Source organism: Streptomyces sp. NPDC045955, assembly GCF_056430805.1.
The window spans coordinates 228785-286081 of record NZ_JBWKKY010000010.1; the positions used below are offsets into that span (position 1 = coordinate 228785).

Sequence of the window (57297 nt, forward strand, 5' to 3'; positions counted from 1 at the left end):
TCATCTTCCCGGCCATGGCGAAGGTACGGCGGACGGTCTCGCCCGCACGCCCCATGCCCTGAGCGTCCGACGAGGTGATGCCGATCGCGCCCAGGTCGTGCAGGACGTCCTCGGCGCCCATGGTTCCGGCGCGGATGCGGTCGCGGGCCATGGCGGCGTCGCCGGGCAGGCCGGGCTTGAGGTCGTGGACGGAGACGATCATGCCGTAGTGCTCGGCGACGGCGTCCCGGCCGAAGGGCAGGGTCGGGTTGGTGGAGGAGCCGATGACGTTCGGGACGCCCGCCATCTTCAGCACGTTGGGGACGTGCCCGCCGCCGCAGCCCTCGATGTGGAAGGCGTGGATGGTCCGGCCTTCCAGTACCCGCAGGGTGTCCTCCACGGACAGGCACTCGTTCAACCCGTCGCTGTGCAGGGCCACTTGGACGTCGTGCTCCTCGGCGACGCGCAGCGCGGTGTCCAGCGCACGCGTGTGGGCGCCCATGTCCTCGTGCACCTTGAAGCCGCAGGCGCCGCCCTCGGCGAGGGCCTCGACCAGCGGCGCCGGACGGGAGGAGGAACCCCGCCCCAGGAAGCCGATGTTGACGGGCCAGGCGTCGAAGGCGTTGAACGCGTGCCGCAGTGCCCAGGGCGAGTTGACACCGACGCCCCACACGGGCCCGAACTCCTGGCCGATGACCGTGGTCACGCCGGAGGCGAGCGAGGCCTCCATGACGCGCGGCGACAGCAGGTGGACGTGCGTGTCGACGGCTCCGGCGGTGGCGACGAGGCCTTCACCGGACACGATCGAGGTCCCGGTGCCCACGACGACGTCGACCCCGTCGAGGGTGTCGGGGTTCCCGGCCCGCCCGATCGAGCAGATCCGTCCCTCCCGGATGCCGATCGACACCTTCCGGACGCCCTGCACGGCGTCGATCACCACGACGTTGCTGATGACGACGTCACAGGTCTCCCGGACGGCGGCGGCCTTGAGGTGCAGCCCGTCGCGGGCGGTCTTGCCGAACCCGGCGAGGAACTCGTCGCCGTACCGCTGGGCGTCGGACTCGACACGGACGACCAGGCCGGAGTCGCCGAGGCGGATGCGGTCACCGGCGCGGGGGCCGTGGGTGGCGGCGTACTCGTACGGGGTGAGGCGGCGGGCCTCGGCGGGGTGGCCTCCTGGGCGGCTCATCGCTCGGCCTCCTGATCAGGAGTTTCCGCTACACCGAGGTATCCGCAGGCGGCGGCCCGCCGCAGGGCCTCCTCCTTCGCGCCCGGCGCGTCCAGCGGCCCGTCGACGAGCCCGGCGAACCCGATCGCGATCCGCTCGCCCCCGATCGGCACCAGCCCCACCTCGACGCTCTCCCCCGGCCCGAACCGCACGGAGGACCCGGCGGGCACGGCCAGGCGCATGCCGTAGGCCCGCTCGCGGGCGAAGTCGAGCCGCGGGTTGGCCTCGAAGAAGTGGAAGTGGGAGGTGACGGAGACGGGCACGGTGGCGGTGTTGGAGACCGTCAGCCGTACGACGGCCTCGGGCTCGGCGTGCCCGGGCCCGGGGAGCAGCGCGCCCGGGGCCCGGTCGCCGAGGCCGGCGCCGATCGGATCGCTGACGACGGCGAGCCGCGAGCCGTCGTCGAAGACCGCCTCGACATGCACCTCGGTGACGACGTCGGCGACTCCGGGCAGCACGTCGTCCGGCCCGAGGACGGCCCGGGCGGCCTCGACGGCCTCCGCGAGCCGCTTGCCGTCCCGGGCGGCCTCGCACACCGTGTCGGCGATGAGGGCGGTCGCCTCGGGGACGTTGAGCCGCAGCCCTCTGGCCCTGCGGGCGCGGGCGAGCTCGGCGGCGCCGAAGAGCAGCAGCCGGTCGCGTTCGGTCGGGGTCAGCCGCATGTCACTCCCTCGATTTAGAGCAGCACTCTAAACACGAAACCCCTTTCACGGAAGGTTAACTGCGAGCAGTTACGCCCATCACATCGAACGTCGCTCAAACCGAGGGAGACAAGTATGCCCGCAGGGCGGGGCGTCGTACGGGATCGTCTACGGGCTGGCCGGGGCTGATGCTGGCCTGCTGGTGCCGCACTCTTCGGCACCTTCACGGCGTACGCGGCCCGGGCCGCCTCGACCACGCGGGCCCGCTGGTCGGCGCGGCCCCCACCTGCGGCCACGGCCTGCGTCTCGCGGACGCCCTCCAGGTGTTCGACCGCCGTGCGCGGGGCGGCGTCTACTGGTACCGCGTCGGCCCCGGGTTCCATGCGGATGGAGTCCGGGGCCGAGGTGGCAGGCGCTGTTTCCCGCCCGACCGATCAGGGCTCGGCTTCTTGGCCGACCGATTCGGGCGGTGAGTGGGCATAGGCCAGGGCCCGGGGGCTGGGGCGGAGCCCCCGGTGGGCGCGGGCACTCAGCCCAGCTGATGCATCCAGCCGTGCTTGTCCTCCGCCGTACCGCGCTGGATGTCGAGCAGGGCCTGGCGGAGCCGGAGCGTGACCTCGCCCGGCTCGCCCCCGCTCTGCCGCCACTCGGCCCCGGCCCGCTTCACCGTCCCGACCGGCGTGATCACCGCGGCCGTACCGCAGGCGAACACCTCCGTGAGCGACCCGTTCTCCGAGTCCCGCTGCCACTGGTCGGCCGAGACCCGGCCCTCCTCGGCCTCGTACCCGAGGTCACGGGCGACGGCGAGCAGGGAGTCCCGCGTGACGCCCTCCAGGATGGAGCCCGTGAGGGACGGCGTGACGATCTTGTTGCCGTACACGAAGTACAGGTTCATGCCGCCGAGCTCCTCGACCCACTTGTGCTCGACCGCGTCGAGGTAGCAGACCTGGTCACAGCCCTTGGCCGCGGCCTCGGCCTGCGCGAGCAGGGACGCCGCGTAGTTGCCGCCGGTCTTGGCGTCGCCCATGCCGCCGGGGACGGCACGGACGCGGTCCTCGGAGACCCAGATCGAGACCGGCTTGACGCCGCCCGGGAAGTACGCGCCGGCCGGGGAGGCGATGACCAGGAACAGGTACTCGTTGGCCGGCTTCACACCCAGCCCGACCTCGGTCGCGATCATGAACGGGCGCAGGTAGAGGGACTCCTCCCCGCCGTGCGCCGGCACCCACGCCTTGTCCTGCTTCACCAGCGCGTCGCACGCCTCGATGAACGTCTCGACCGGCAGCTCGGGCATCGCCAGCCGGCGCGCGGAGCTCTGGAAGCGCTCGGCGTTCTTCTCCGGCCGGAACGTGGCGACCGAGCCGTCGGGGCGGCGGTAGGCCTTCAGCCCCTCGAAGATCTCCTGCGCGTAGTGCAGGACCGTGGTGGCGGGGTCGAGGGAGATCGGCGCGTACGGCACGAGCTGGCCGTCGTGCCAGCCGCGGCCCTCCGTCCACTTGATCGTCACCATGTGGTCGGTGAAGTGGCGGCCGAACCCGGGGTTGGCCAGGATCGCCTCCCGTTCTGCGGCGGAGAGCGGGTTGGCGGAGGGCTTGAGCTCGATCGTGGGCGTCGTCATGGGTTGAAGTCCTTCACCGGTTGTAGTGACGGGCCGCGCTCGGTACAGCTCTGATGGTGACCAGTGCTAGGACGTCCGAGCATTCCCTCGTTCCGCGGCCTCGCGTTCGATTATCGCCCGGGGGCGACGGAGGACGGAACGGGGTGAATGCGGCCCGGTGATCGATGGTGACACCCGGCGGGAACATGCGAAAGCCGCCGGGTGCGGATGCGACCCGGCGGCTTGGTTCAAGCAGCGGCGGGTCAGCCGGCTACTCGTACGGCGAGCGCGTCGCCGATCTCCGAGGTGGAGCGGGCGGGCTTGCCGGTGCGCTCCGACAGGTCGGCGGAGACCGCCTCGTCGATCCGGGCGGCCTCGGCCTCGTAGCCGAGGTGGCGCAGGAGCAGGGCGACGGACAGCACCGTGGCGGTCGGGTCGGCCTTGCCCTGGCCGGCGATGTCCGGGGCCGAGCCGTGCACGGGCTCGAACATCGAGGGGAACTCTCCGGACGGGTTGATGTTGCCGGAGGCCGCCACGCCGATGCCGCCGGAGACGGCCGCGGCGAGGTCGGTGATGATGTCGCCGAAGAGGTTGTCGGTGACGATCACGTCGAAGCGCTCGGGCTGGGTGACCAGGTAGATGGTCGCCGCGTCGACGTGCATGTACTCGGTGGTGACCTCGGGGAACTCCTCGGCCACCTTGTTGAAGATGTTGGTCCACAGGTGACCCGCGAAGGTCAGCACGTTGTTCTTGTGGATCAGCGCCAGCTTCTTGCGCGGGCGGGCCTGGGCACGCGCGAAGGCGTCGCGGACCACGCGCTCGACACCGAAGGCCGTGTTCACGGACACCTCGGTGGCGACCTCGTGCTCGGTGCCCTTGCGGATCGTGCCGCCGTTGCCCGTGTACGGGCCCTCGGTGCCCTCGCGGACCACGACGAAGTCGATCTGCGGCTCACCGGCCAGCGGGGTGGCGACACCCGGCAGCAGCTTCGAGGGACGCAGGTTGACGTGGTGGTCGAAGGCGAAGCGGAGCTTCAGCAGGAAGCCGCGCTCCAGGACGCCGGACGGCACGCTCGGGTCGCCGATCGCGCCGAGCAGGATGGCGTCGTGCTTCTTCAGGGCGTCGAGGTCGGCGTCGGTGAGGGTCTCACCGGTGGCGTGATAGCGCTTGGCGCCGAAGTCGTACTCCTTGGTCTCCAGCTTCACATCCTGCGGAAGGACGGCGGAGAGGACCTTCAGGCCTTCGGCCACGACTTCCTGGCCGATGCCGTCACCGGGAATCACTGCGAGATTGATGCTGCGAGACATGCGGGCACCCTACTCCTCGTCCCATGGAATGACACAGGGTGTCCGTGATGCGGACAGGTGATACGGTCACCCGCCCGGGGGGCCGCACTCGGCCGACGGTTTCCGTTCACCCGTATGTGGGGCGGACGTTGGCCTTCGCTGGGAAGTTGACCCGACATGGAGATCCCCCACTTCGGCATCCCGCCCGAACTCGCCCGCCGGATGAGCATGGCGGAACAGCACGAGTACCTGCGCACGCGGCTGTCGCGGCGCCGCACGCTGGTGACGGCGGGCGCGGTCGCGGGCGGTCTGCTGACCGGCTGCTCCGGCTCCGGACCGGCGGGCGGTACGGCGACCAGGAGCCCGTCGCCGAGCGCCTCGCAGGCGCCCGGCTCCCACATCACTCCCTTCGGCCGCCACCTCGCCTTCGGCGCCGACCCGAAGACGCAGATGCGGATCTCCTGGCAGGTGCCGCTGGCGGTGCGCAAGCCGTACGTCCGGGTGGGCCTGCGCCCCGACGACCTCGGCCGCAAGATCGAGGCGGAGCTGCGCGACCTGCACACCCCGGAGCTGAAGGGCGTACGGGCCGCCGTCGAGCAGTACTACCTGCACGCGGCGCTGGACGGCCTGCGCCCGGACACGACCTACTACTACGGCGTCGGCCACGAGGGCTTCGACCCGGCGTCCCCGCGGCACCGGTCGACCGTCACGTCCTTCCGTACGGCCCCCGCGAGCCCGCCCGAGCGGTTCGTGTTCACCGCGTTCGGCGACCAGGGCGTCGGCGAGGAGGCAGCCCTCAACGACCGTCTGCTGCTGCGCCGCAGCCCGGCGTTCCATCTCCACGCCGGCGACATCTGCTACGCCGACCCGACCGGCAAGGGCAGGGAGTCGGACGTCTTCGACGCCGGGCAGTGGGACCGGTTCCTGAAGCAGACCGAGCCGGTGGCCAGGTCGGTGCCGTGGATGGTGACGACCGGCAACCACGACATGGAGGCCTGGTACTCGCCGGACGGCTACGGCGGCCAACTCGCCCGTTTCTCCCTGCCGGACAGCGGCTTCGACGCGCGCACGGCGCCGGGGGTGTACGCCTTCACGTACGGCAACGTCGGCGTGGTCGCGCTGGACGCGAACGACGTGTCCTACGAGATCCCGGCCAACTTCGGCTACACGGAAGGCAGGCAGACCAAGTGGCTGGACCGGAAGCTCGGCGAGCTGAGGTCCTCGAAGGACGTCGACTTCATCGTCGTCTTCTTCCACCACTGCGCGTACTCGACGTCGACGCACGCCTCCGACGGCGGGGTGCGCGCCGAGTGGCTGCCGCTGTTCGCCGAGCACGAGGTGGACTTGGTGATCAACGGGCACAACCATGTGTACGAGCGGACCGACGCCGTCAAGAACGGCGAGGTGGGCAGGCCTGTTCCGGTCGGCGGGACGACGGACCCCAGGCGGGACGGGATCGTGTACGTCACCGCGGGCGGCGGCGGCAAAGAGCTGTACGGCTTCCCGGACGGCGTGAAGGAGAGCTACGAGGGGAACACCGCCGACCGCGAGTCGGTCGCCACGTTCCGGTGGAGCAAATCCCAGGACACGAAGGCGGAGTCGGTGCAGTGGTCGCGCGTGCGCTACCGCGGGTTCTCGTTCCTCTCGGTGGAGGCGGTCAGCGGCGCCGCGCCGAGGCTGAAGGTGTCGGCGCTGGCGTCGAGCGGGGAGCGGATCGACCATTTCGAGGTGCGGCGCGGGGCGTGAGGCCCGGCGCCGCACCTCGTCGGGCGGCTCCCGGTCCTGTGCGGCTCAGTGGCCGGTGGATCCGCCGTTGTCCCTGCGGTCGAGGGCGCGCTGGAGCGCTGCGGCGGCGTTCTTGCGGTCGGACTCGCTCGTACGGGAAACGTGACGGACTCGGCGGCGGACGGTCGTCTCGGCCATGGGAAATCGACTCCTTCGACAGCACGGAGTGCACAAGGGGGTTACGAGACGCCGGATGGGGCGGGGAGCGGTGCCACAGGGGTTGCCTGCACGGGGCCCGGCTCACGACCGCCATTCGCTTGGTCGAGCGAGACGTTCGGCTCCTACAAAACTAAGGGAGTCCGGAGCGTCTGTCTCCACAATTACTCGGACTTCCTACTATCTGAGACAGTGGACCCGGTCACACCGCGCTGACGTGCGGTGATTCCTAGAGCACATCTCCGTCGCGCCAGTCGAAGAGCAGTTCGTGCGCGGGGTCGAGCGGGCCGGCGAGGGCGGGCCGGACGTAGGTGCTGTCCTCTTCCTCCGGTAGGCGGACGACGCCGCGCTGCGGGCTGAGGGCGTGCACCTGGCCGCGCCACAGCCGCCAGCCGCGCGAGGTGTAGAGCCGGGCGCCGTCGTCACTGGCGGAGAGGGCGCCCAGGTCGTACGCGCGGTCGACGATGCGTTCCAGCTCCGCCATGACCTGCCCACCGAGGCCGGAGCGGCGGGCGTCGGCGCGTACGGCGACGTTCTCGACGTACCCGGCGCGCAGCCACCGGCCGCGGTGGCGCACCCGGCGCATCACGACCGCCCCGTGCGCGGCGAGCCCGGAGCCGTCGTGCACGAGGACGTGCATGCCGCCGAGGCCGTGGTCCCAGTCCTCGTCGCCGAAGTCGCCGTCGAAGGCGGCGTCCAGCAGGGCCCGTACGGCGCCGAGTTCGGCGGGGGTGAGGTCGGCGGTGTGGGCGGTGCGCGCGCGGGTGGTCATCGGCCCAGTCTCCCCGGCGGACATGCCGACGGGCCAGGTCATTTCGTGACCCGGCCCGTCGGTGCCGCGGGGCTCAGCCCATGTGCGGGTAGGTGTAGTCGGTCGGCGGGACCAGCGTCTCCTTGATGGCGCGGGTCAGGGTCCAGCGCATCAGGTTCTGCGGGGCGCCGGCCTTGTCGTTGGTGCCGGAGGCACGGCCGCCGCCGAAGGGCTGCTGGCCGACGACGGCGCCGGTCGACTTGTCGTTGATGTAGAAGTTGCCGGCCGCGTAACGGAGCTTGTCCGCCGTGTAGGCCGCCGCCGCACGGTCGTTGGCGATGACCGAGCCGGTCAGGGCGTAGTCGGAGACGGACTCCATCTGCGTCAGCATCTCGTCGTACTTGTCGTCCTCGTAGACGTGGACGGCGATGACCGGGCCGAAGTACTCGGTGCGGAAGACCTCGTTCTCCGGGTCGCTGCACTCGATGACCGTCGGGCGGACGAACCAGCCCTCGGAGTCGTCGTAGGTGCCGCCCGCGACGATCGTGCAGGAGGGGTCCTCCTGGGCACGGTCGATGGCGGCCTTGTTCTTGGCGAAGGCACGCTCGTCGATGACGGCGCCGATGAAGTTCGACAGGTCGGTGACGTCGCCCATCTTGATGCCGTCGACCTCGGCGGCCCACTCCTCCTTGAAACCGGAGTTCCAGATCGAGGCGGGGATGTACGCCCGGGAGGTGGCGCTGCACTTCTGGCCCTGGTACTCGAAGGCACCGCGGGTGAGCGCCGTCTTCAGGATGGCCGGGTCGGCGGACGGGTGGGCGACGAGGAAGTCCTTGCCGCCGGTCTCGCCGACCAGGCGCGGGTAGGTGCGGTACTTCTCGATGTTGTTGCCGACCGTCTTCCACAGGTACTGGAAGGTCTTGGTCGAGCCGGTGAAGTGGATGCCGGCGAGGTCGCGGTGCTCCAGGGCGACCTTGGAGACCTCGATGCCGTCACCGGTGACGAGGTTGATGACGCCCTTGGGCAGGCCGGCCTCCTCCAGGAGCTGCATGAGCAGCACCGCGGCGTGGGTCTGCGTCGGGGACGGCTTCCAGACGACGACATTGCCCATCAGGGCCGGGGCCGTCGGCAGGTTGCCCGCGATCGCCGTGAAGTTGAAGGGCGTGATCGCGTAGACGAAGCCCTCCAGCGGGCGGTGGTCCAGACGGTTCCACACGCCCGGGGAGTTGGCCGGGGGCTGCTCGGCCAGGAGCTTGCGGGCGTAGGAGACGTTGAACCGCCAGAAGTCGATCAGCTCGCAGGGCGTGTCGATCTCGGCCTGCTGGGCGGTCTTGGACTGGCCGAGCATGGTGGAGGCGGCGAGCGTCTCGCGCCAGGGGCCGGAGAGCAGCTCGGCGGCGCGCAGGATGATCGCCGCGCGGTCGTCGAAGGACATCGCACGCCAGGCGGGAGCGGCGGCCAGGGCCGCGTCGATGGCGTCCTGGGCGTCCGCCTGCGTGGCGTTGCGGTACGTGCCGAGCACGGCCTGGTGGTTGTGCGGCTGGACGACCTTGAAGGCCTCGCCGCCGCCCATCCGCTTCTCGCCGCCGATGGTGCAGGGCAGGTCGACGGGGTTGTCGGCCAGCTCCTTCAGCCTGGCCTCCAGCCGGGCACGCTCGGGCGAGCCGGGGGCATAGCCGTGCACCGGCTCGTTGACGGGGGTGGGGACCTGGGTCACAGCGTCCATGTTTTCCGTAACTCCTTACTGAGCGGTGATGCGGTCTCAGCCCTTGACGAGCCTCAGTCCTTGGTGGGCCTCAGCCCTTGTCGGGCTCTCAGCCCTTCGTCAGCATCGAGCGGGCGAAGAAGCGCAGGTTGGCCGGCTTCTCCGCGAGTCGGCGCATGAAGTAGCCGTACCAGTCGGTGCCGTACGCGGTGTACACGCGCATCCGGTGGCCCTCGGCGGCCAGCCGCAGGTGCTCCTCGGTGCGGATGCCGTAGAGCATCTGGAACTCGTACTCGTCGAGCTTTCGCCCGGCGCGGTGGGCGAGCTCCTGGCCGATGGCGATCAGGCGCGGGTCGTGGGACCCGATCATCGGGTACCCCTCCCCTTGCATCAACGTCCCGAGGATCCGAACGTATGCCCGATCGATCTCGTGTTTGCCCAGATACGCGACCGAGCCCGGCTCCTTGTACGCGCCCTTGACCAGGCGCACCCGGCTGCCGTTCGCGGCGAGGCGGCGGGCGTCTGCCTCGGTGCGGAAGAGGTACGCCTGGATGACGCAGCCGGTCTGCGGGAAGTCCTTCCGCAGCTCCTCGTGGATGGCGAACATCGAGTCGAGGGTGGTGTGGTCCTCGGCGTCCAGGGTGACCGTGGTGCCGATCTCGGCGGCGGCCTCGACGACCGGGCGGACGTTGGCGAGGGCCAGTTCGTGGCCGCCGTCCAGGGCCTGCCCGAACATCGACAGCTTCACGGACATCTCGGCGCGGGTGCCGAGCTCCAGCGGCTTCAGGCGGTCGATCAGCTCCAGGTAGGCGTCCCGCGCGGCGGCGGCCTGGGTGGGGTTGGTGATGTCCTCGCCGACGACGTCCATCGTCAGCTCCAGACCCTGCCCGGTGAGCTCCCGGATGACCGGCACGACGTCGTCGACGCCCTCGCCCGCGATGAAGCGGTCGACGACCTGCTTGGTCACCGGGGCCGCCGAAACCAGGCGTCGCATCCGGTCGCTGCGCGACGCGGCGAGAATCACGGGACCCAGCACGGGGCACCTCCAGAGCACAACCAACGGAAGGCCGGACCCCGGGCGGATGACGCTTCGGGTACGGCACGGAGAACCACCGTGAAACCTAAGGATCCCTCCGATCGTCGGCCATCGACAGCTGTCACGCATCCGTGCCACAGATCTCAGACAGATGTATGAAGGGTGCCTCGGAGTGCGGGACAATGCGGGGATGACGTCGGAACACAGGGGTGACTACGAGGAACTGGTCGACGAGATCTCGGAGCTGCTCGGGGCGCCCGCGACGCTGGAGAACCGGGACTTCGAGCTGATCGCCTTCGGCGCGTACGACAGTGAGGGCGACCTCGATCCGTCGGCCCTGGACCCGGTGCGCACCCGCTCGATCCTCACCCGCCGCTCGACGGCGGCCGTCCGGGCGTGGTTCGAGGGCTTCGGCATCACGCGTGCGACCGGCCCGGTCCGCATCCCGCCGACGCCGGAGGCCGGGGTGTACCGGGGCCGGATCTGCCTGCCCGTCCGGCACCGGGGCGTGGTCCACGGCTACGTCTGGCTGCTGGACGACGATCCCGGCCCGAGCGAACGCCAGCTGTCCGCCGCCATGCAGGTCACGACCCGGATCGGGGCGCTGCTCGCGGACGAGGCCCAACACGGTGCCGACCTCAGCCGCGAGCTGCGGGCCGTCCTCACCGCCGACCGCGACTGGCAACGCGACATGGCCATCGCGGAACTCCGCACCGCCCTCGGCCCGCGCGCCGACGGTCTCCACACAGTGCTCTGCGTCGCCCCCTGGCCCACGGCCGACCCCGACGACGCGCCGTCGGTCCGCACGATGCCGGGCGCGACAGCCCTGTGCACCCTGCCGTGGGGGGCGTCGTCCCAGTGCGTGGCCGCCCTGATCCGCCTCCGCTCGCCGGATGTGCTGACCCCGGCGACGACAGCGGCGACCCGCCTGCTGGAGCGGGCGGGCGGGGGAACCGGTCCGGCCGGTGGCGCCTCGCGCGGGGCGGGTGCCGGGGCCGGATCCGTCGCCGCGGGGCTCGCAACTCCCCGCTCCGGTCTCGCCGAGCTGGGAAGCGCCTGGTGGGAGGCCTCGGCGGCGGCGCGGGCCACGTTGGCCGAACCCCGGCTGGGACCCGTCGCCGAGTGGGCGTCCATCGGGCCGTTCCGGCTGCTCACCGCGCTGCCGCCGGAGGTGGCCCGCGACCCAGCGGTGCACGCCCTGCTCTTCCCCGTCCACCGGGAGCTGGCCCGTACCGCCGAGGTCTACCTCGACTGCGCGGGCCAGGCCGCCCGGGCCGCCGCCGAGCTCGGCATCCACCGCCAGACCCTGTACTACCGCCTGTCCCGGATCGAGAAGCTCGCCGACCTGGACCTGGACGACGGCGAGGACCGCCTGCTCCTGCACATGGCGTTGAAGGGCGCCAGGCTCGCACAGGGTCACGGCATCGGGCCGTCCGGGTGAGTCCGTCGCCCGAACGGAAGGTTTGAAGGCGGACCCGGGCCGTCGCAGGGCGAACGGGACGCGTCGGCCCTGACCGAGTGGATGCGCATGGCGGGTGCCACCCCCAAGGCCGGGACCCACGCATCCCCGCCCGAGAGCACTTCCGCCCCGTCCCCTGACGGCCGGGCAGTCCGGACCGCTTCTGAAAATGATTGTCATCATGCTACGGTCATGGCACGCCCGTCCTTTACCAGGCCTTGACCGAGGTGTCCCGTGCGCGTCCCCGCCCGTCTTGTCCCCCTCGCTGCCCTCAGCGCGGCTTCCGCCCTGCTCACCGGCTGCTTCTCCGGTGGGCAGTCGGCCACCGACGACTCCGGGGCAGGGGGCAAGCGCATACGCGTCGCGATGATGCTGCCCCCGCGCTCGGCGCTGTCCACACTGTCGGACGACGCCTTCAAGCTGTCGCGCTGGTCCACGGCGGAGACCCTGGTGAAACTGGACGCGGACGGTGACGCCGAACCGGCACTGGCCACCGAGTGGACCCAGTCCGGCCGGACGTGGACCTTCACCCTGCGCGACGGCGTCACCTTCCACGACGGGACGAAGCTCACCGCCGAGACCGTCGTCAACTCCCTCACCAAGGCCGCCGCCGCCTCCCCCAAGCCCCGCATCCTCGACGGCGTGGACCTGACCGCGAAGGCCGACGGCGACAAGGTCACCGTCACCACCGCCACCGAGGACCCCCTGGTCCCGCAGCGGCTCAGCTCCCCGCAGCTGTCGATCCTGGCGGCCAAGGCCTACCGGGGGAAGACCGTCAGCCCCGTCGGCGCGGGCACCGGCCCCTTCGAACTGACGAAGGTCAACGGCACCTCCTCCGCCGCCCTCGACCGCTACGACGGCTACTGGGGAAAGAAGGCCAAGGCCCCCGGCATCGATGTCCGGTTCGTGCCCGACGGCACCGCCCGGGCCGCCGCCCTGCGCACCGGCGAGGCCGACATCGTCGAGGCGGTGCCGGTGTCGCAGGCGGCGGTGCTGGACCAGGACCTGATCACCGAGGTGCCCATGCCGCGCACCAACACCCTGTACCTCAACACCGAGAAGGGCGTCTTCAAGGACGCCGCGCTGCGGGCGGCGGCCCGTGAGGCGATCGACGCCGAGTCGATCGTGAAGGGCGTGTACGAGGGGCGCGCCGATGTCGCGGCGGGGCTGCTCGGCCCCGCCCTGCCGTGGGCGGCCGAGCTGCGCAAGCCGGTGCAGCGGGCCGAGGCCGGCGACCCGGCCGGCAAGACGATCACCATCGGCACCTTCACCGACCGCGCCGAGCTGCCCGAGGTCGCCGCCGCGCTGCAACAGCAGCTTCAGAAGGCCGGCTTCAAGGTGAAGCTCGACGTCCGCGAGTACGCCAACATCGAGTCCGACGCGCTGGCGGGCCGCTTCGACGCGTTCATCCTCTCCCGCGCCACCGTCCTGGACTCCGGCGACCCGGCCGCCTACCTCTACAGCGACTTCGCCTCCGACGGCTCCTTCAACATCCCCCAGCTCGCGGACCCGGTCGTGGACAAGGCCCTGAAGAAGGCCGGCGAGACGGCGGCCGGCGACGCCCGGCGCAAGGCGGTCATCGCCGCCGAGGCCGCCGTACTCGGCACGGACGCGGCCGTGCCCATGCTGCACGAGCGCGTGATCCAGGGCGACGCCGCCGGCGTGACCGGCGTCGCCCACGACCCGCGCGAGCGGGAACTGGTCACGGCGGACACCTACGTCAAGTGAGAGCCCGGATACGGCGGTTGGCGGACGCCGCCACCCTGACCCGCCTGCTCTGCCTGATCGCCGTCCTGGCCGCCGTCGGCCTACTGCCCTGGCTCTCCGGGCGGGACCCGGCGCTGGCCGTGCTGCGGGCCCGCTCCGCCGAGCAGGACCCGACGAAGGAGGCCCTGGACTCCGTACGCCGGGACCTCGGTCTGGACGCCGGGCCCCTGTCCCTGCTCGCCCACTGGGCCTCGGACCTGCTGCACGGCGACCTCGGCACCTCCTGGGTGTCGGGCACCGAGGTCCTGCCCTCGGTGGTCTCCGGACTCCAGGTGTCACTGGCGCTGATGGGCGCCTCGCTCGGCCTGGCCCTGCTGCTCGCGTGCACCCTCGTCGCGCCGGTGCTGGTGCGGGGCCGGTCCTCGGCCGGGGCGTGGGCCGCGATGCTGGTCGCCATACCCGAGTTCCTGCTGGCCACGGTCGTGCTGCTGGTGTTCGGGGTGTGGCTGGGATGGCTGCCGACGTCGGGCTGGGCGGGGCCGCAGAACATGGTCCTGCCCGCCGTGGCCCTCGGCGTACCCGGCGGCGGGCTGCTCGGCCGTCTGGTCGCGGACGCGCTGCCCGCCGTGCTCGACGAGCGGTGGGTGGAGCTGTGGCGGGCCGCCGGGGTGAGCCGGGCGCGGATCGCGGGGGCGGCGCTGCGGCGCGTCCTGCCGCCGCTGGTCCCGCAGTTCGGAATGGTCGCCGTGGGGCTCACCGGGGGCGCGGTCGCCGTGGAGACGGTCTTCGCGGTGCCGGGCATCGGCCGTACCGCGCTCGGCGCGGCCAAGTCACAGGACCTGCCGCTGCTCCAGGGCGCGGTGCTCGCGCTGCTCGCGCTCGGGCTGGTCACGGGCGCACTCGCGGCGCTCGCCCGGCGGCGGCTGCTGGGCCCGGCCCTGCGGGACGCCTCGCTGGCGCTGCCCCCGGCACGGCCGGTGCGCGCGCACCCCGCGATCCCGTCGTCGCTGTTCACCGTCCTCGCCGTGACCATCGGCTGGGGCCTGCTGCGCGATCCGTACGCCGTCAACACCACGGCCCGGCTGGCCGCGCCCTCCTGGGCCCATCCGCTCGGCACCGACGGCCTCGGCCGTGACGTGCTCGCGCGCCTCGGTCACGGCGCCGCCTCCACGGTCGGCACGGCCGCGGCCGTCTGCCTGCTGAGCCTGCTGGTCGCGCTCGCCCTGGGCTTCCTGCCCCGGATCGCGGAGGGCGCGGCGGACATCGCCAACGCACTGCCCCCGGTGATCGTCGGCATCCTGGTCGCGGCGGCCGTCGGCCCGGGCACCGGCGGCGCGGCCCTCGCGGTCGCGCTGATCTCCTGGCCGGCCCTGTCCGCGCACGCGGCGGCGCTGGTGCAGGAGGTGCGCGCCTCGGCCTTCCTGACCGCCCAACGGGCCATCGGAGCGAGCCCGTTGTGGATCCTCACCCGGCACGTCCTGCCGTCGGTGGCCGCCCCGGTCGCCCGCCATGCCCTGCTGCGTCTGCCGGGCATCGCCCTGGCCCTGGCCTCGCTGGGCTTCCTGGGCCTGGGCGCCCAGCCGCCCGCTCCCGAGTGGGGTCTGCTGCTCGACGAGTCCCGCGCCTATGTGGAGCGCGCCCCGTGGGCGGCCCTCGCCCCGGCGGTGGCGCTGGCCCTGCTGGCGGGACTCGCGGTGTCGGGCGCGGCACTCACACAGGGCCGGAGGGTGCGGCGGGTCCCCCCGGCTCCGGTCGACGTGACGAAGGAGATCCCCGTTGAAGTCTGAGCCACTGCTGTCGGTACGCGAGCTGCGGATCGCCTTCGACGGGGTCGAGGCCGTGCGCGGCCTGTCCTTCGACGTCCGGCCTCGCGAAGTGCTGGCCCTCGTCGGCGAGTCAGGAGCGGGCAAGTCCCTCACGGCCCGCGCGCTGCTCGGCATGCTGCCGCGCGGCGCGACCACGAGCGGGACGATCAGCCCGGACCTGTCGGCCCACCGGGGCCGGCGCATCTCCCTCGTCCCGCAGGACGCCCTGTCGGCCCTGTCCCCCGTGCACCGGGTGGGTGACCAACTCGCCGCCGCCGTGCGGTCGGCGGCCGGTGTCTCCGGCAAGGAGGCCCGGGCCCGGGCGGTCGCGGCCCTGGACCGCGTCGGCATCCCGGACGCGGCGCGCAAGGCGCGGGCGTACCCGCACGAGTACTCCGGCGGGATGCGGCAGCGCGCGGTGATCGCCATGGCCACGATCAACGAACCGGACGTCGTGGTCGCCGACGAACCCACCACCGCCCTCGACGAGGAGCGCCGCGACCAGGTGCTGCGGCTGCTCGCCGAGCAGCGGGAGGCGGTCGGCGCCGCGCTCGTCCTGGTCACGCACGACATGGACGCCGTACGCGGGCACGCCGACCGGATGCTGGTGATGTACGCGGGGCGGCTCACCGAACTCGGCCCGGCGGACGAGGTGTTGACCCGTCCCCGCGCCCCCTACACGGCCGGTCTGCTGGCGTCCCTCCCGCAGCACGCGCCCCCGGGCCGCCGTCTCCCGGCCCTGCGCGGCACCCCGCCCGCCCCGGGCGCGCTCCCGCCGGGCTGCGCCTTCGCCCCGCGCTGCCCGCTCGCGGCGGGCCCCTGCCACACGGAGGAGCCGGAGCCCCGGCAGGTGTCCGGACGCCTGGTCGCCTGCCATCGCTGGGAGGAACTCCCCCACCCGGCGACCGAGTTGTTCCTGAAGGAGGGGCAGCCCGCATGACCGATCCCCTGCTCGACGTCCGCGACCTGGTCGTCCGCTACGGCCAGGTCACCGCCGTGGACGGCGTGTCCTTCGCCCTGGCCGCCGGCGAGACCCTGGCGCTGAACGGCCCGTCCGGCTGCGGCAAGTCCTCCACGGCCCTGGCGGTGCTCCAGCTGCGCCGCCCGGCAGGCGGTGAAGTCCGTTTCGAGGGGCTGGAGTTGACGTCCCTCGCGGAGCGCGAGCTGCGCCCGCTACGGCCCCGTATGCAGCCCGTCTTCCAGGACCCGTACGGCTCGCTGAGCCCGCGCCACCGCATCCGCGACGCCATCGCCGAACCACTCAGGGTCCAGGGCCGCTGGGATCCCGCCGACGGCCCGGCCCGGGTCGCCGAACTCCTCGACCGGGTCGGCCTGGACCCCGCGTACGGCGACCGGCACCCGCACGAACTCTCCGGCGGCCAGTGCCAGCGCGCCGGCATCGCCCGCGCCCTGGCGTCCGAACCGCGGCTGCTGGTGCTCGACGAGCCGGTGTCGTCCCTCGACCCGTCGATACGCGCGGGCGTGCTGAACCTGCTCGCCGACCTCCAGGACGACCTGGGCCTCGGCTACCTGTTCATCTGCCACGACCGGGCGGTCGTACGGCACTTCGCGGACCGGGTCGTCGAGATGCGCGAGGGGCGTGTGAGCGTCACTTCGGGGTAGCGGCCTCGATCACCTGGCGGAGCCCCTCGGCGAGCTGCCGGGCCTCGGGCGCGCTCTTCGGATCGAAGGTCCACTGCGCCATGAGCCCCATCATCAGGGTCAGATAGAAGTAGCCGAGGGTGTCCACCCGCTCCTCCGGAACGTCCTCCTCCCGCCCACCGTGAAAGAGCGTGACGATGCCGCGCGCACCCTCCCGCTGGGCCCGCGCGAGATGCTCCCGCACCTCCGGCAGCTGGTCCCCCATGGCCACGATCTCCATGCTGAGCCGCCACATGGAACCGGGCTCCCGCATGGTGCCGATGATGTTCGCCCACACCTCGGTGAACCGCTCGAGCGACCCCGGCTCCCCGCTCAGCTCGCCGCCTCCCTCGAAGGCGCCGGACATGCCCTCCACCATCTCGACGTACGCCTGCGCCAGCAGCGCGTCCTTCGAGCCGTAGTGGTAACCGATCGACGCCAGGTTCGTCCCCGACTCCTTGACGATGTCGCGCGCGGTCGTGCGCAGGAAGCCCTTCGCCAGCAGGCAGCGCCGCGCGCCTTCGAGCAGATCCTCACGGTGTCCCATGGCTCGTCACCCTACCCCGACATCCAGACATCCGTCTTAAACAACCGTACTAGACAAGCGTTTAAGACGCCCGTACAGTCCTGCCCCATGACGACGAATCCCAACCCGCCGGCCCGCGCCGGCCGCCGCGAGTGGACGGCGCTCGGCGTGCTGATGCTGCCGTTGCTGCTGGTCTCGATGGACGTGTCCGTCCTCTACTTCGCGATCCCCGCGATCAGCGCCGACCTGGAGCCGAGTGGCACCCAACAGCTGTGGATCTTCGACATTTACGGCTTCGTCCTGGCCGGCCTGCTGATGACGATGGGCTCGCTGGGCGACCGCATCGGCCGCCGCAGGCTCCTGCTGTTCGGTGCCGCCGCCTTCGGTACGGCGTCCCTGGTCGCGGCCTACGCGAACAGTGCCGAGACCCTGATCGCCGCCCGCGCGGTCCTCGGCATCGGCGGCGCGACGCTGATGCCGTCGACGATGGCGCTGGTGCGCACGATGTTCACCGACCCCGCGCAGCGCACCAAGGCGATCGGCGTGTGGTCGGGTGTGATGACGGCCGGCATCGCGCTCGGCTCGGTGCTGAGCGGGGTGCTCGTCGAGCACTTCTGGTGGGGCTCGGTCTTCCTGGTCAACCTGCCCGCCATGGTGCTGCTCCTGGTCCTGGGGCCCTTCCTGCTGCCCGAGTCGAAAAGCCCGCGCCCGGGCCGCTTCGACTGGCTGAGCGTGCCCCTGTCGATGGCGGCGGTGCTCCCCGTGATCTACGGCCTGAAGGAACTCGCATCGGAGGGCTGGAACGTGCGATACGCCCTGTCGATGACGGTCGGCCTGCTCTTCGCCGCGCTGTTCGTCCACCGCCAGCGCACGGCGGTGTCCCCGATGATCTCGCCGGCGCTGTTCCGGAGCCGAGGCTTCAGCCCGGCCGTCGTCCTGAACCTCGTCGCCGCGTTCGGCATGATGGGCTCGGCCTACTTCACGACCCAGTACATCCAGTCGGTCCTGGACAAGAGCCCTCTCGAAGCAGCGCTGTGGAGCCTGCTGCCGTCGGTGCCCATCGGACTGGCGGCCCCGGTCAGCGCGCAGCTCGTGCAGCGGGGCGTTCCCCGCGCGTACGTCGTCGGCGGAGGCTTCGCGGTCACCGGGTGCGGCTATGTCCTGCTGGCCCTGACGGGCACCGACTCCCTCTGGCTGCTGCTGGCCGCGTGCGCCGTCCTGGCCTGCGGTGTCGTCGCCGTCATGTCCCTGGTGGCCGACCTGGCCCTGAGCGCCGCCCCAGTGGAGAGGGCGGGCGCGGCCTCGTCGCTGCTGGAGACCGGCACGGAGTTCGGCGGCGCGCTGAGCATGGCGTTTCTCGGCTCCATCGGTACGGCCGTCTACCGCCACGAGATCCCGGCCTCGGCACCCGCTCCGGCCCGCGAGACGCTGGGCGGCGCCCTGGCCGTCGCCGACCGGCTTCCCGGGCGCGCGGGGGACGCCCTGGCGACGGCGGCACGCGAGGCCTTCACCAGCGGGATGCACGCGGCGGCGGTCACGAGCGCGGTGCTGCTGGCCGGGGCGGCGGTGGCGGCGACGGTGACGCTGCGGCGGGTCCGGGTACGGGAAAACGCCGGACAGGCTGATCGACTCAGCCCGTCCGGCGTGTGAGGACGAGCCCGTTCAAGGCGAACGGGGGCCCGGGGGCGAAGCCCCCGGGCGCAGCCTCAGGCCAGGTTCACGGAGCGAGCCGAGGTCGCCCCGATCTCCGCGGCGACTTCGGCGAGCACACCGGCGGTCACCGTGTCGTCGACGGTCAGCACGGCCAGCGCCTCGCCGCCGGCCACGGCCCGCGACACCTGCATACCGGCGATGTTGATGCCCGCCTCACCGAGGATGCGACCCACCGTGCCGACGACACCCGGCCGGTCCTCGTACCTCAGGACGACCATGTGCTCGGCGAGCGCGAGGTCGACGTCGTACTCGCCGACGGCGACGATCTTCTGGAGGTGCTTGGGGCCGGCGAGCGTGCCGGAGACCGACACCTCCTCGCCGTCGGCGAGGGTGCCGCGCACGGTGACGACGTTGCGGTGCTCGGTCGCCTCCGAGCTGGTGGTCAGCCGCACCTCGACGCCGCGCTCCTGGGCGAACAGCGGGGCGTTGACGTACGACACCGTCTCGTCGACGACGTCCTCGAAGACACCCTTGAGGGCCGACAGCTCCAGCACCTTCACGTCGTGCTGGGTGATCTCGCCGTAGACCTCGACGTCGAGGCGGACCGCGACCTCACCGGCGAGCGCGGTGAAGATCCGGCCCAGGCGCTCGGCGAGCGGCAGGCCCGGCTTGACGTCCTCGGCGATGACGCCGCCCTGCACGTTCACCGCGTCCGGCACGAGCTCACCGGCGAGCGCGAGACGCACGGAACGGGCGACGGCGATACCGGCCTTCTCCTGTGCCTCGTCGGTGGAGGCACCGAGGTGCGGAGTGGCGACGACCTGGTCGAACTCGAACAGCGGCGAGTCGGTGCACGGCTCCTTGGCGTACACGTCGAGACCGGCACCGGCGACCCGGCCCTCCTTGAGGGCGGAGTACAGCGCCTCCTCGTCGACGATCCCGCCGCGCGCGGCGTTGACGATGCGCACGCTCGGCTTGACCTTGCGCAGCGCCTCGTCGCCGATCAGGCCGAGGGTCTCGGGGGTCTTCGGCAGGTGGACGGTGATGAAGTCGGAGACCTCCAGCAGCTCGTCCAGCGACAGCACCTTGACGCCCATCTGCGCGGCCCGGGCGGGCTGCACGTACGGGTCGTAGGCGACGACCTTCATGCCGAAGGCGGACATGCGCTGCGCGACGAGCGCGCCGATGCGGCCGAGGCCGACCACGCCGAGGGTCTTCTCGGCCAGCTCCACACCCGTGTACTTGCTGCGCTTCCACTCGCCGTTCTTCAGCGCGGCGTTGGCCTGCGGGATGTTGCGGGCGGTGGCGAGGAGGAGACCGCAGGCGAGCTCGGCGGCGGTCACGATGTTCGAGGTGGGGGCGTTGACGACCATCACGCCGGCCTTGGTGGCGGCGGAGACGTCCACGTTGTCCAGGCCGACGCCGGCTCGCGCGACGACCTTGAGCTTCTTCGCGGCGGCGATCGCCTCGGCGTCGACCTTGGTGGCCGAGCGGATCAGGATCGCGTCCACCTCGGCGATGGCCGGGAGCAGCTCGGCCCGGTCCGCGCCGTTGCACTGCCGGATCTCGAAATCCGGGCCCAGCGCGTCGACGGTGGCGGGCGACAGCTCTTCAGCGATGAGTACGACTGGTTTCGAGCTCACGTGAGTCCTCACAAGTCCAATGCTGCGGACGGCCGTCCCGACGGCCGCAGGCGGTGGAGGGGTGCATGCCGCGTGGAAGACGCACGACGCTGTGGGCCTGACGCGTATATATCAGCAGTGTAGTGGTGCAACGGGGGGCGTCTCACGCCAGCGCGGAAGGATCACCCGGACGGGAAAGGGCCCGGCCGCGGCGTCGGTGCCGCGGCCGGGCCCGGGGGCTCACGCCTCCTCGTCGACCCAGCTCATGAGCTTGCGCAGCTCCTTGCCGGTGGTCTCCAGCAGGTGCTCGGAGTCCTGCTTCTTGTACTCGTTATACTTCTTCAGACCGCCGTGGTACTCGTCCATCCAGTTCCGGGCGAAGGAGCCGTCCTGGATCTCGGCGAGGACCTTCTTCATCTCGGCCTTGGTGGCGTCCGTGATGATGCGCGGGCCGGTGACGTAGTCGCCCCACTCGGCGGTCTCGGAGATCGACCAGCGCATCTTCTCCAGGCCGCCCTCGTACATGAGGTCCACGATCAGCTTCAGCTCGTGCAGGCACTCGAAGTACGCGATCTCCGGCTGGTAGCCGGCCTCGGTCAGCGTCTCGAAGCCCGCCTTCACCAGCGCGGCCGTACCACCGCAGAGGACGGCCTGCTCACCGAACAGGTCCGTCTCGGTCTCCTCGGTGAAGGTCGTCTTGATGACGCCGGCGCGGGTGCCGCCGATGCCCTTGGCGTACGACAGGGCCAGCGCGAAGGCGTTGCCGGTGGCGTCCTGCTCGACGGCGGCGATGCAGGGAACGCCGCGGCCCTCCTCGTACTGGCGGCGGACCAGGTGGCCCGGGCCCTTCGGGGCGACCATGCAGACGTCCACGCCGGCCGGGGGCTTGATGAAGCCGTAGCGGATGTTCAGGCCGTGGCCGAAGAACAGCGCGTCGCCGTCCTTCAGGTTCGGGGCGATGTGCTCCTCGTAGACCTGGGCCTGGATCGGGTCCGGGACGAGGATCATGATGACGTCGGCCTCGGCGGCGGCCTCCGACGGCGTCACCACGCGCAGGCCCTGCTCCTCGGCCTTGGCCTTGGACTTGGAGCCCTCGTGCAGACCGACGCGCACGTCGACACCCGAGTCACGGAGCGACAGCGCGTGGGCGTGGCCCTGGCTGCCGTAACCGATGACCGCGACCTTGCGGCCCTGGATGATGGACAGGTCGGCGTCGGCGTCGTAGAACAGCTCGGCCACTTTGGGTTCTCTCCTCGGGAGTGCAGGTGTTGCGTCCCACCGTATGACGGGGGGCGGAAGGGAAGCTTGAGGGTCTCGGAATACGGGCGGCCGGCGGCGCGCCGACCGCCCGTTTCCCGTCTTACGCCGACCGGTCCAGGGCGCGCAGCGACCGGTCCGTGATGGAACGGGCACCGCGGCCGATCGCGATCGTGCCGGACTGGACGAGCTCCTTGATGCCGTACGGTTCCAGCATCTTGAGCATGGCGGACAGCTTCTCGCCGGATCCGGTGGCCTCGATGGTGACGGCCTCCGGGGAGACGTCGACGGTCTTGGCGCGGAACAGCTGGACGATCTCGACGATCTGGGAGCGCGTCTCGTTGTCGGCGCGCACCTTCACCAGGACGAGTTCGCGCTGCACCGCCTGCGACGGCTCCAGTTCGACGATCTTGAGCACGTTGACGAGCTTGTTGAGCTGCTTGGTCACCTGCTCCAGCGGCAGGTCCTCCACCCCCACGACGATGGTGATCCGGGAGATGTCGGGGTGCTCGGTGACACCGACGGCGAGCGAGTCGATGTTGAAGCCGCGGCGGGAGAACAGCGCGGCGATCCTGGCGAGGATGCCGGGGGTGTTCTCCACCAGGACGGAGAGCGTGTGCTTGGACATGATCTCTTCGGTCTCTCTCGCTCAGTCGTCTTCGTTGTCGCCGAAGTCGGGGCGGACGTCCCGGGCGGCCATGATCTCGTCGTTGGAGGTCCCGGCGGCGACCATCGGCCAGACCATCGCGTCCTCGTGGACGATGAAGTCGACGACGACGGGACGGTCGTTGACGGAGTTCGCCTCTTCGATGACCTTGTCGAGGTCGTCCGGGTTCTCGCAGCGGATGGCGTAGCAGCCCATGGCCTCCGACAGCTTCACGAAGTCGGGGACGCGGGTGCCGCGGGCCTGCGGGTTGACGTCGTCCGGGCCGGAGTGCAGCACGGTGTTGGAGTAGCGCTGGTTGTAGAAGAGGGTCTGCCACTGGCGGACCATCCCGAGGGCGCCGTTGTTGATGACGGCGACCTTGATCGGGATGTTGTTCAGGGCGCAGGTGGTGAGCTCCTGGTTGGTCATCTGGAAGCAGCCGTCGCCGTCGATCGCCCAGACCGCCTTGTCCGGTGCGCCGGCCTTGGCGCCCATGGCGGCCGGGACGGCGTAGCCCATGGTTCCGGCGCCGCCGGAGTTCAGCCAGGTGCCGGGCTTGTCGTACTCGATGAAGTGGGCGGCCCACATCTGGTGCTGGCCGACGCCCGCCGCGAAGATCGTGCCCTCCGGGGCGAGCTGACCGATGCGCTCGATGACCTGCTGCGGGGAGAGCGAGCCGTCGCCGGGCTGGTCGTAGCCGAGCGGGTAGGTCTCGCGCCAGCGGTTCAGGTCGTTCCACCACATGCTGTAGTCGCCCTGGTGGCCCTCGCTGTGCTCCTTCTGCACGGCCTGGATCAGGTCGGCGATGACCTCGCGGGCGTCGCCGACGATCGGCACGTCGGCGGCGCGGTTCTTGCCGATCTCGGCCGGGTCGATGTCCGCGTGGACGATCTTGGCGAGGGGCGCGAAGCTGTCCAGCTTGCCGGTGACGCGGTCGTCGAAGCGGGCACCGAGGGCGACGATCAGGTCGGCCTTCTGCAGGGCGGTGACGGCGGCCACGGAGCCGTGCATGCCGGGCATGCCCAGGTGCTGCGGGTGGTTGTCGGGGAACGAGCCGAGCGCCATCAGGGTGGTGGTGACGGGCGCGCCGGTGAGCTCGGCGAGGACCTTCAGCTCGGCGGTGGCCTGGGCCTTGAGCACGCCGCCGCCGACGTACAGCACGGGCCGCCGGGCCTGGGTGATCAGCTTGGCGGCCTCGCGGATCTGCTTGGCGTGCGGCTTGGTGACGGGCCGGTAGCCGGGCAGGTCCATGGTGGGCGGCCAGGAGAACGTGGTCTTCGCCTGGAGCGCGTCCTTGGCGATGTCGACCAGGACCGGGCCGGGGCGGCCGGTGGAGGCGATGTGGAACGCCTGGGCGATGACCTGCGGGATGTCCTCGGCCTTGGTGACGAGGAAGTTGTGCTTGGTGATCGGCATGGTGATGCCGACGATGTCCGCCTCCTGGAAGGCGTCCGTACCGATCGCCTTGGACGCCACCTGGCCGGTGATCGCGACCAGCGGCACGGAGTCCATGTGCGCGTCGGCGATCGGGGTGACCAGATTGGTGGCGCCGGGTCCCGAGGTGGCCATGCAGACGCCGACCTTGCCGGTGGCCTGGGCGTAGCCGGTGGCCGCGTGGCCGGCGCCCTGCTCGTGACGGACCAGGACGTGGCGCACCCGGGTCGAGTCCATCAGCGGGTCGTAGGCGGGAAGGATCGCACCGCCGGGAATGCCGAATACCGTGTCGGCGCCGACCTCCTCGAGGGAGCGGATGAGGGACTGCGCGCCCGTCACCTGCTCGGGGGCGGAGTGCTGTCCTCCGGATCGGGGCCGGGGCTGCGGGTGATGGGCCCCGGTGGCCTGCTCGGTCATCGGCATTCTCTTCTCAGATGCTGAGGGTTTTTTGCGAAGTTTGTGCGGTTTTCGACTGCTGCACGGAAGGCGCCCGTGCAACAAAAAACCCCTCGTGCCGTAAGGCAAGCGAGGGGAGCGCGCCGGGTGGGGTCGCTGAGCGGTCGAGGCTCAGCGTCAGCCGACGCGCTGTCCAAGTACGAGAATTCGGGTGCGCATGGCACAGACCCTCCCCCCGGCACGCACTCACTGTCAAGTGGGTGGGACGGGAGTCTCATTATGTGAGCGGAGGGCCGTACCGCCTCCGATGACGGCGGACACACCCGAGCTGTACACCCGCGGGGCACCGCCCGCGAGCGCCGGTTCAGCCGGTCCGTGCGGTACCGGATAGTGGCCGGAAGCGAGCGCCCGGCGCAGCCGGTACTCGTCGAGCGGCCCGGAGAACGCCATGCCCTGCCCGTGCGTACAGCCCATCGCGCGCAGGGCGACGACCTGCTCGGGAAGATCCACCCCGTCGGCCACGGACTTCAGTCCGAGGTCGCCGGCGATGCGCAGCAGCCCACTGGTGATCTTGTGCAGACGGGCGGACTCGACGACGCCCTCGACCAGACTGCGGTCGAGCTTGAGGATGTCGACGGGCAGCCGCCTGAGGGCCGTGATCGCCCCGTAGCCACTGCCGAACCCGTCGAGCGCGATCCGGACCCCGACCCGCCTGAGGGCACCCAGCCGGCGCTCCAGCTCGTCCAGGCCGGTCCTGGGGTCGGCGTCGGACAGCTCGATGACCAGCGACCCGGACGGCAGCCCGTGCCGTGTGAGCAGTGCCTCGATCGTGCCGAGCGGCATCGATCTGTCCAGCAGCCGGCGGGCGCTCATCCGGACGACGACCGGCGCGGACAGCCCGGTCGCGTGCCGCTCGGCGGCCTGCTCGACGGCCTCCTCGATCACCCACCGGCCCAGCTCGGCGGTCTTGTCGCTATCCTCGGCCACGCGCAGGAACTCCGCCGGGGTGAACAGCACCCCCTGCGAGGAGCGCCAGCGCGCCTGCGCGGACACCGACGCGATCCGGCCGTCCCCCAGGCACACCACCGGCTGGTGCAGCAGGGTGAACTCGCCGTCGTGCAGCGCGGCCCGCAGGCGCGTGGCCAGCTCCGCCTTCCGTACGACGTCCTGCTGCATCTGCGGCTTGTACAGCTCGACGCGGCCCTTGCCGCCGGCCTTGGCCCGGTACATGGCCAGGTCGGCGTTGCGCAGCAGCTCGCCCGCGCCGAGGCCCGGCTCGGCGAAGGCCACGCCGATGGAGGCGTTGACACGGACATCGTTGCCGTCGATGGCGTACGGCTGGGAGAGCGTCGTCCTGAGGCGGTCGGCGAGCTCCAGTATGTGCCGCTGCCGGGCCTCGCGGTCGCGGGTGTTGTCCCCGACGATCAGGGCGGCGAACTCGTCGCCGCCCAGCCGGGAGGCGGTGTCGCCCTGCCGGACGGAGTCCTGCAGGCGGCGGGCGGCCTGGACGAGCAGCTCGTCCCCGGCCTGGTGCCCGATGGTGTCGTTGACGGCCTTGAAGCCGTCGAGATCGATGAACAGCACCGCCGTGTTGCGCAGGGCCACGCCCCGGTCGGAGGCGCGGCGGCCCGACAGGGCGTGCTGGACGCGCTTGGTGAACAGGGCGCGGTTGGGCAGGTCCGTGAGCGGGTCGTGCTCGGCGTTGTGCTGCAACTGGGCCTGGAGCCGCACCCGTTCGGTCACGTCCCTGCTGTTGAAGATGAGGCCGCCGTGATGGCGGTTGACGGTCGACTCGACGTTCAGCCAGCCTCCGTCACCCGAGCGGAAACGGCACTCGATGCGCGTAGTGGGTTCCTCGACCGGGTTGGCCGCGAGGAAACGCCGCACCTCGTGCACGACGCAGCCCAGGTCCTCCGGGTGGATCAGATGGGCCAGTTCCGTCCCCACCAGCTCATCCGCCGGGCGGCCGTAGACACCGGCGGCGGCCGGGGAGACGTACCTGAGGACGCCGCTGGGTGCGGCGATCATGATGACGTCGCTGGAGCCCTGCACCAGGGAGCGGAAGTGGTTCTCCTTCTGGGCCAGTTCCTGGGTGAGGGTGATGTTGTCGAGCAGCATGATGCCCTGGCGCACGACCAGCGCGAGCACGACCGTGCCGCCGGTGAGCAGGACCACGCGGTCGACACTGCGGCCGTTGAGGACGTTGTAGAGGATCCCCAGGGTGCACACGGCCGCCGCGAGATACGGCGTGAGGGCGGCGAGGGAGCCGGCGATGGGCCGGGCGGCCGGATACCGGCCGAGCTCGCCTCCGGGCAGGGGCGAATGATGGTGCGGGCCGCTGCGCTGCCCGGGCACGTGCTCGTGCACCACGCGCGTGTGCCCCGCCGTGCTGTGCCGCTCAGGGCCGTGCCGGTCGGTGTCCGGTGTGCGGGGCCCGGCCCACGGGGCGTACGCCAGGAGCAGCGAGCCGGCGAACCAGCCGGCGTCGAGGAGCTGGCCGGAGCGGTAGCTGTCGTGCATCAGCGGCGAGGTGAACAGGGCGTCGCACATCAGGGTCAGCGCCAGGCCGCTGATCGCGGTGTTGATCGCTGTGCGGTTCACCGCCGAGCGCCGGAAGTGCAGCGCGAACACCATGCTGATCAGCGCGATGTCGAGCAGCGGATACGCCAGCGACAGCGCGGTGTGCGCCACGCTCGGCCCTTCCGTCTTCGCGGCCTGGGCCAGCGCGAGGCTCCACGCCAGGGTGAGCAGCGAGCCTCCGATCAGCCAGGCGTCGAGCGCGAGGCAGACCCAGCCGGCCTTGCTCACCGGTCGCTTGGCGAGGACCAGCAGTCCCACGATGGCGGGCGGTGCGAAGCACAGGAAGAAGAGGTCGGCGTACGAGGGGCTGGGGACGGGCTGCCCGAGGACGACCTCGTACCACCCCCAGACCAGGTTGCCCAGGGCCGCCATCGCCGAGGAGAGGCCGAACAGCAGCCAGGCGGGTCGAAAGCGGGTGCAGCGGTTGCGGGCGCACAGGACGCAGGACACGGCGGCGGCGCCGGCGGCCGCGCTCAGCCCGAAGTCGCCCATGATCAGGGCCATCTCGTTCGAACCCCAGCCGAGCGCGGAACCGACGGTGTACGCCGCGCAGACCAGGGCGAGGACGAGTTGGAGGGCCAGGCCCGGCCGGGGGCCGGGGGCCGGCGTGCGGGGCAGCTGCGCCCTGGGGGACGGAGGCTGTGCCCGCAGCGCTCCGTCGAGCGTGGGCGTGGGGGTCGGCGGCGCGCTCACCGGACCCTCCCGGTCCGTGCCGCTCCCGGCCCCCGCGGGTCCCGGTGCGCCGACTGGACATGCCTTCTGCGGCTGCCGGTCCTGCGGTGGTGATGACTGTGGTCGGTGTGGTGGTCGCTGTGATGGGTGTGCCGCCCGCCGTGATCGGCGTGGTGACCGCGTCTGCTCGCGGCCGTCCGCCAGGGTCGCCGCCGGCAGCCCCGCCTCGTCGGATCGCTCGTCCATAGGCCGTGCATCGCCTGTCGCCCCCCTCACAGTCCTGAACTGTCCGTCCCCGGCGCCGAACTGTCCCCGGCGCAGCCCCTGTCGGGACGATACACCAGTTTCGTCACTCAGGGACATAGGTTCTCTACGCTCCGTGACGATCAACAGATGCATGAGTACCCACCGCGCCCGAAGGATTGCGGACAGTACCCGAAGTTCGGATCAGCCGGTTGATGCACCCGTCGTAAGGATCACGTTGCGCAGCGGCTCCCGGTTCACATAACGGTTCAACTGGTCCGCCAGGAGCCGCTCGGCGCGCGGCAGGAACGCGGAGGTGGGTCCGCCGACGTGCGGGCTGATGAGTACCCCCGGCGCACGCCACAGGGGATGTTCGCGCGGGAGGGGCTCGGGATCGGTGACGTCGAGAGCGGCGGTGATGCGGCCGCTCTCCAGTTCGGCGAGCAGCGCCTTGGTGTCGACGACGGGGCCGCGGGCGACGTTGACGAGGAGGGCGCCGTTCTTCATCCGGGACAGGAAGTCGGCCCCGGCCAGGCCACGGGTGGTTTCGGTGAGCGGTGTGGAGAGGATGACGACGTCCGCTTCCGGCAGCAGCGCCGGGAGTTCGGTGAGCGGATGCACCGGCCCGCGCGTCGTGGTGCGCTGGGAGCGCGCGACGCGCGCCACCCGCGCCACCTCGAACGGGACGAGCCGGTCTTCGATGGCCTCGCCGATCGACCCGTACCCGACGATGAGGACGTTCTTGTCGGCGAGCGCGGGCCGGAACCCGGCGAGCCACTCCCCCCGGTCCTGCGCGCGGACGAAGTCGGGGACCCCGCGCAGCGAGGCCAGGATCAGTGCGACGGTGAGCTCTGCGGTGCTGGCCTCGTGCACCCCGCGCGCGTTGCACAGCCGCACGCCCGGAGGCAGGTGCCGCAGCCCCGGCTCCACGTGGTCGATCCCGGCGGAGAGGGTCTGCACGACCTGTACGTGGCTCATCTGCGGCATCGGACGCACGCACAGCGGACTGGGCTTCATGTAGGGGACGACGTAGAAGACACAGTCCGCCGGGTCCGCGGGGAACTCTTCCTCACCGTTCCAGAAGCGGTAGGCGGGGCCCTGCGGGAGTCCCTCGATCTCGTCCGGCGGGATGGGCAGCCACACGTCAGCAGTCATGCACAGGAGGCTATGTCAGGAGGGTGTGACGGCAGAGGTTAGGTTGGGGTGGCCGGAACAGGGAGGGTCACGACCAGGTGGAGCGCAGGACGATCGGCGCGGCGGCGCTCGCGGTGGGGGCCGTCGGACTCGGGTGCATGCCGATGAGCTGGGCGTACAGCGCGTCGCGGCAGCGCGGCGACGAGTCGCTCAGGGCGGTGCACCGGGCGCTCGACCTGGGGTCGTCCCTGCTGGACACGGCCGACATGTACGGCCCCTTCACCAACGAACTGCTGGTGGGACGGGCGTTGAAGGAGCGGCGGCCGGACGCGTTCGTGTCGACGAAGGTCGGTCTGCTCGTGGGCGACCAGCACATCGTCGCCAACGGCCGCCCGGGGTATGTGAAACGGGCCTGTGACGCGTCGCTGCGGCGCCTCCAGACGGACGTCATAGACCTCTACCAGCTGCACCGGGCCGACCCGGAAGTGCCCGTCGAGGAGACGTGGGGCGCGATGGCGGAACTCGTCCAGGCCGGGAAGGTACGGGCGTTGGGCCTGTGCGCGGTGGGCGCGCGGGCCGGCCGCCGCTCCGGGGCCCGGCTGCACGACGCGACGGTCCGGCAGCTGGAGCGGGTGCAGCAGGTGTTTCCCGTGAGCGCGGTGGAGGCGGAGCTGTCGGTGTGGTCGCCGGAGGCGCTGGAGACGCTGCTGCCGTGGTGCGAGACGCGGGGCATCGGGTTCCTGGCGGCGATGCCGCTCGGCAACGGCTTCCTGACCGGCCGGCTGCGGCCCGGAGCGGGCTTCGAGGCGGACGACATCCGGGCCCGGCACCCCCGCTTCACGGCCGAGATGATGGCCGCGAACCAGCCGATCGTCGCGGGCCTGCGCCGGGTGGCCCGCCGCCACGGCGAGCACGTCAGCCCCGCCCAGGTCGCCCTCGCCTGGGTCCTCGCCCAGGGCCCGCACGTGGTCCCGGTCCCCGGCACGAAGCAGGAGCGCTGGGTCACGGAGAACGCCGCCGCGGCGGCCCTGCGCCTGACGGCGGAGGACCTGCGCGAGGTGGCGGAGCTGCCGCCGGCACAGGGGTCCTGGGACTGAGCCCCGTCCCGCATCGGGGGGCGTTTCGGGCAAACCCCGTGTTCGCGGTGCCGCGTTCCGTGATCGGGAACTTGTGAGGCACGGGCGGTGTATGACAGGGAGAGGACCTGCCCCGTCGAAGGGACCATGATCGTGCAACGTCGAGCCGTGCCGACCGTGTTGGCCGCCGCCGCGCTCCTGCTGACGGCCGGCTGTTCGTCCGACGGCGGAGGGTCGTCCGGCCCGGACGGGAGCGCCTCCCCGAGCCGGAGCGCACCGGGGTCGTCCGCACCGACGGGGCGGGCCGGTCAGGAGACACCGCGCGCCAAGGGCTCGGTGAAGGTGGTGCGGACCGTCGCCGGGGGCCTGGACTCCCCCTGGGGCCTCGCCCCGCTGCCGGGCGGCGGCCTGCTCGTCTCCTCCCGGGACGACGGGACGATCGTCCGGGTCGACGAGAAGACCGGCAAGAAGACCGAGCTGGGCGAGGTGCCGGGCGTATCCGCCGCCGGCGAGGGCGGCCTGCTCGGTATCGCCCTCTCCCCCGAGTTCGCCTCGGACCACATGGTCTACGCGTACTTCACCTCGGCCTCCGACAACCGCATCGTCCGCATGCTGTACGACGAGAAGAAGCCCGCCGGCGAGCAGCTCGGCGCTCCCGACACGGTCTTCAAGGGCATCCCCAAGGGAGTCATCCACAATGGCGGCCGGATCGCGTTCGGTCCGGACAAGATGCTGTACGTGGGTACGGGCGAGAGCGGTGACACGGGCCTGTCCCAGGACAAGGACTCCGTGGGCGGCAAGATCCTGCGGCTGACCCCGGAGGGCGAGCCGGCGCCGGGCAACCCGTTCGGGAACTCACCGGTGTACTCGTACGGCCACCGCAATGTGCAGGGCCTGGCCTGGGACGCGAAGCAGCGCCTGTTCGCCTCGGAGTTCGGCCAGGACACCTGGGACGAGCTCAACGCGATCAAGCCGGGCGACAACTACGGCTGGCCGGAGGCCGAGGGCAGGTCCGACGACTCCGGGTTCCACAACCCGGTCGACCAGTGGACCACGGCCGAGGCCTCGCCCAGCGGCATCGCCTACGCCGGGGGGTCGGTCTGGATGGCGGGCCTGCGCGGCAAGCGGCTGTGGCGCATCCCGCTGAACGGCACCGAGGCCTCGGCCGAACCGCAGGCGTTCCTGGAAGGCGAGTACGGCCGGCTGCGCACGGTGGTCCCGGCGGGCGGCGACCGGCTGTGGCTGGTGACCAGCAACACGGACGGCCGGGGCAGTCCCAAGGACGGGGACGACCGGATCCTGGAACTGCGGGTGACCTAGGGCGGGCTTCGGGGTCGGGCTTCGGGGTCGGGCCTCGCGTCAGTCCTCGGAGCCTGCGCAGTCGTCGTCCTCCGGCTCCTGCGGCGGGCGTACGACGACCTTCCCGGACGACAGGTCTATCGGCCCGCGTCCGGGATCGGCGTCCCCGGTGTCCTGTCGGGTCAGCTCCAGGCGGTTCTGTTCGTCTCGGGTGTGTTTGCGACCGGGTGCGAACAGTTCCTCGAACATGTTGAACACGGAGCCTCCCTGGGCCGCGCCACCCCCCGATGTCCTTTACAGCGTATGCCTCAGCCTGGGGCGCCGGGCATGACGGATTCGGCCGGGAACAGCCCCAGCCGGTGCGCCACCGCCGCCGCCTCGCCGCGGCCGGAGACGCCGAGCTTCGCCAGGATGTTGGAGACGTGGACGCTCGCGGTCTTCGGGGAGATGAACAGTTCCTCGGCTATCCGTCGGTTGGTGTGACCGGCGGCGACCAGGCGCAGCACGTCCCGTTCCCTACTGGTCAGGCCGAGGGCCTTGGCAGGGTCCGCGGGAGCCGGGGCCGGTTCCGCGGCGGGCGTCAGCGGAAGCCGGGCGCGCCGGGCGAGCGCGGTGGCGGCGTCGGCGAGCGGCCGGGCCCCGAGGTGGCGGGCGACGGCGTGGACCAGGCGGAGCAGTTCCGTGGCCCGGTCGCGCTCGTCGGCCTCGCCGCCGCCCGTCAGCAGCGACGCGGCCAGGCGGTACCGGACGCGGGCGAGGTCGTAGGGCCGCTCCAGGGGTTCGAAGGCGGTGACCACCTCCGACCAGATCTCCGGGGCGTTCCGGCTCCCGGCGCCGTGGACGGCGGCGCGGTGGAGTCCGGCGCGGTGGAGTTCGGCGCGGACCCACTTCTCGTGGGCGAGCCAGACGGGGGCGTTCGTGGTGAGGCGTCTGACGGCTTCGAAGATGCTCTCCAGGGTCTCCTCGCGGCCGTCCCGCGCGGTGGGCAGTGCACGGGCGTCGGCCTCGGCCATGGCGGCTTCGAGCAGCAGGGGCCAGGCGTAGCGCTGGGTGCCCGGCGGGAAACCGGACTTCAGGGTGCGGGCCAGTTCGGCGCGGGCGTCGGCCAGGCGGCCCTCGGCGACGGCGAGCTGGAGGGTGAGGCAGGCGATCGGGAGGTCGTGCTGCGGCATGGGGTCGTGCGGGCCGTAGGAGGCGCGGCTCTCGGCGAGATGGTGAGCCGCCTCGGGCACCCGGCCGCGGGCGAGCGCGAGGAACGCCAGGCTGTTGGCGCCCGAGCCGTACGGCGCGGCCGTCTGCCCGCGCCGCTGGGCGTTGACGGCCGCCTCGGCCGCCTCGTCCCAGCGGCCGAGGGAGATGAGCGACTCGGCGAGGTTGCCCCAGACCCAGCCCTCGGCCTCCCGCAGGCCCATCCTGCCGGTGAGGCGCAGGCCCTCGTGCAGGACGTCCACGGACTCCTCGGAGCGCCCGATGCCCTCCAGGGCGGAGGGCAGGTTCACATGGCTGCGGCCCACGACCACCGCGAGCCCCCGGGCCTCGACCTCGTCCTTGACCTGGTACATGTGGGCCAGCCCGGCCTCGATCTGCCCGGCGTCGATCATGAGTGCTCCGAGGGTGAGCCGGGCGTTGGACTCGATGTCGTCGGCGCCCACCATGCGCGCGTACTCCACCGCACGCTCGGCGGCCGTCAGGGCCTGCGGGCCCGGCTGGCGGAGCATCGACCAGTGGGCGACCGTGGCGAGCACCTCGGCGTGCACCTCGGACGGCGGCAGGCCGCGGACCAGGTCCTGCGCGGTGGCGATCTCCTTCCAGCCGTCGCCGCGGGCGAGCCGCTGCACCAGCCGGGAGCGCTGGATCCAGAACCAGGCGGCGCGCAGGGGGTCGTCCTCCTCGTCCAGCTGGCGCAGCGCCCGCTTGGTGATCTTCAGGGCGCTCTCGCGCTCCCCGCAGAGCCGTCCGGCGACGGCCGCCTCGGCCAGCAGGTCGAGGTGGCTCAGCGCGGTGGCCTGCGGACCGCCGCAGGCCGGATAGACCTCGGCGTAGTCGACGGGGCGCAGGGTCCGGCGTACGGCTTCGGGGGCGGTGTCCCACAGTTCCATCGCCCGTTCCAGCAGCCGAAGTTGCTCGGCGTAGGCGTGGCGGTGGCGGGCCTCGACGGCGGCGTCGAGGACTGCGGGCAGGGCCTTGGCCGCGTCGTGGGCGTAGTACCAGTAGCTGGCCAGGCGCGTCGCGTGCTGGTCGGCCGGGACGAGGGTCGGGTCGGCTTCCAGGGCTTCGGCGTAGCGGCGGTTGAGGCGGGAGCGCTCGCCGGGGAGCAGGTCGTCGCTGACGGCCTCGCGGACCAGGGAGTGGCGGAAGCGGTAGCCGTCGCCGCCGGGCGCGGGGGTGAGGATGCTGGCGTTCACGGCGGCCCGCAGCGCCTCGATGAGATCGTCCTCGGCGAGCCGGGCGACGGCGGCCAGCAGCCGGTACTCGACGGTGGAGCCGCCCTCGGCGACGATCCGGGCGACCTGCTGGGCGGTCTCGGGCAGCCCCTCCACCCGGACGAGCAGCAGGTCGCGCAGGGAGTCGGTCAGGCCCGTGCGGCAGCCCTCGTGGGCTGCGACGGCGAGTTCCTCGACGAAGAAGGCGTTGCCGTCGGAGCGTTCGAAGATCGCGTCGATCTGGTCCGGGTCGGGTTCCTGGGCGAGGATCCCGGCGACCTGGCGGCACACCTCCTCGCGGTTGAAGCGGGCGAGTTCGATGCGGCGGATGGTACGGAGGCGGTCGAGTTCGGCGAGCAGGGGCCTGAGCGGGTGGCGGCGGTGGATGTCGTCGGAGCGGTAGGTGGCGAGGACGACGAGGCGGCCGGTGCGCAGGGTGCGGAAGAGGTAGGAGAGCAGGTGCCGGGTGGAGGCGTCGGCCCAGTGCAGGTCCTCCAGGGCCAGGACGACGGTGTGCTCGGCCGTGACGCGCTCCAGCAGGCGTGCGGTGAGTTCGAAGAGGCGGGCCATGCCGTCCTCGTCGTGCCGGGCCGCCTCGCGTGCTGCGGCCGTGCCGATCTCGGGGAGCAGCCGGGCCAGTTCCTCCTCCTGCCCGGCGGCCGCGGCGGCGAACTGCCCGGGCAGCTCGCGGCGCAGGGCGCGCAGGGCGGTGGAGAACGGCGCGAACGGCAGCCCGTCGGCGCCGATCTCGACGCAGCCGCCGAGCGCGACGACCGCGCCGCGTCCGCGGGCCGCGGCGGCGAACTCCTCGACGAGCCGGGTCTTGCCGACTCCGGCCTCGCCGCCGATGAGCAACGCCTGGGGGTCGCCCGCGGCGGCACCGCCGAGCACCTCGTCGAGCAAGCCCAACTCGGCGTCCCGGCCGACGAACACGGGGCTGACGGACCTGGTCTCCACGGACCCGAGCATCGCATGGAGCTCCGACAGCAGGGGACCGGTTTTGCCACGCCGGGCCCCGGTTCCGGCTGTCGCCTCCGCCTGGACGCCCTGGGGGCCGGCTGTCACCCCCGCCCGGACGACCCCGGGACCGGCCGCCGCCCCCGCCCGGACGACCCCGGGACCGGCCGCCGCCCCCGCCCGGACACCCCCGGGACCAGCCGCCGCCCCCGCCCGGACACCCCCGGGACCAGCCGCCGGCCCCGCCCGGAGCGCCGCCGCATCAGCCGCCTCCTCCGCCCGGGCGATCACGGAGGCGGCCGGTGCCGCCCCTGTGTTCACGCGGCGCGGGCGGAGCGTGGCCGGCGGAAGCGGCGGGTATGGCTCTCGTGCTCGGGGGAGCCTTCCGCCGCTTCGCGGCGGGCGGCGCGGCGGGCGGCGCGGCGGGCCCGGGCGGCCTCGCGGACCTGGCGCTCGTGGTCGGCGCGGCGGATGAGGTCGGCGGCGCGCAGCTGCTGGAACTCGTACTCGTACATGGCGTGTCCTTGGTGAGAGGCCGGGTGAAGGGGCTTCGCTTTCCGCGGTGCCTCTTCTGCGATGCCTCCACCTTCGTCTCCCAGGCCCGGCCGCCACATCGGGAGAGTTCCGCATCTTCGGGGGCCTGCGGGGCCTTAGACACGGCTGAGGGGCCTCAGGGACTCCGTAAGGTGCTCACGGATTCCCTAAGACCCCTCAGGACCTGCGGTGACTCAGCCCGCCGACGGCAGTCCGAGCAGGATGCCGGTGTACTTCAGGACGGCCAGGAACAGGCCGATCACGCCGAGCGCGACACCCGCCCAGGCGACCGACTTGATCCAGGGGGCCTGGATCCTGCCGGGGGTGCCGAACGCCGGCCGGGCCAGTACGACGACGCCGACGATCAGTGCCGTCACGGCGAACAGGCCGCCCCACAGGGCCGTGGTCTGCCAGGCGTCGCCGTAGACCGCCTGGATCTGCTTGGCCACGCCCGCGTTCTGCGCCGTCTCCAGCTGGCCGACGAGGTTCTGCCGTGCGGCAGCCACCGTGCCGATCCAGCTGCCGGTGAGCGAGACGACGCCCAGCGCGGCGGAGACCACGGCGGCAGCGCCCTGGCCGACGCCGGAGGGGCCCTCCTCCTTGGTCTCGGCGGTCTCGGCCGGGGCCTCGGTCCGGGTCACCTCGTCGGACTTGGTGGTGTCCACCGCCTTCTCGTCGGTCGTGGCCTCGGTGGCCTCGGTCTCGTCCACTGCGTTCGTTGCCATGTGTCGCACCGTAGGGTCGCTGTCTGAGAAGTCTCTTAATGATCGTCGTGAGCGGCACGCGCGCGTGCGGCGCGCCACTCGGGCGCCAGCACCGACCAGACTTCGAGATCGTGCCGTACGCCACCATAGGGGTGGGCCTCGCGCCGTACACCGTCGCGGGTCATGCCGAGGCGCCGGGCCACGTTCAGGCTCGGCTGGTTGCCCGAGGCGGCGACCCACTCGATCCGGTGGATGCCACGCTCTTCGACGGCCCAGTCGATCAGGACGCGCATCGCCCGGGTGACCAGTCCGCGCCCGATCCCGGCGGGCTCCAGCCAGCAGCCGACCTCGCAGTTGCCGCTCGCGGCGTCGAAGTTCAGGAACAGCACGCCGCCCACGAGCTTGCCGTTCAGCCACAGTCCGTGCAGCGAGCGGGTGTCGGCGGCGCGCATGTCGGCGTACCGCTGGAGCATGACCCGCGCGGACTCCACGTCCGTCTCCTGTGACCCGAAGCCGATGAACCGCCCGATGAAGTCCCTGCCCCGCTCCAGGTGCGCGAAGAACTCCTCGGCGTGCCAGGGTTCCAGGGGCCGCAGTTCGGCACCGTCGTCACCCAGGGATATCGCGTACATCCCGCTGCCGCTCCTCCTCGGCCAGGACGTCCGCCACCTCGGCGTCCGTCGCGGCGGCCAGCCTCTCATGCGCGGCACGGCACTCGGGCGGTTCGATGCTGATCCGCGGCAGGCGCTTGTCCATCCAGCGCGGCAGCCACCAGTTGGCGCCGCCGAGCAGGTGCATCAGGGCGGGGACGAGGAGCGTGCGCAGCACGAAGGCGTCCAGGGCGACGGCGGCGGCCAGGGCGATGCCGAACATGGCGATCACGCGGTCGCCGCTGAGGACGAAGGCGAGGAAGACGGAGATCATGATGACCGCCGCCGAGTTGATCACCCGGCTGGTCTCGGCGAGGCCGACCCGCACGGCACGCCGGTTGTCGCCGGTCTCCAGCCACTCCTCGTACATCCGGCTCACCAGGAAGACCTGGTAGTCCATGGACAGGCCGAAGAGCACCGACACCATGATCACGGGCAGGAAGGGCTCTATGGGCCCCGCGCTGCCGAGGCCGAGCAGTTCGCTGCCCCAGCCCCACTGGAACATCGCGACGACCACCCCGAAGGCCGAGGCCACGGCGGCGACGTTCATCGCGGCCGCCTTCAGCGGTATGCCGATCGAGCGGAAGGCGAGCAGGAGCAGCAGACAGCCCAGGCCGATCACGACCCCGACGAAGACCGGCAGCTTGGAGACGATGACGTCGGCGAAGTCGTCGTAGCCGGCCGTCATGCCGCCGACCTGCGTGTCGAGCGAGGTGCCCGCCTCGGCCCGGGGCAGCACCTCGTCGCGCAGCCGGTCGACGAGGTCGCTGGTCTGCTTCGACTGCGGCGAGGACTCCGGGACGACGCTCAGGTACGCGGTGTGACCGCCGGAGTCGAACGTCACCGGCGTCACCGAGGCGACGCCCTCGGTGGTCCGGAGCGTGGCGTCGAGGTTGCCCAGGGCGAGCTTGTCGTCGGCCCCGTCGACCTTCGTGACGAGGGTGAGCGGGCCGTTGACGCCGGGGCCGAAGCCGTCGGCGAGGAGGTCGTAGGCCTGGCGCGTGGTGGAGGCCTTCGGGTCATTTCCCTGGTCGGAGGTGCCCAGGTGCAGTGAGAACGTGGGCAGCGCGAGGACGGCCATGACCACCAGGGCGACCGCCCCGAGCACCTTGGGGTGGCGCTCCACGAACGCCGACCAGCGGGCGGCGAAGCCGGTGGGCAGCTCGGGCTCGGGCCCGTGCTCCGCCAGGCGGCGGCGCTCGCGGCGGCTGAGCGCCCGTATGCCGATGAGGGACAGCAGGGCGGGCAGCAGCGTCACGGAGGCCGCGACGGTGAGGATCACGGTCAGACTGGCGGCGAGTGCCACGCCGTTGAGGAAGCTCAGCCGCAGGATCAGCATGCCCAGCAGGGCGATGCAAACGGTGGCACCCGCGAAGACGACGGCCCGTCCCGTGGTCGCGACGGCGTTGGTGGCCGCCTCGGTGACGGACAGCCCGCGTTTCAGCCCGCGCCGGTGTCTGGTGACGATGAACAGTGCGTAGTCGATGCCGACGCCGAGCCCGATCAGCATGCCGAGCATGGGGGCGAAGTCGGCGACGGTCATGGCGTGACCGAGCAGCACGATCCCGGCATACGCGGTGCCGACGCCGACCAGGGCGGTGGCGATGGGCAGCAGTGAGGCGGCGAGCGAGCCGAAGGCGAGGAACAGCACGACCGCGGCGACGACCACGCCGACGACCTCGGCGAGGTGCCCGCCGGAGGACTCGGTGAGCGCGACGGCGCCGCCGCCCAGCTCCACCTGGAGCCCGTCGGTCTCCGCGCTCTTCGCGGTGTCGACGACGGCCTGCGCCTCGGACCGGCTGACGTCCTGCGCCTGCTCGTCGAAGGTGACCGTGGCGTACGCCGTACGGCCGTCCGCACTGACGCGTCCCGCGCCCGGCCCGTCGTAGGGGCTGGTCACGGAGGCCACGCCGGGGAGGTTCCCGACGCGTTCCAGGGCGCGGGTCATCGTCTGCTCGACGTCGGCGGCGCGGACGCTGCCGGACGTGGTGTGCCAGACGACGGTGTCACTGTCGCCGCCGAGCCGCGGGAAGCCCTCGTGCAGCAGCTGGGTGGCGCGCCCCGACTCGGTGCCGGGGACCTGGTAGTCGTTCGAGTACGCGGAGCCGGCGACGGCGGCGCCCGCGGCCATCCCCGCGAAGGCGAGGAGCCACAGCAGAACGGTGACCAGACGGCGTCGGACACACCAGCGTGCGAGGGCTGCCACGAAACGTGCTCCCAGGGTGACTTTTTTGGATCTTTGACCGGGGGCAGTCGTCCATGAACTGAACAGCCCGCAAAGAACGCATGAGCAATGGCAAAGCCACTGTTACAGGCACACGAGATCATTTGTCGGTTTCGTGGGCTTATTCACAGCGGGGGGATCAGTCGGACTGGTCCCCCAGCGCCATCACCATCACGCCGGCGATCAGCAGCCACAGCGCCCGCCGGGTGCGTCCCCGGGCGCCCAGCACGGCGGCGCCCGCGCAGACGGCCGCGCCGCCGGCGTACGCCGCCGGGACGAGTCCCGATGCGGAACGGGTGAGGCGGAGCAGGGCCGCGGCCAGCCCCGCCAGGGTCAGCGCGGCGCCCGTACCCGCCGCCGTCCAGCGGGCCCGCCGCGCGCCCTCCACCGGATCATCGGCGTCGTCCAGCTCGTCGTCCCGATCCTCGGCGTCGTCCGACTCCTCGGCGTCGTCCAGCTCGTCGTCCCGATCCTCGGCGTCGTCCAGCTCCTCGGCGTCGTCCAGCTCGTCGTCCCGATCCTCGGCGTCGTCCAGCTCGTCGTCCGGCTCTCCCCGCTCGTCACCAGGCTCGGCCCGTGCGGCATCGGGCCCGGTGTCCTGCGCGGCGGCTGCCTCCGGGCCCGTTATCTCAGGATCGGTGTCGGAATCAGCGCGTCCACTCATGGCCGAGACGGTAGCGCGTCGGGCGGGAAAACCGGGTGCGGGGCCGACGGGCCGGCTGTTAGCGTCCGCGGGTCCGAGGAATGCCCGCGGCACCCGCCGCCCGGCTGAAGCAGGTGCATTGTTTGACGGTCCGACCGAGCTCCGACGCATCCCTGTTCTCTTCCATGGACTCAAGGAGCCCGTTCACCGATGTCCGACATCACTTCCAGGACCTCGAGCGACCACCTCACTGACCGTCTGACCCACCCCCGCTACCCCCGCAGCAACGCCTACGACGTCCGCTGGACCATCGAGAACCAGATGGGCCCGCACGCGCTGTGGCTGCTGGAGTGGCTGGCCCCGGCGCTGGGCCTGGAGCAGCTGCGCCCCGGCGCGCGCGTGCTCGACCTGGGCTGCGGACGCGCCATGACGTCCGTATTCCTCGCGAAGGAGTACGACGTCCAGGTCGTCGCCGCAGACCTGTGGATCAAGCCCGACGAGAACGCGGCGCGTATCGCCGAGGCGGGCGTGGCCGATCGCGTTCTGCCCGTGTTCGCCGAGGCGCACGACCTGCCGTTCGGCGAGGGCAGCTTCGACGCGATCGTCTCCGTCGACGCGTACCAGTACTTCGGCACCAACGACCTGTATCTGGCCCGGCTGACCCGGCTGCTGAAGCCCGGCGGGCGGATCGGCGTCGTCGTGCCGGCGCTGCGCGAGGAGATCGACGGCGTCGAGCCGCCGGAGCACCTCAAGCCGTACTGGGAGCCGGATTTCTGGTGCTTCCACTCGGCCGCTTGGTGGCGGCGCCAGTGGACCCGCAGCGGGACCGTGGAGGTCGAGACGGCCGACTGGCTGGACGACGGCTGGCGCGACTGGCTGCGGTGGTGCGAGGTCGTGGCCGAGGAGCACACGGACGAGTGGCACATCCGGATGGCCGGCCAGTGCGCCGAGATGCTGCGCCTCGACCAGGGCGGCACGCTGGGCTTCGTCCGGGTCGTGGGACGTCGCCCGTAGGTGACTGAGAGGGGGGATGCGCCGGGTTCGGCGCATCCCCCCCTGCCGGGTCCGCGGAAGGGCTCAGCCCTCGCCGACACCCAGCTTCTGAAGGATCAGCTCCTTCACGCGGGCCGCGTCGGCCTGGCCCCGGGTCGCCTTCATGACCGCGCCGACCAGCGCGCCGGCCGCCGCCACCTTGCCGCCGCGGATCTTGTCCGCGATGGCCGGGTTGCCGGCGATGGCCTCGTCGACGGCGGCGGTGAGCGCGCCCTCGTCGGAGACGACCTTCAGACCACGCTTGTCGACGACCTCGTCCGGGGTGCCTTCGCCCGCGAGGACGCCTTCGATGACCTGACGGGCCAGCTTGTCGTTCAGGTCGCCCTTCACGACGAGCTCGGCGACCCGGGCCACCTGCTGCGGCGTGATCGCCAGCTCGTCGAGCGCCTTGCCCGACTCGTTGGCGCTGCGGGCGAGCTCGCCCATCCACCACTTGCGGGCGGAGGCGGCGTCGGCCCCGGCCTCGATGGTGGCGACGATGGGCTCCAGCGCACCGGCGTTCAGGATCGCCTGCATGTCGGTGGCCGAGACGCCCCACTCCTCGCGGAGCCGGTTGCGGCGGACCAGCGGCAGCTCGGGCAGCGCGGCCCGCAGCTCCTCGACCCACTCGCGGGACGGGGCCACCGGGACGAGGTCGGGCTCCGGGAAGTACCGGTAGTCCTCGGCCTCCTCCTTCACACGGCCCGAGGTCGTCGACCCCGTGTCCTCGTGGAAGTGCCGGGTCTCCTGGATGATCGTCCCGCCGCTGCTCAGCACGGCCGCGTGCCGCTGGATCTCGAAGCGGGCCGCGCGCTCCACGGACCGCAGCGAGTTCACGTTCTTCGTCTCGGAACGCGTGCCGAACTTCTCGGTGCCGTTCGGGCGCAGAGACAGGTTCACGTCACAGCGCATCTGGCCCATCTCCATCCGGGCCTCGGAGACGCCGAGCGCCTTGATGACCTCGCGCAGCTCACGGACGTAGGCCTTCGCCACCTCGGGGGCGCGCTCGCCCGCGCCGACGATCGGCTTGGTGACGATCTCGATCAGCGGGATGCCGGCGCGGTTGTAGTCCAGGAGCGAGTGCGAGGCGCCGTGGATACGGCCCGTCGCGCCGCCCACATGCGTGGACTTGCCGGTGTCCTCCTCCATGTGGGCGCGCTCGATCTCCACGCGGAAGGTCTCGCCGTCCTCCAGCTGTACGTCGAGGTAGCCGTTGAAGGCGATCGGCTCGTCGTACTGGGAGGTCTGGAAGTTCTTCGGCATATCCGGATAGAAGTAGTTCTTCCGGGCGAAGCGGCACCATTCGGCGATCTCGCAGTTCAGCGCGAGGCCGATCTTGATCGCGGACTCGACGCCGGTCGCGTTGACGACCGGGAGCGCGCCGGGCAGGCCGAGGCACACGGGGCAGGTCTGCGTGTTGGCGTCCTGGCCGAGGGCGGTCGAGCAACCGCAGAACATCTTGGTCTTGGTGCCGAGTTCGACATGGACCTCGAGGCCCATGACGGGGTCGTACGACGCGAGTGCGTCCTCGTACGACACCAGGTCGGTCGTGGTGGTCACGGTGAAACTTCCCTCTCAGCCCAGCAGGACGTCGTCGTCGCCCAGCCGCTTCAGCTCGCGGTACAGGATCGCGAGGCCGGTGACGATGGCGACGGCGGACACGGTGGCGTCGATCAGGACCAGGGTGTCCTTCTCGGCTCGGGCCTTCTTCAGCCGCTTGGCGACGCCGATCGCGCCGAACGCGGTCCCGGCCATGGACAGGTACGTGCCGGACCTGGACTTCTTGAAGCCCTTGGCCTTGGTCAGTGCGCTCACAGCGACGGTGCCTCCTCGATCAGCGGGTGGCCCCACTTTTCCACGAAGGCGGCCTCGACGGCGGCGCCGACCTTGTAAAGACGGTCGTCCTTCATGACCGGGGCGATGATCTGCAGACCGACCGGGAGGTTGTCCTCCGGGGCGAGACCGCACGGCAGCGACATGGCCGCGTTGCCCGCCAGGTTGGTCGGGATGGTGCACAGGTCGGCGAGGTACATCGCCATCGGGTCGTCGGCACGCTCGCCGATCGGGAAGGCGGTGGTCGGGGTCGTCGGGGAGACGATCACGTCGACCTGCTCGAACGCCTTGTCGAAGTCCTGCTTGATGAGCGTGCGGACCTTCTGGGCGCTGCCGTAGTACGCGTCGTAGTAGCCGCTCGACAGGGCGTACGTGCCGAGCATGATGCGGCGCTTGACCTCGGGGCCGAAGCCGGCCTCGCGGGTCAGGGAGGTGACCTCCTCGGCGGAGTGCGTGCCGTCGTCGCCGGTGCGCAGGCCGTAGCGCAGGCCGTCGAAGCGGGCGAGGTTGGAGGAGCACTCGGACGGCGCGATCAGGTAGTACGCCGACAGCGCCAGGTCGAAGGACGGGCAGTCCAGCTCGACGATCTCGGCGCCCAGTTCCTTCAGCAGCGCGACGGACTCGTCGAACCGCTGGATGACACCGGCCTGGTAGCCCTCGCCGCGGAACTGCTTGACGACGCCGACGCGCATCCCGGCGACGCTGCCGTTGCGGGCGGCCTCGACGACCGGCGGGACCGGGGCGTCGATCGAGGTGGAGTCCATCGGGTCGTGGCCGGCGATCACCTCGTGCAGCAGGGCCGCGTCCAGGACCGTGCGGGCGCAGGGGCCGCCCTGGTCGAGGGAGGAGGAGAAGGCGACCATGCCGTACCGCGACACGCCGCCGTACGTCGGCTTCACGCCGACCGTGCCCGTGACGGCGGCGGGCTGGCGGATGGAGCCGCCGGTGTCGGTGCCGATGGCGAGCGGGGCCTGGAAGGAGGCGAGCGCGGCGGAGGAACCGCCGCCGGAGCCGCCGGGGATCTTGGTGAGGTCCCAGGGGTTGCCGGTCGGCCCGTAGGCGCTGTTCTCGGTGGAGGACCCCATGGCGAACTCGTCCATGTTGGTCTTGCCGAGGATGACCACGTCGGCGGCCTTGAGCCGCTTCGTGACGGTCGCGTCGTACGGCGGGATCCAGCCTTCGAGGATCTTCGAACCGACGGTGGTCGGGATCCCCTCGGTGGTGAAGATGTCCTTGAGCGCGAGGGGAACGCCGGCCAGCGGACCGAGCTTCTCCCCCCTGGCGCGCTTCTCGTCGACGGCACGGGCCTGGGCGAGCGCGCCCTCGCGGTCGACGTGCAGGAAGGCGTGCACCTTCTCGTCGACGGCCTCGATCCGGGCGAGGTGGGCCTCGGTGACCTCGACGGCCGTGAGCTCGCCGGAGGCGATCTTCGCGGCGGTCTCGGCGGCCGTGAGCTTGATGATGGGGCTGTCCGTCATGGCGGGTTACTCCTCCCCCAGGATCTGCGGCACCTTGAAACGCTGCTGCTCCTGGGCCGGGGCTCCGGAGAGCGCCTGCTCGGGGGTGAGCGAGGGACGGACCTCGTCCGGGCGCATGACGTTGGTCAGCGGGAGCGGGTGCGAGGTCGGCGGTACGTCTTGGTCGGCGACCTCGCTGACGCGGGCCACCGCGCCGATGATGTCGTCCAGCTGTCCCGCGAAGTGGTCGAGCTCTTCGGGCTTCAGCTCCAGACGCGCCAGCCGGGCGAGGTGGGCGACCTCCTCGCGCGTGATGCCAGGCATGCAGCGATCCTCTGGGGTGAGTGTGTGGTTCGGGCCTCGGGCCTGGCGTCACCTTCCCGTCGTCCGCCCGGAGGGCGGGCCGTGCGGCCTGAGGCGCGAGCGATCGCAGGGCGCCGGAGCGTCCTCGTGGCGGGGCCACGTGGACGATTCGGCAACGCGGCGAGCGTGCGTGCCAGGCGTCGCACGGCAGGCGGGAATGTGGCGCCAGGCCCTAATCCTATGGGGCGGGCAGGCGTGACCGTGAAACGGTTTGCCCGGCCCCGGCGGTCCGACCCGTCACAGTGGGTTCAGGACCGGAGCCGGACCCGACCGGAGCGGGGTCTCACGCGATGCGGCCCGAGTCGTCCGCCGTGGCCGCCGGCAGGGCGGCGCGGGGGCGCTGCCAGCCGCGGGAGCCGCGGGCGCGGAGCCAGGCCGTGGTCTCCTCGGGGGGCATCGCGGCGGCGACCAGCCAGCCCTGGACGGCGTCGCAGCCGAGGTCGCGCAGGCGCTCCCAGGTCTCGTCGTCCTCGACGCCCTCGGCGACGACGAGCAGACCGAGGGAGTGCGCGAGGTCGACCGTGCAGCGCACGATCTCCGCGTCCTCGTTGTCCACGGCGAGCCGGGCGACGAAGGAGCGGTCGATCTTCAGCTCGCTTACCGGGAGCTTGCGCAGGTGCACCAGCGACGAGTAGCCCGTGCCGAAGTCGTCCAGGGACATCTTCACGCCGTGCCCGGTCAGCGCGTTGAGGGTGTCGGCGGCGCGCTGTGGGTCCTCCAGCAGGACGTGTTCCGTTATCTCCAGTTGGAGCGCTCCCGCGGGGACACCGTGCCGGGCCAGCCGCGCGGCGACCGAGCCGGCGAAGCCGGGGGTGTGCACGTCACGCGGGGAGACGTTGACCGCGACCGGGACGAACAGTCCCTGGGCGCGCCACCGGGCGACCTGGCCCAGCGCGGTCTCCAGGACGTACTCGGTGAGGTGGGGCATCAGGCCCGAGGACTCGGCGATCGCTATGAACTCGTCCGGCGGCACCTTGCCCCGCTCGGGGTGCACCCAGCGGACCAGGGCCTCCAGGCCCGCGACCTGTCCGTCGAAGCGGACCTTGGGCTGGTAGTGCAGCTCGACCTCGTGGGCGTCCAGCGCCCTGCGGAGATCTCCCAGCAGACCGAGCCGGTCCGGGGTGTTCGAGTCGCGCTTGGACTCGTAGACCTCCACGCCCGTGCGGTCCCGCTTCGCCTGGTACATCGCCACGTCCGCCCGCCGCAGCAGCCCCTCGGCGTCCAGGGCGTGGTCGGGGAAGACGGCGACCCCGGCGCTGGCCTCCAGGACGAGGGTGAGGCCGTCGAGGTCGAGCGGGGAGCTGAGCGCGGCGACCAGGTTGCGGGCGACCCGGGTCGCGGACGTCGTGGAGTCGGCGACGGGCAGTAAGACGGCGAACTCGTCCCCGCCGAGCCGCGCGGCCTCCGCCCCGCGCGGCAGCGCCGCCCGCAGCCGGTCGGCGATCTGGAGGAGCAGCCGGTCACCGGCCAGATGACCGAGCGTGTCGTTGACGGACCGGAAACGGTCGAGGTCGATCAGCATCAGGGCGGCGCGCGCGTCGATCCGCTCGGCGTCGTCCAGCGCGGTCCAGATGCGCTCCAGCAGCCACTGGCGGTTGGGCAGCCCGGTCAGCGGGTCGCGCAGCTGCTCCTCGGCCCGGGCCCGGGCTATCCAGAGCGTGGAGTCCAGGGCGATGAGGGGGATGGAGAACAGCGGCAGCAGGATCGGCTTGGCCATGGCCACCACGCAGACCAGCGGCGCGATGCCCAGCAGCGCGACCGCGACGAGGCCCTGTCTGACCAGGGCGGTGCGGGCGACGGTGGGCAGGCCGGGGCGCGGGGCGTGCAGGTACCACAGCAGGACGCGGGTGACCGCCAGGTAGGAGACGGCCACCAGGACCACCTCGGGTGCGGTGTAGAGCGTCCAGCTGTCCGGATCCGAGGGGGACTCGACGGACGGTACGGATCCGAAGACGCCCAGCACCAGGGCGCCGGCGCCGATGCCGAGGAGGTCGACCGCCCCGTGCAGGATGCCCTGGCGCCAGCGGTTGCGGCGGGCTATGCCGACCAGCACGACGACCGTGAGGCTGACCATGCCGGCCGGCAGCCAGCCGTACAGCAGCAGCACGGCGAGCGTGAGGGCGGCGCCCGAGCCGGTGCCGCCCCACCAGCGGGAGCGGCCCAGCATGACGAGGTGGCCGACGATGATGCCGGTCAGCACGGCCAGCGCCCAGCCGGCCGTGCCGGACGGGAAGAGCGCGTGGCCGCCGGTGAAGGCGCGGTAGAAGCCGGCCCCCAGGACGAACCCGGCCGCCGCGACGACCGCCGCGGGCAGCGCGGGCCAGGACGGGTGCCGTTCGGGGTCCGCGTCAGCGCCGGTCAGGCCGGATGTGTGCTCGGTGCCCTGCTGTGCGGCGCCGCGGCCGTCCGCCGCGGCGCGCCCCCCGGCGGTGCGCCCGTCCGGGGTGTACTGTCCGACGGCGCGCACTTCCGTGCCCGGACGCCCCGCCGGCCGACCCGCCCCACGGACTGCCCGCCATACGACCGCCATGCGGCGCAGGCGCAGCCGTGAGCCCGGCACGGCGCTCTCGGTCGGTTCCATTCCCGTCCCTCTCACAGCCGGCGGTGCCCACGCCCCGCGGCCCGGTGCCCGACAACCCTTGGGCGGCCCGCGCTGGAAAACCTTCCCCGTGCTCCGCGAACACGAAGATGCCCCGACCGCAGCTGGGCACGGCAGGCGCACATCTCAACAGTAGGCCGCAGAAGGCTTCCACGGGCAGCGGTCGCCGACGGTTGCCCGAATGCGCCCCGGCCACCCGTATGCATCTGGTATGCGCCGAACGGGTGGCCTTCAACCGCTACTCCTCGGCCGAAAGAGCGACTTCGGCCGCCGCGTCCGGTCCTTGGTCCAGCAGGACCCTGAAACCGTCCTCCTTCAGGACCGGGACCTTCAGCTGCATCGCCTTGTCGTATTTCGATCCAGGGTTGTCACCCACAACGACGAATGACGTCTTCTTCGAAACCGAGCCGGTCACCTTCGCTCCGCGGCTCTGCAACGCCTCCTTGGCACCGTCCCGTGTGAAGTGTTCGAGCGTGCCCGTGACGACGACCGTGAGCCCTTCGAGCGGGCGCGGACCTTCGTCCTCGCCGGTGCTCTCCTCCTCCATGCGGACGCCGGCGGCCTTCCACTTTCGGATGATCTCGCGGTGCCAGTCCTCGGCGAACCACTGCTTGAGGGAGGCTGCGATGGTCGGGCCGACGCCCTCGGTGACCGCCAGCTCCTCCTCCGTGGCTTGGTCGATGCGCTCGATCGAGCGGAACTCGCGGGCCAGTGCCTCGGCGGCGACCGGTCCGACATGGCGGATCGACAGGCTGGTGATGACGCGGGCGAGCGGGCGCTGCTTGGCCGCCGCGATGTTCTCCAGCATGGCGAGCGCGTTCTTGCGGGGCTGCCCCTCCTGGTTGGCGAAGATCGTGGCGACCTTCTCCTCGCCGCTCTTCGGGTCGCGCTTGGGCAGGCCGCTGTCCGGGTCGAGGACGTACGCCTTGATGGGCAGCAGCTGTTCGACGGTGAGGTCGAACAGGTCGCCCTCGTCCACCAGCGGTGGGTCTTCGGGCTCCAGCGGCTTGGTGAGCGCGGCGGCGGCGACGTAGCCGAAGTGCTCGATGTCCAGGGCCTTGCGGCCCGCGAGGTAGAACAGGCGCTCACGCAACTGGGCCGGGCAGGTGCGGGCGTTCGGGCAGCGCAGGTCGACGTCGCCCTCCTTCATCGGCCTGAGCGCCGTACCGCACTCGGGGCACTCGGCCGGCATCACGAACTCGCGCTCGCTGCCGTCGCGCAGGTCGGCGACGGGGCCGAGGATCTCCGGGATGACGTCACCGGCCTTGCGCAGCACCACCGTGTCACCGATGAGGACGCCCTTGGCCTTGACCACGTCCTGGTTGTGCAGCGTGGCGAACTCGACCTCGGAGCCCGCGACCGTGACCGGCTCGACCTGGGCGTAGGGCGTGACCCGGCCCGTGCGGCCCACGCCCACGCGGATGTCGACGAGCTTGGTGTTGACCTCCTCCGGCGCGTACTTGTAGGCGATCGCCCAGCGCGGGGCGCGCGAGGTGGAGCCGAGGCGGCCCTGGAGGGGGATCTCGTCGAGCTTGACGACCACGCCGTCGATCTCGTGCTCCACGGAGTGGCGGTTCTCGCCGAAGTACGCGATGAACTCCCGTACGCCGTCGAGGCCGTCGACGACCTTGTTGTGCCGGGAGGTGGGCAGACCCCAGGTCTTGAGCAGGTCGTAGGCCTGGGAGAGGCGGGTCAGGCCGGTGAAGCCCTCCAGGGCGCCGATGCCGTGGACCACCATGTGCAGCGGGCGGGTGGCCGTGACGCGCGGGTCCTTCTGGCGCAGGGAACCGGCCGCCGCGTTGCGCGGGTTGGCGAAGGGCTTGTCACCGGCCTCGACCAGACGGGCGTTGAGCTCCTGGAACTTCTCCATCGGGAAGTAGACCTCGCCGCGGATCTCCACGAGGTCGGGGACGGAGTCGCCCTTGAGGCGCTCGGGGATCTCCGCGATCGTCCGGACGTTCGGGGTGATGTCCTCGCCCGTGCGGCCGTCGCCGCGGGTCGCCGCGCGGGTGAGACGGCCGTGCTCGTAGGTGAGGTTCACGGCGAGGCCGTCGACCTTGAGCTCGCACAGGAAGTGGTAGTCCTGCTCGCCCAGTTCTCTGGCGATGCGCTCCGACCAGGCGGCGAGCTCCTCGTCGTTGAAGGTGTTGTCGAGGGAGAGCATGCGCTGGCGGTGCTCGACCGCCGTGAACTCCGTCTCGTACGAACCGGCGACCTTCTGGGTCGGCGAGTCCGGGGTGCGCAGCTCCGGGAACTCCTCCTCCAGCGCCTCCAGGGAACGCAGCAGCTGGTCGAACTCCGCGTCGCTGACGACGGGAGCGTCCTTCACGTAGTAGCGGAAGCGGTGCTCCTCGATCTGCTCCGCGAGGCGCGCGTGCTTCTCCCGTGCCTCGGCGGGCACCGTCGTCGTCTCCGCTTGCTTGTCGCCGGCCACCGTGTCGTCCTCCCGTTACTCTGGGTCGTCCGCGAGGGATCTCGCCGCCCGGGCGCAGTGGGCGAGGGCCGTACGCGCGTACCCCGGGGAGACTCCCGCGAGTCCGCACGCCGGTGTGACCGTGACCGTCTCCGCGAGAAGCGCCGGTGACAGCCCCAGCCTGCGCCACAGCGTCCTGACACCCATGACGCTACCGGCAGGGTCTGACAATGGGCCCTCCGCGGCCGGGACGACACCGGCGAAGAGCCGGGTACCGCCCTCCACCGCCTCCCCGATCACATCGTCGTCACGCTCGGTGAGCAGGGAGAAGTCGAAGGAGACGGCCGCCGCGCCCGCCCGGCGCAGCAACGCGAACGGGACGTCCGGGGCGCAGGAGTGGACGACGACCGGCCCCTCGGTGTGCACCCCGACGAGGTCGCGCAGCGTCTGCTCGACGACCTGCCGGTCGGCGGCCCGGTGGGTGCGGTAGCCGCTGGCGGTCTTCACCTGGCCGCGCAGGACGGCGGTGAGGGACGGCTCGTCGAGCTGGAGGACGAGCTGTGCGCCGGGGACCCGCCGCCGCACCTCGGCGAGGTGCTGACGGAGTCCTTCGGCGAGGGAGGCGGCGAGGTCGCGGCAGGCGCCGGGGTCGGAGAGGGCGGCCTCGCCGTTGCGCATCTCCAGGTGGGCGGCGAGGGTCCAGGGGCCCACGGCCTGCACCTTCAGCGGTCCCGCGTACCCCTGCGTGAATTCCTCCAGCGCGTCGAGGTCCTCGCCGAGCCAGGAACGGGCCCGTTTGGTGTCCCGCCCCGGGCGGTCGCCGAGCCGCCAGCCGCTGGGCTCCACGCGCGCGTACAGCTCGACGAGCAGGCCGGCGGTCCGCCCGATCATGTCCGCGCCGGGTCCGCGGGCGGGCAGTTCGGGCAGGAAGGGAAAGTCCTCGAAGGTTCCGGTGGCCGTTTTGACGGCCTCCCGGGCGTCGCCCCCGGGCAGGGAGCCGACACCCGTGGCGCCACCGAACCTGAACTGGCTGTTTTCGCTCACCGCAGCAGCCTACGCAGCGGCCCGGCCGGTCACTTCCCCGGTCGCACCGTCAGGTCGTTGACCTCGGCGTCCCTCGGCAGGTCCAGGGCCATCAGGATCGTCGTGGCGACCGACTCGGGGTCGATCCACTTCGACGCGTCGTACTCCTTGCCCTCCTGCTGGTGGACCTTGGCCTGCATGGGGCTGGCCGTGCGGCCGGGGTAGACGGAGGTGACGCGGACGCCGGCCGTGTGCTCCTCGTGGCGCAGGGAGTCGGCGAGGGCCTTCAGACCGTGCTTGGAGGCGGCGTACGCGGACCAGCCGGCGTGGGCGTTCAGGCCGGCTCCGGAGTTGACGAAGACCACGTGGCCCCGGGCGGCGCGCAGCTGGGGCAGGAAGTGGCGGGTCAGCTCGGCCGGGGCGACGAGGTTGACGTTGAGCTGGTGGCGCCAGGTCTTCGGGGTGAGCTCCCCGACCGGGCCGAGGTCGACGACCCCGGCGATGTGCAGCAGCGAGTCCACGCGGTCCGGCAGCGACTGGTGGGAGAAGGCCCAGGAGAGCTTGTCGGGGTCGGCCAGGTCGCCGACCAGGGTCCTCGCCCCGGGGAACGCGGCCGCCAGCTCCTTCGCGCGGCCCGCGTCGCGCGCGTGCAGCACGAGGTCGTCCCCGCGCGCGTGCAGACGGCGGGCCACGGCCGCGCCGATGCCGGAACCGGCTCCGGTGATCACATGAGTAGCCATGTCCGCCATGCTCGCATCACGCGAGGGTCACACGGGGCGCCGGCCCGGCGTCACGCCACGCCCCGGCTCTCCTCCAGGTACGCCAGCGCCCCCACCGGCTCCTCCGCGAAGAACACCAGGTCGGTGAGCGGGCGGGGCAGGAAGCCTTCGTCCTCCATGCGGCGGAACTGCTCCTTCAGGCCGTCGTAGAAGCCCGCGGTGTTGAGCAGGACCACGGGCTTGTCCGTGTGGCCGTGCTTCTTCAGCTCCAGGATCTCCGTCGCCTCGTCCAGGGTGCCGGTGCCGCCGACCATGATCACCACGGCGTCGGCCTTCTCCAGGAGCAGCTTCTTGCGCTCGGCGAGGTCACGGGCGACGACCATCTCGTCGACGCCGGTGCGGGCCTTGGCCGAGAGGAACTGCACGGATACCCCGACGAGCCGGCCGCCCGCTTCCTGCACGCCGTCGGCGACCACCTTCATCAGGCCGACGTCGGAGCCGCCCCACACGAGGGTGTGGCCACCCTTGCCCAGCAGCTTGGCGAACTCCCGTGCGGGACGGGTGTAGCGCTCGTCGAGGTCGGCGGCGGAGAGGAAGACACAGATGTTCATGAGCCCACCGTACGGGCCCGGTCCGCCGTCGCGGTGATCCGCATCTTGGACTGCCGGTGCGGGAGTTGTTCCCAGTCGTCCATGAACCGGGCGTCCAGAGCGTACTTGGCGGCGAGTGCGGTCAGCGTCGCCGTCCGGTAGTAGAAGTCCTCGTGCAGCACCTGGTGCTCCTCGCCCTCGGTGCGGTCGAAGGTGAAGTCGAAGAACCCGCCGGGCGCGAGGATCCGGCCGACGTGGGCGAAGCACTCCTCGATGACGTGCAGCGGTGAGTGCGAGAAGACGCTGTGCGCGTGCACGACGTCGAAGTGCGCGTCGGGCAGGAAGGCGAAGGTGAGGTCGTCGGCGAGCGCCAGGTAGGGCAGTTTGGACTGGAGGCCCTCGGCCACGAGGGTGTCCTGGGCGGCGAGCAGGATGTGGGGCGAGATGTCGATGCCGTAATAGTGCCCGGCGTCGAGGTGGTCGATGAACAGGCGGCCGGCGCGCAGGTTGCCGCAGCCGATCTCCAGCATGCGGTGGTGCGGCTGGAGGCCGTGCCCCATGAGGTAGTCGAACTGCATACGCCCGATCCGCGTCCACGCCTCGCGCGAGGGATTGTGCCCCACCGCCGCCTCCGCGCTGCGCGCCGCGTCGGAGGCCATCACCGCGCGGTAGTACGCGATGTGGTCGCGGTAGCGCAGCCGCAGCCAGGCGTCCCGCACGGCGCGCCGGGCGTGCGCGGGCACGCGCTCCGGGTGGCGCAGGGCGTACCGGACCTGGTGGACCAGGGCGCTGCGGTTTCGGGCCCGTTCCGTGGCTCGCATGGGTGGCCTCCTGCGGCGAGGGAAGAACTCCGCTACAGCGTGCGCTGTATCCGGGGAGTCGGCTACCCAAGGAGGGCGATCGTGACCACCGGGCATCGCATCACCGTCGAGCGGAGCGACCGGCCCGTGCGCGTGGCGCACGCCGGTCAGGTCCTGGCCGAGAGCGACCGGCCGCTGGTCCTGCGCGAGACGGGCTGTCCCGACCGCTATTACATCCCGGCCGAGGACGTACGCCTCGATCTGCTGACCCCCTCCGGCACGCGCACGTACTGCCCGTTCAAGGGCACCGCCTCCTACTGGTCGCTGCCGGACGCCGCGGACCTCGTCTGGGCGTATCCGGATCCGAAGCCGGACGTCGCCGAGATCAAGAACCACCTGTGCTTCTACGAAGTGGAAGTGTTGTGATCGGCTGACGCACGGCCCGCCTCACCCATGAACACCGCGCCGTGCGGCAGTCTGCACTGACATGGACAAGAGGATCCTTTCGCGTGACGGCACACGCATCGCGTACGAGAGCACCGGCCGGGGCCCCTCGGTCGTCCTGGTGAGCGGCGCGATGTCGACGGGCGGCACCCTGGCGCCGCTCGCCGTGTCGCTGTCCGAGCGTTTCCAGGCCGTCGTGTACGACCGCAGGGGCCGCGGTGCCAGCGGGGACACGGCGCCGTACGCCGTGGAGCGTGAGGTCGAGGACCTGGCGGCGGTGATCGAGGCGGTGGGCGGCGAGGCGTTCCTGTACGGCATCTCGTCGGGCGGGGCGCTGGCGCTGGAGGCGGCGGCGAGCGGTCTGCCGGTGCGGCGGGTCGCGGTGTACGAGACGCCGTTCGCGATGTCGCAGGAGGGTGCCGAGGAGCGCGCGGAGTACACCCGGCGGCTGACGGAGGCGCTCGGTGAGGGGCGGCGCGGGGACGCGGTGGAACTGTTCCTGCGGCTGACCGGCCTCGCCGAGGGGGTGATCCAAGGCGCCCGTCAGTCCCCCATGTGGGCCGCCATGGAGGCGATCGCCCCGAGCCTCGCCTACGACGACGCCGTGATGCGCGACGGGCGGGTCCCCCGGGACCGGCTGGCGTCGGTCGGCGTCCCCGTCCTGGCGGTGGCGGGCGACGCGAGCCCCGGCTGGCTGCGCGAGGCGGCCCGGGCGATCGCGGACTGCGTCCCCGACGGGTCGTACCGGACGCTCCAGGGCCAGACGCACATGGTGGAGCCGAATGTGATGGCGCCGGTGCTGATGGAGTTCTTCTCGCGGGGCTGAGCACGCGGGGATGCGAGGCACGGGGGCACGCGCGCGTGGAGCCGGCCTGCCCCCGTCGCCCGCAGGGTCAGGCCACGCCCGCCGACGCCCGCAGGGTCAGGCCACGCCCGCCGTCGCCCGCCTGGTCGACGCGATCGTCGCCGAGCCCACCACGCGCGTGCCGTCGTACAGGACGATCGCCTGGCCGGGGGCCACGCCGCGGACCGGCTCCGCGAAGGACACCTCCAGGTGCCCGTCGACCAGCTCGGCGGTGACCTCCGTCTCACCGCCGTGGGCGCGGAGCTGGGCCGTGTAGGTGCCCGGGCCGGTGGGGGCGACGCCGCACCAGCGCGGCTTGATCGCGGTCAGGGCGCTGACGTCCAGCGCGTCGGCCGGGCCGACCGTGACCGTGTTGGTGACCGGGGAGATGTCGAGGACATAGCGCGGCTTGCCGTCGGGCGCCGGGGTGCCGATCCGCAGGCCCTTGCGCTGGCCGATGGTGAAGCCGTACGCGCCCTCGTGCGTGCCGAGCCGGTTGCCGGACTCGTCGACGATGTCGCCCTCGGAGCGGCCGAGCCGGTTCGCGAGGAAGCCCTGGGTGTCGCCGTCGGCGATGAAGCAGATGTCGTGCGAGTCGGGCTTCTTGGCCACCGCCAGACCCCTGCGCTCGGCCTCCGCGCGGATCTCGTCCTTGGTGGTGACCGTGTCGCCGAGCGGGAACATCGCGTGGGCGAGCTGCTTGTCGTCCAGGACGCCGAGCACGTACGACTGGTCCTTGGCCATGTCGGAGGCGCGGTGCAGTTCGCGGGTGCCGTCCTCGTGCTCGATCACCTTGGCGTAGTGGCCCGTGCAGACCGCGTCGAAGCCCAGTGCCAGCGCCTTGTCGAGCAGCGCCGCGAACTTGATCTTCTCGTTGCAGCGCAGACAGGGGTTGGGGGTGCGGCCGGCCTCGTACTCGGCGACGAAGTCCTCGACGACGTCCTCGCGGAAACGGTCGGCGAGGTCCCAGACGTAAAAAGGGATGCCGATGACGTCCGCGGCGCGGCGGGCGTCGCGCGAGTCCTCGATGGTGCAGCAGCCCCGCGCGCCCGTCCGGAAGGATTGGGGGTTGGCGGAGAGCGCGAGGTGGACGCCGGTCACGTCGTGGCCCGCCTCGGCCGCGCGGGCGGCGGCGACGGCGGAGTCGACTCCGCCGGACATGGCGGCCAGGACGCGGAGGGGACGGGAGCGCTGCGGGGTGTGAGTCATAACCCTTCCAGGGTAAGGGGGCGCGGGAACCAAGGCCGCCGGGTATCCGTTGGCGATCACATGGGGGCGAGAAGAGCATCCGAGGACACGGACCGGCGCATCGGGCGGCGGGCCCTGATCGTCGGCGGGTTGGCGGCCGCCGGGGGTTCCGCGATGCTGGCCCGTGACGAATTGGGCCGGCTGTGGTGGCGCGTGCCCGGCGTCGACAAGCCGCGCAAGGAGGGCGAGGTCGACTACGCGGGCGCGCGCTGGGTGGCCGCGTCGGACGCGAACTGGCGCCGCGCGGACCGGCCGGACGACTACGGCATAGACATGGTGGTCGTCCATGTCACCCAGGGCAGCTTCGACAGCGCGGTGAAGGCCTTCCAGGACCCGGGGCACAAGGCGGCCTCGCACTACATCGTCCGCAAGGACGGGCACATCGCCCAGATGATCCGCGAGCTGGACGTGGCGTACCACGCGGGCAACCGCTCCTACAACGAGCGCAGTGTCGGCATCGAGCACGCGGGTTTCGTGGACCGCCCGCAGGACTTCACGGACGAGATGTACGAGGCCTCGGCCCGGCTCGCGGCCCGGATCTGCGCGCGGTACGACATACCCGTCGACCGCGAGCACATCATCGGCCACGTGGAGGTCCCGGGCACGGACCACACGGACCCGGGCCCGCACTGGGACTGGGACAGGTACATGCGGCTGGTGCGCGAGGCGCGTACGGCACGGGCCTGACCGGTCGGGCAAGGCGGAGGCGGCTACGTCAGCCCCGCCGCCCTGGCCCGTTCCACCGCCGGGCCGATGGCCTTCGCCAGGGCCTCGATGTCGGCCTCCGTGGAGGTGTGGCCGAGGGAGAAGCGGAGGGTGCCGCGGGCCAGGTCCGGGTCGGTGCCGGTGGCGAGGAGGACGTGGCTGGGCTGGGCCACGCCGGCGGTGCAAGCGGAGCCGGTGGAGCACTCGATGCCCTGGGCGTCGAGCAGGAGCAGCAGGGAGTCGCCCTCGCAGCCGGGGAACGTGAAGTGCGCGTTGGCCGGCAGGCGCCCCTCCGGGTCGGGGTCGCCGCCGAGGATCGCGTCCGGCACGGCCTCGCGGACGGCGGCGACGAGGGCGTCGCGCAGGGCGCCGATCTCGTGGGCGAACCACTCGCGCTGCTCGGCGGCCAGCCGCCCGGCGACCGCGAAGGAGGCGATGGCGGGTACGTCGAGGGTGCCGGAGCGGACGTGGCGTTCCTGGCCGCCGCCGTGCAGGACGGGTACGGGGGTGTACTCGCGGCCGAGGATGAGCGCGCCGATGCCGTAGGGGCCGCCGATCTTGTGGCCGGACACCGTCATCGCGGCGAGGCCTGAGGCGGCGAAGTCGACGGGGATCTGGCCGAAGGCCTGGACGGCGTCGGAGTGCAGCGGGACACCGTACTCGGCGGCCACGTCGGCGAGTTCGCGGATCGGCAGGATCGTCCCGATCTCGTTGTTCGCCCACATGACGGAGGCGAGGGCCACGTCGCCGGGGTTGCGGGCGATCGCCTCGCGCAGGGCGTCCGGGTGGACGCGGCCGTGGGTGTCGACCGGCAGGTACTCGATGGTGGCGCCCTCGTGTTCGCCGAGCCAGTGCACGGCGTCGAGGACCGCGTGGTGCTCGACGGGGCTGGCGAGGACGCGGGTGCGGGCCGGATCGGCGTCACGCCGTGACCAGTAGAGGCCCTTGACGGCGAGGTTGTCGGCCTCCGTGCCGCCCGAGGTGAAGACGACCTCGCTGGGGCGGGCGCCGAGGGCTTCGGCGAGGGTCTCGCGGGCCTCCTCGACGGTACGGCGGGCCTGCCGGCCGGATGCGTGGAGGGAGGACGCGTTGCCGGTGGCACCCAGGTGGGCGGTGAGCGCCTCTGCCGCCTCCGGGAGCATCGGGGTGGTCGCGGCGTGGTCGAGGTAAGCCATGGTGAGCCCGATTCTACGGCTCCCCCGCGGCCGTCCTCAGATCAAGGTTGGCCGAACCTGAAGGGAAGCGAACCGCTTTCCCGCGCGGCTGCGGCCCGTCGTCCCCGGGCCGGCCGCCGCTCGTCGGCGAAGGACTGTCCGACGGCGGCTCAGAAGCTCCACGAGATCGTGCTGTCGGCCTGCACGAACGCGGCCAGGACCAGCAGGTCGGCGATGCCGAGGCCCAGACCCAGGAACGCGCGGCCACGGCGCTGGGTGCCGCGCCACAGGGCGACGCTCGCCAGCACGATGGCGATCGGGCCGAGGAAGACGTTCAGGACGAGGAGGCCGAGCAGGCCCAGGATGAAGGACGCGACGGCCATGCCGTCGGTGTCGCGCATACCGGTGCGGCGCGTGGCCGGAGCGGTGAGCTGCATGGTGATCGACTCCCGGTTTCGGGTCGGTGGGTGGTCGGTGAGCGTGTGCGGCGTCAGTGGGCCTGGGTGTGGCGGCGGCGGCCGTGGCGCTCGCGGACCGCGAAGATGCCGAGCCAGACGGCGATGACGACGCCCGTGGCGACGGAGAAGGTGAGCGGCGCGTGGGCCACGGTGCCCAGGACGAAGC

The 57297-nt window shown here is 71.9% G+C and carries 49 protein-coding genes (2 of these 49 only partly in view); 13 read left to right on the forward strand and 36 right to left on the reverse strand.

Going from position 1 to position 57297, the window contains the following annotated elements:
- The 4 genes from AC07F0_RS22490 to AC07F0_RS22505 all read right to left on the reverse strand — a co-directional run.
- On the reverse strand, window positions 1-1168 hold the 5' portion of the coding sequence (locus AC07F0_RS22490) for an urease subunit alpha (RefSeq protein WP_478981266.1). The gene continues 542 nt to the left of window position 1, outside the view; 1168 of the gene's 1710 nt are visible here — the first part of the coding sequence; its start codon is at window positions 1166-1168; the stop codon falls past the left edge of the window.
- A complete protein-coding gene (gene ureA, locus AC07F0_RS22495) occupies window positions 1165-1869 on the reverse strand; it encodes an urease subunit gamma (RefSeq protein ID WP_478981268.1) in 705 nt (234 codons plus the stop codon). The genes AC07F0_RS22490 and ureA overlap by 4 nt, the downstream gene beginning before the upstream one ends.
- Window positions 1870-2377: 508 nt before the next feature.
- Window positions 2378-3466, reverse strand: a complete 1089-nt coding sequence (locus AC07F0_RS22500; protein ID WP_478981269.1) for a branched-chain amino acid aminotransferase — start codon at window positions 3464-3466, stop codon at window positions 2378-2380.
- Window positions 3467-3708: 242 nt separating this feature from the next.
- On the reverse strand, window positions 3709-4752 hold the full coding sequence (locus AC07F0_RS22505) for a 3-isopropylmalate dehydrogenase (protein WP_478981271.1): 1044 nt from the start codon (window positions 4750-4752) through the stop codon (window positions 3709-3711).
- A gap of 156 nt (window positions 4753-4908) precedes the next feature.
- Between AC07F0_RS22505 and AC07F0_RS22510 the strand changes: the two genes are divergently transcribed.
- Window positions 4909-6477 (forward strand): purple acid phosphatase family protein, encoded by a 1569-nt coding sequence (locus AC07F0_RS22510; RefSeq protein ID WP_478981273.1) that lies wholly within the window; start codon window positions 4909-4911, stop codon window positions 6475-6477.
- 45 nt (window positions 6478-6522) lie between these two features.
- Here AC07F0_RS22510 and AC07F0_RS22515 read toward each other — a convergent pair whose 3' ends face one another.
- The 4 genes from AC07F0_RS22515 to AC07F0_RS22530 all read right to left on the reverse strand — a co-directional run bounded on the left by AC07F0_RS22515 (window position 6523) and on the right by AC07F0_RS22530 (window position 10164).
- Entirely contained in the window at window positions 6523-6654 is a 132-nt protein-coding gene (locus AC07F0_RS22515) for a hypothetical protein (RefSeq protein ID WP_010048656.1), read from the reverse strand.
- A gap of 247 nt (window positions 6655-6901) precedes the next feature.
- Window positions 6902-7444, reverse strand: coding sequence for a GNAT family N-acetyltransferase (locus AC07F0_RS22520; protein ID WP_478981275.1), 543 nt, complete (start codon window positions 7442-7444; stop codon window positions 6902-6904).
- Between the two features lie 73 nt (window positions 7445-7517).
- Window positions 7518-9149, reverse strand: a complete 1632-nt coding sequence (pruA, locus tag AC07F0_RS22525; protein WP_436729761.1) for an L-glutamate gamma-semialdehyde dehydrogenase — start codon at window positions 9147-9149, stop codon at window positions 7518-7520.
- A gap of 88 nt (window positions 9150-9237) precedes the next feature.
- Complete coding sequence (locus AC07F0_RS22530) at window positions 9238-10164, reverse strand: proline dehydrogenase family protein (protein ID WP_478981277.1); 927 nt, start codon at window positions 10162-10164, stop codon at window positions 9238-9240.
- A 190-nt stretch (window positions 10165-10354) separates the two neighbouring features.
- Between AC07F0_RS22530 and AC07F0_RS22535 the strand changes: the two genes are divergently transcribed.
- From AC07F0_RS22535 to AC07F0_RS22555, 5 genes are all read left to right on the forward strand, one after another.
- Window positions 10355-11605: a PucR family transcriptional regulator gene (locus tag AC07F0_RS22535; protein ID WP_478981279.1), complete on the forward strand. Its 1251-nt coding sequence runs from the start codon at window positions 10355-10357 to the stop codon at window positions 11603-11605.
- A 252-nt stretch (window positions 11606-11857) separates the two neighbouring features.
- Window positions 11858-13351, forward strand: a complete 1494-nt coding sequence (locus AC07F0_RS22540) for an ABC transporter substrate-binding protein (protein ID WP_478981281.1) — start codon at window positions 11858-11860, stop codon at window positions 13349-13351.
- Window positions 13348-15117: an ABC transporter permease subunit gene (locus tag AC07F0_RS22545; protein ID WP_478981283.1), complete on the forward strand. Its 1770-nt coding sequence runs from the start codon at window positions 13348-13350 to the stop codon at window positions 15115-15117. Before AC07F0_RS22540 ends, AC07F0_RS22545 begins: the two co-directional genes overlap by 4 nt.
- Window positions 15107-16075, forward strand: a complete 969-nt coding sequence (locus AC07F0_RS22550; RefSeq protein WP_478981285.1) for an ABC transporter ATP-binding protein — start codon at window positions 15107-15109, stop codon at window positions 16073-16075. Before AC07F0_RS22545 ends, AC07F0_RS22550 begins: the two co-directional genes overlap by 11 nt.
- A complete protein-coding gene (locus AC07F0_RS22555; RefSeq protein WP_478981287.1) occupies window positions 16072-16758 on the forward strand; it encodes an ATP-binding cassette domain-containing protein in 687 nt (228 codons plus the stop codon). The genes AC07F0_RS22550 and AC07F0_RS22555 overlap by 4 nt, the downstream gene beginning before the upstream one ends.
- Here the strand turns inward: AC07F0_RS22555 and AC07F0_RS22560 are convergent.
- Window positions 16745-17323 (reverse strand): TetR/AcrR family transcriptional regulator, encoded by a 579-nt coding sequence (locus AC07F0_RS22560; RefSeq protein ID WP_478981289.1) that lies wholly within the window; start codon window positions 17321-17323, stop codon window positions 16745-16747. The two genes, AC07F0_RS22555 and AC07F0_RS22560, sit on opposite strands and share 14 nt — an antisense overlap.
- An 87-nt stretch (window positions 17324-17410) precedes the next feature.
- Between AC07F0_RS22560 and AC07F0_RS22565 the strand changes: the two genes are divergently transcribed.
- A complete protein-coding gene (locus AC07F0_RS22565; RefSeq protein WP_478981291.1) occupies window positions 17411-18952 on the forward strand; it encodes an MFS transporter in 1542 nt (513 codons plus the stop codon).
- A gap of 56 nt (window positions 18953-19008) precedes the next feature.
- Here the strand turns inward: AC07F0_RS22565 and serA are convergent, their stop codons facing one another.
- The 6 genes from serA to AC07F0_RS22595 form a co-directional block, all read right to left on the reverse strand.
- Window positions 19009-20598, reverse strand: coding sequence for a phosphoglycerate dehydrogenase (serA, locus tag AC07F0_RS22570; protein WP_436729770.1), 1590 nt, complete (start codon window positions 20596-20598; stop codon window positions 19009-19011).
- 219 nt (window positions 20599-20817) lie between these two features.
- Window positions 20818-21816: a ketol-acid reductoisomerase gene (ilvC, locus tag AC07F0_RS22575; RefSeq protein ID WP_436729771.1), complete on the reverse strand. Its 999-nt coding sequence runs from the start codon at window positions 21814-21816 to the stop codon at window positions 20818-20820.
- Between the two features lie 121 nt (window positions 21817-21937).
- A complete protein-coding gene (ilvN, locus tag AC07F0_RS22580) occupies window positions 21938-22462 on the reverse strand; it encodes an acetolactate synthase small subunit (RefSeq protein WP_010048631.1) in 525 nt (174 codons plus the stop codon).
- A 21-nt stretch (window positions 22463-22483) separates the two neighbouring features.
- Entirely contained in the window at window positions 22484-24331 is a 1848-nt protein-coding gene (locus AC07F0_RS22585) for an acetolactate synthase large subunit (protein ID WP_478981293.1), read from the reverse strand.
- A 231-nt stretch (window positions 24332-24562) separates the two neighbouring features.
- Window positions 24563-27583, reverse strand: a complete 3021-nt coding sequence (locus AC07F0_RS22590) for a putative bifunctional diguanylate cyclase/phosphodiesterase (protein ID WP_478981295.1) — start codon at window positions 27581-27583, stop codon at window positions 24563-24565.
- A gap of 426 nt (window positions 27584-28009) precedes the next feature.
- Window positions 28010-28960, reverse strand: a complete 951-nt coding sequence (locus AC07F0_RS22595) for a 2-hydroxyacid dehydrogenase (protein WP_478981297.1) — start codon at window positions 28958-28960, stop codon at window positions 28010-28012.
- Window positions 28961-29037: 77 nt separating this feature from the next.
- Between AC07F0_RS22595 and AC07F0_RS22600 the strand changes: the two genes are divergently transcribed.
- Both AC07F0_RS22600 and AC07F0_RS22605 read left to right on the forward strand, forming a co-directional pair.
- Entirely contained in the window at window positions 29038-30036 is a 999-nt protein-coding gene (locus AC07F0_RS22600; protein ID WP_478981299.1) for an aldo/keto reductase, read from the forward strand.
- Window positions 30037-30162: 126 nt separating this feature from the next.
- A complete protein-coding gene (locus AC07F0_RS22605; RefSeq protein WP_478981301.1) occupies window positions 30163-31335 on the forward strand; it encodes a PQQ-dependent sugar dehydrogenase in 1173 nt (390 codons plus the stop codon).
- A gap of 39 nt (window positions 31336-31374) precedes the next feature.
- Here AC07F0_RS22605 and AC07F0_RS22610 read toward each other — a convergent pair whose 3' ends face one another.
- From AC07F0_RS22610 to AC07F0_RS22640, 7 genes are all read right to left on the reverse strand, one after another.
- Window positions 31375-31572, reverse strand: a complete 198-nt coding sequence (locus tag AC07F0_RS22610; protein ID WP_478981303.1) for a DUF6191 domain-containing protein — start codon at window positions 31570-31572, stop codon at window positions 31375-31377.
- A gap of 50 nt (window positions 31573-31622) precedes the next feature.
- On the reverse strand, window positions 31623-34706 hold the full coding sequence (locus AC07F0_RS22615) for a helix-turn-helix transcriptional regulator (RefSeq protein WP_478981305.1): 3084 nt from the start codon (window positions 34704-34706) through the stop codon (window positions 31623-31625).
- A 305-nt stretch (window positions 34707-35011) separates the two neighbouring features.
- Window positions 35012-35209: a hypothetical protein gene (locus AC07F0_RS22620; protein WP_478981307.1), complete on the reverse strand. Its 198-nt coding sequence runs from the start codon at window positions 35207-35209 to the stop codon at window positions 35012-35014.
- 213 nt (window positions 35210-35422) lie between these two features.
- A complete protein-coding gene (locus tag AC07F0_RS22625) occupies window positions 35423-35953 on the reverse strand; it encodes a hypothetical protein (RefSeq protein ID WP_478981309.1) in 531 nt (176 codons plus the stop codon).
- Window positions 35954-35988: 35 nt separating this feature from the next.
- Complete coding sequence (locus AC07F0_RS22630) at window positions 35989-36564, reverse strand: GNAT family N-acetyltransferase (RefSeq protein WP_478981311.1); 576 nt, start codon at window positions 36562-36564, stop codon at window positions 35989-35991.
- Window positions 36542-38788, reverse strand: coding sequence for an MMPL family transporter (locus AC07F0_RS22635; RefSeq protein WP_478981313.1), 2247 nt, complete (start codon window positions 38786-38788; stop codon window positions 36542-36544). Before AC07F0_RS22635 ends, AC07F0_RS22630 begins: the two co-directional genes overlap by 23 nt.
- Before the next feature lie 157 nt (window positions 38789-38945).
- Window positions 38946-39215, reverse strand: a complete 270-nt coding sequence (locus AC07F0_RS22640) for a hypothetical protein (RefSeq protein WP_478981428.1) — start codon at window positions 39213-39215, stop codon at window positions 38946-38948.
- A gap of 444 nt (window positions 39216-39659) precedes the next feature.
- Between AC07F0_RS22640 and AC07F0_RS22645 the strand changes: the two genes are divergently transcribed.
- Window positions 39660-40463, forward strand: coding sequence for a methyltransferase domain-containing protein (locus tag AC07F0_RS22645; protein WP_478981315.1), 804 nt, complete (start codon window positions 39660-39662; stop codon window positions 40461-40463).
- A gap of 63 nt (window positions 40464-40526) precedes the next feature.
- Here the strand turns inward: AC07F0_RS22645 and gatB are convergent, their stop codons facing one another.
- The 10 genes from gatB to AC07F0_RS22695 form a co-directional block, all read right to left on the reverse strand.
- Window positions 40527-42041: an Asp-tRNA(Asn)/Glu-tRNA(Gln) amidotransferase subunit GatB gene (gene gatB / locus AC07F0_RS22650; protein ID WP_478981317.1), complete on the reverse strand. Its 1515-nt coding sequence runs from the start codon at window positions 42039-42041 to the stop codon at window positions 40527-40529.
- A 15-nt stretch (window positions 42042-42056) separates the two neighbouring features.
- On the reverse strand, window positions 42057-42296 hold the full coding sequence (locus tag AC07F0_RS22655) for a hypothetical protein (protein ID WP_010041822.1): 240 nt from the start codon (window positions 42294-42296) through the stop codon (window positions 42057-42059).
- A complete protein-coding gene (gatA, locus tag AC07F0_RS22660) occupies window positions 42293-43792 on the reverse strand; it encodes an Asp-tRNA(Asn)/Glu-tRNA(Gln) amidotransferase subunit GatA (protein WP_478981319.1) in 1500 nt (499 codons plus the stop codon). The genes AC07F0_RS22655 and gatA overlap by 4 nt, the downstream gene beginning before the upstream one ends.
- Window positions 43793-43798: 6 nt before the next feature.
- Window positions 43799-44095 (reverse strand): Asp-tRNA(Asn)/Glu-tRNA(Gln) amidotransferase subunit GatC, encoded by a 297-nt coding sequence (gene gatC / locus AC07F0_RS22665; protein ID WP_004925108.1) that lies wholly within the window; start codon window positions 44093-44095, stop codon window positions 43799-43801.
- Window positions 44096-44417: 322 nt separating this feature from the next.
- Complete coding sequence (locus AC07F0_RS22670; protein WP_478981321.1) at window positions 44418-46715, reverse strand: putative bifunctional diguanylate cyclase/phosphodiesterase; 2298 nt, start codon at window positions 46713-46715, stop codon at window positions 44418-44420.
- Window positions 46716-46971: 256 nt separating this feature from the next.
- The gene (gene ligA, locus AC07F0_RS22675; protein ID WP_478981323.1) at window positions 46972-49167 is read right to left on the reverse strand and encodes an NAD-dependent DNA ligase LigA; all 2196 of its coding nucleotides are present in this window, start codon (window positions 49165-49167) and stop codon (window positions 46972-46974) included.
- Window positions 49168-49182: 15 nt separating this feature from the next.
- Complete coding sequence (locus AC07F0_RS22680) at window positions 49183-50190, reverse strand: methionine synthase (RefSeq protein WP_478981325.1); 1008 nt, start codon at window positions 50188-50190, stop codon at window positions 49183-49185.
- A gap of 29 nt (window positions 50191-50219) precedes the next feature.
- Window positions 50220-50918: an SDR family oxidoreductase gene (locus AC07F0_RS22685; protein ID WP_478981327.1), complete on the reverse strand. Its 699-nt coding sequence runs from the start codon at window positions 50916-50918 to the stop codon at window positions 50220-50222.
- 41 nt (window positions 50919-50959) lie between these two features.
- The gene (locus AC07F0_RS22690) at window positions 50960-51499 is read right to left on the reverse strand and encodes an LOG family protein (RefSeq protein ID WP_436730297.1); all 540 of its coding nucleotides are present in this window, start codon (window positions 51497-51499) and stop codon (window positions 50960-50962) included.
- Window positions 51496-52299 (reverse strand): class I SAM-dependent methyltransferase, encoded by an 804-nt coding sequence (locus AC07F0_RS22695; RefSeq protein WP_478981329.1) that lies wholly within the window; start codon window positions 52297-52299, stop codon window positions 51496-51498. The genes AC07F0_RS22690 and AC07F0_RS22695 overlap by 4 nt, the downstream gene beginning before the upstream one ends.
- A gap of 81 nt (window positions 52300-52380) precedes the next feature.
- Here AC07F0_RS22695 and AC07F0_RS22700 point away from each other — a divergent pair, with 81 nt between their 5' ends.
- Both AC07F0_RS22700 and AC07F0_RS22705 read left to right on the forward strand, forming a co-directional pair.
- Window positions 52381-52704 (forward strand): DUF427 domain-containing protein, encoded by a 324-nt coding sequence (locus AC07F0_RS22700; protein ID WP_478981331.1) that lies wholly within the window; start codon window positions 52381-52383, stop codon window positions 52702-52704.
- Between the two features lie 61 nt (window positions 52705-52765).
- On the forward strand, window positions 52766-53548 hold the full coding sequence (locus AC07F0_RS22705) for an alpha/beta fold hydrolase (RefSeq protein ID WP_478981333.1): 783 nt from the start codon (window positions 52766-52768) through the stop codon (window positions 53546-53548).
- A gap of 96 nt (window positions 53549-53644) precedes the next feature.
- Here the strand turns inward: AC07F0_RS22705 and mnmA are convergent, their stop codons facing one another.
- Entirely contained in the window at window positions 53645-54775 is a 1131-nt protein-coding gene (gene mnmA, locus AC07F0_RS22710) for a tRNA 2-thiouridine(34) synthase MnmA (protein ID WP_478981334.1), read from the reverse strand.
- A gap of 60 nt (window positions 54776-54835) precedes the next feature.
- On the opposite strand from mnmA, the gene AC07F0_RS22715 reads away from it, so the two are divergent.
- The gene (locus AC07F0_RS22715; protein WP_478981336.1) at window positions 54836-55501 is read left to right on the forward strand and encodes an N-acetylmuramoyl-L-alanine amidase; all 666 of its coding nucleotides are present in this window, start codon (window positions 54836-54838) and stop codon (window positions 55499-55501) included.
- A gap of 23 nt (window positions 55502-55524) precedes the next feature.
- Here AC07F0_RS22715 and AC07F0_RS22720 read toward each other — a convergent pair whose 3' ends face one another.
- From AC07F0_RS22720 to AC07F0_RS22730, 3 genes are all read right to left on the reverse strand, one after another.
- On the reverse strand, window positions 55525-56694 hold the full coding sequence (locus AC07F0_RS22720) for a cysteine desulfurase family protein (protein ID WP_478981338.1): 1170 nt from the start codon (window positions 56692-56694) through the stop codon (window positions 55525-55527).
- 149 nt (window positions 56695-56843) lie between these two features.
- Window positions 56844-57110, reverse strand: coding sequence for a DUF4190 domain-containing protein (locus tag AC07F0_RS22725; RefSeq protein WP_478981340.1), 267 nt, complete (start codon window positions 57108-57110; stop codon window positions 56844-56846).
- A 53-nt stretch (window positions 57111-57163) separates the two neighbouring features.
- On the reverse strand, window positions 57164-57297 hold the 3' portion of the coding sequence (locus AC07F0_RS22730; protein ID WP_436730289.1) for a hypothetical protein. It continues 34 nt past the right edge of the window; 134 of the gene's 168 nt are visible here — the last part of the coding sequence; its start codon lies off the right edge, out of view; it ends in the stop codon at window positions 57164-57166.

What these genes read in the sequence shown, in the direction of transcription:
- ureA (WP_478981268.1), bottom strand. Translation starts at nt 1,869, where the DNA reads ATGCGGCTGACCCCGACCGAACGCGACCGGCTGCTGCTCTTCGGCGCC.
- AC07F0_RS22500 (WP_478981269.1), bottom strand. Translation starts at nt 3,466, where the DNA reads ATGACGACGCCCACGATCGAGCTCAAGCCCTCCGCCAACCCGCTCTCC.
- AC07F0_RS22505 (WP_478981271.1), bottom strand. Translation starts at nt 4,752, where the DNA reads ATGTCTCGCAGCATCAATCTCGCAGTGATTCCCGGTGACGGCATCGGC.
- AC07F0_RS22510 (WP_478981273.1), top strand. Translation starts at nt 4,909, where the DNA reads ATGGAGATCCCCCACTTCGGCATCCCGCCCGAACTCGCCCGCCGGATG.
- AC07F0_RS22515 (WP_010048656.1), bottom strand. Translation starts at nt 6,654, where the DNA reads ATGGCCGAGACGACCGTCCGCCGCCGAGTCCGTCACGTTTCCCGTACG.
- AC07F0_RS22520 (WP_478981275.1), bottom strand. Translation starts at nt 7,444, where the DNA reads ATGACCACCCGCGCGCGCACCGCCCACACCGCCGACCTCACCCCCGCC.
- pruA (WP_436729761.1), bottom strand. Translation starts at nt 9,149, where the DNA reads ATGGACGCTGTGACCCAGGTCCCCACCCCCGTCAACGAGCCGGTGCAC.
- AC07F0_RS22535 (WP_478981279.1), top strand. Translation starts at nt 10,355, where the DNA reads ATGACGTCGGAACACAGGGGTGACTACGAGGAACTGGTCGACGAGATC.
- AC07F0_RS22555 (WP_478981287.1), top strand. Translation starts at nt 16,072, where the DNA reads ATGACCGATCCCCTGCTCGACGTCCGCGACCTGGTCGTCCGCTACGGC.
- AC07F0_RS22560 (WP_478981289.1), bottom strand. Translation starts at nt 17,323, where the DNA reads ATGGGACACCGTGAGGATCTGCTCGAAGGCGCGCGGCGCTGCCTGCTG.
- AC07F0_RS22565 (WP_478981291.1), top strand. Translation starts at nt 17,411, where the DNA reads ATGACGACGAATCCCAACCCGCCGGCCCGCGCCGGCCGCCGCGAGTGG.
- ilvN (WP_010048631.1), bottom strand. Translation starts at nt 22,462, where the DNA reads ATGTCCAAGCACACGCTCTCCGTCCTGGTGGAGAACACCCCCGGCATC.
- AC07F0_RS22585 (WP_478981293.1), bottom strand. Translation starts at nt 24,331, where the DNA reads ATGACCGAGCAGGCCACCGGGGCCCATCACCCGCAGCCCCGGCCCCGA.
- AC07F0_RS22595 (WP_478981297.1), bottom strand. Translation starts at nt 28,960, where the DNA reads ATGACTGCTGACGTGTGGCTGCCCATCCCGCCGGACGAGATCGAGGGA.
- AC07F0_RS22605 (WP_478981301.1), top strand. Translation starts at nt 30,163, where the DNA reads ATGATCGTGCAACGTCGAGCCGTGCCGACCGTGTTGGCCGCCGCCGCG.
- AC07F0_RS22615 (WP_478981305.1), bottom strand. Translation starts at nt 34,706, where the DNA reads ATGCTCGGGTCCGTGGAGACCAGGTCCGTCAGCCCCGTGTTCGTCGGC.
- AC07F0_RS22620 (WP_478981307.1), bottom strand. Translation starts at nt 35,209, where the DNA reads ATGTACGAGTACGAGTTCCAGCAGCTGCGCGCCGCCGACCTCATCCGC.
- AC07F0_RS22625 (WP_478981309.1), bottom strand. Translation starts at nt 35,953, where the DNA reads ATGGCAACGAACGCAGTGGACGAGACCGAGGCCACCGAGGCCACGACC.
- AC07F0_RS22630 (WP_478981311.1), bottom strand. Translation starts at nt 36,564, where the DNA reads ATGTACGCGATATCCCTGGGTGACGACGGTGCCGAACTGCGGCCCCTG.
- AC07F0_RS22645 (WP_478981315.1), top strand. Translation starts at nt 39,660, where the DNA reads ATGTCCGACATCACTTCCAGGACCTCGAGCGACCACCTCACTGACCGT.
- gatA (WP_478981319.1), bottom strand. Translation starts at nt 43,792, where the DNA reads ATGACGGACAGCCCCATCATCAAGCTCACGGCCGCCGAGACCGCCGCG.
- gatC (WP_004925108.1), bottom strand. Translation starts at nt 44,095, where the DNA reads ATGCCTGGCATCACGCGCGAGGAGGTCGCCCACCTCGCCCGGCTGGCG.
- AC07F0_RS22670 (WP_478981321.1), bottom strand. Translation starts at nt 46,715, where the DNA reads ATGGAACCGACCGAGAGCGCCGTGCCGGGCTCACGGCTGCGCCTGCGC.
- AC07F0_RS22685 (WP_478981327.1), bottom strand. Translation starts at nt 50,918, where the DNA reads ATGGCGGACATGGCTACTCATGTGATCACCGGAGCCGGTTCCGGCATC.
- AC07F0_RS22690 (WP_436730297.1), bottom strand. Translation starts at nt 51,499, where the DNA reads ATGAACATCTGTGTCTTCCTCTCCGCCGCCGACCTCGACGAGCGCTAC.
- AC07F0_RS22695 (WP_478981329.1), bottom strand. Translation starts at nt 52,299, where the DNA reads ATGCGAGCCACGGAACGGGCCCGAAACCGCAGCGCCCTGGTCCACCAG.
- AC07F0_RS22705 (WP_478981333.1), top strand. Translation starts at nt 52,766, where the DNA reads ATGGACAAGAGGATCCTTTCGCGTGACGGCACACGCATCGCGTACGAG.
- mnmA (WP_478981334.1), bottom strand. Translation starts at nt 54,775, where the DNA reads ATGACTCACACCCCGCAGCGCTCCCGTCCCCTCCGCGTCCTGGCCGCC.
- AC07F0_RS22715 (WP_478981336.1), top strand. Translation starts at nt 54,836, where the DNA reads ATGGGGGCGAGAAGAGCATCCGAGGACACGGACCGGCGCATCGGGCGG.
- AC07F0_RS22720 (WP_478981338.1), bottom strand. Translation starts at nt 56,694, where the DNA reads ATGGCTTACCTCGACCACGCCGCGACCACCCCGATGCTCCCGGAGGCG.
- AC07F0_RS22725 (WP_478981340.1), bottom strand. Translation starts at nt 57,110, where the DNA reads ATGCAGCTCACCGCTCCGGCCACGCGCCGCACCGGTATGCGCGACACC.